Source organism: Opitutus sp. ER46, assembly GCF_003054705.1.
Lineage (GTDB): Bacteria > Verrucomicrobiota > Verrucomicrobiia > Opitutales > Opitutaceae > ER46.
Genome location: NZ_QAYX01000025.1, coordinates 749,730 through 807,400, shown reverse-complemented (window position 1 = coordinate 807,400; position 57,671 = coordinate 749,730). Strand labels below are relative to the sequence as shown.

Below are 57,671 nucleotides of genomic sequence, written 5' to 3'. Positions count from 1 at the left end.
CCGTGGATCGCGGCGACCGAAGGCACCGGGAGCCGCTCCAGCCGTGTGAACACCTGCTGACCGAGGCGGCCGGTGCGCTCCATCGACGCGGCGGAGGAGTCGTGCGTGAGCGACTGCAGGTCGGCGCCAGCGAGGAAGATCTTCGGCTTGGCGCTGAACAGGATAACGCCGCGCAACGCCCGCAACTGCTCGAGGTAAGCGAGGTGCGCGTCGAGTTCCTGCAGGGCGGGGACGTCGAACACGTTCGCGGACGAATCAGGGCGGTCGAAGGTCAGCAGGCAGACGCCGTCAGCGGCGAGGGTGCGCGTGATGTTGCTCATGGCGAGGGGTGAGACGCCGGCGAGGCGCGGGAACGTGGGGAATCGAGGGAGAACCGAAAGCGGAGGCGGTGGGGAATAACGAAGGCGGCAGACTCGGCGGCAATCGACCCGCGTGAGACGTGGCGGTATCGCGAGCGCGGCAGCGCGACGGCCGGCTCAGGCGGCCTCGAGCCAGAGCGCGCCGCCCTGGCCGCCGCCGATGCAGAGGGAGACGACGGCGTTCTTCGCCTTGCGGCGGCGGAGCTCGCGAACGGTGGAGAGCACGAGCCGCGCGCCGGACGCACCGACCGGGTGGCCCAGCGCGATGGCGCCGCCGTTGACGTTGAGTTTCTCGAGCGGGATCTCGCCAAGCTCGCGGTCACGGCCGAGATACTGGCGGCCGAAGTCGGTCGATTGCGCGGCGGCACGGCAGGCCAGGACCTGGGCGGCGAAGGCCTCGTTGATTTCGACGAGGTCGGCCTGGTCGAGCCGCAGGCCGGTGCGCTGCTCGAGTCGGCTCATGGCGTACACGGGGCCGAGCCCCATGCGCGCCGGATCACAGCCGGCGTACGCGTAGCCCACGATGCGGCCGAGCGGCTGGAGCCCGGAACGGGCGAGCGCGGTCTCGCTCATCAAGAGCAGTGCGCCGGCACCATCGGTGATTTGGGAGGAATTGCCGGGCGTGACGCTGCCGCCCTGTTTGACGAAGACCGGCCGCAGCTTCGCCAGAGCCTCGCGACTCTGGTTCTCGCGCACGCCGTTGTCGGCCTCGACGGCGATCGGTTTGCGGCTCGTGTGCGGAAAGACCGGCACGGTCTCGTCCTTGAAATATTGCTGGCGCGCCGCGGCATGGGCGCGCTGGTGGGAGAGCAGCGCGAACTCGTCCTGCTGGTCGCGCGAGATTGCCCATTCGCGGGCGAGCACCTCGGCGGTCTCACCCATGTTCATGCCGCACACCGGATCGTTGAGCCCGAGCAGGAGGCTGATGCGCGGGGAAAAATCCTTCGGCCGAAACGCCAGCATCGCCCTCACCCGGCTGCCGAGGGATTTCGCCCGGGCGAGCGTGCCGAACTTCCGCGCCGTCTCCGGGCGGTAGAGCAGCGGGTAGTTGCTCATGCTCTCGGCGCCACCCACGACAAACACCTCGCCCTCACCGGCGGCGTGCTTCTGCGCCGCCTGCGTGATCGCCTCGAGACCGGAGGCGCAGTTGCGCGAGACCGTAATCGCGGGGACCGACTGCGGGATGCCGGCGCGCAGGGCGATCACACGGCCGACGTTCGCGGCGTCGGCCGGGTTGCCGACGCAGCCGATGACGACGTCGTCGATGGTCGAGGGATCGATGCCGGTGCGGGCGAGCAGCGCGGCGACCGCGGTGCGGCCGAGCTCGGTGGCGTCGGCGTCGGCAAGGGTCGTGCCGGCCTTGGCAAAGGGCGTGCGGACGCCCTCGACGATGTAGAGGGGGGATTTCATGTGGGAACGCGACGCGGGGGGCGTCTGGTGGAACCGGCGAAAGCGAGCCGGCGCGTGTGGTGGGAAAAGCGAATCGCACCAAATGAGCGAATATTCGCTCGTCAAACCGAAATCCGACTTTTTTCGCCGAAAGTGAAGCCGTGCGACGGCGCGCACGGCTTCACTCTGTGGGGCTCGAAGAGGCGCGGGCAGACCGCCAGGCGCGCCAGCTCGGCTCAGCGTCCTCAGTCGCCTCCCAGTGATCAGTTTAGTCCGTCTACTTTCACTTTCACCCTCACTTTCACTCCCGCCTCCCTTTCACTTTCACGCCCCTTCACTCACTCCCTCATTCCTTCATTCCCTCACTCCCTCGGCGATCGACGCCGCTGGCGGCGCCGATCGCCGCGAGCGCCGCGATTGCCTCGATCTCGCGCTGGCGGCGCTCGGTCTTGGCGTGGAGGACGGGAGCTGCCGCGCGTTCGGCGCAATCCGTGAGGGGGCAGCGTTCGCACGTGGAGCCCACGACGCGGCTCGGCACGGCGGAATCGTTCCAGAACGCGAGCATGCGCTTCAGCGCTTCGTCGACGCGGAAACCAATACTCACACAGGACAGCACGTCGCTGCCCGGCCCCTGAGAATAGGTGACGGACAGGTTGAAGAACTCCTCGTCGGTCGCGTGGTCGCGCGTGCGTTGCGCGTGCACGATGGGGCCGTTGGCGAGCCCACCCGCCTCGAGGCTGAGCAGCGCCTGCACGGCGAGCACGCGGCGGCAGTAGTGCTCCTCGTCCTTGATGCTGTGGGTGCCGTGAATGCCGTGGTACTGCAGTTCCTTGCCGATCGAGACGTGCGGAGTGCCAAGACGGCGGTCGAAGCGGATGAAATACATCTGCTCCAGCGCGAACAGCCGGGGGAGAATCTGCGTGAGCCGGTGGAAGAGCATCTCCGGCGTCGACTGGTACTTCTCGAGGATAGCAACGAGCACCTCGCCCTCCCAGCGCGCGAGCGAGAAGAAGCGCCGCAGGTCGCCCTCGAGCAACGTGCGATTCAGCAGCAGCGCGCCGGCGAAGTACGAAGCGCGGAAGTTGTCGATGAGCTGGGGATACGACTCGACCTTGACCAGCGGAGAGGTCGTCGGCCCGGGGTTCAGCCCGAGGTAGCGGGCACCGATCTCACGCGCCACGAGGAAGGCCTGCTGCCATTCGCTGAGCCGGGAGTTCAGGTACAGCCGGCGGGAGTCGCCGTTGGTCGAAACCGCGCGCAACCGCTGGAGGTCCGGATGGGTCGCCAGCATCGTGTCATCGATCGAGTACTTGTACTCTTTGATGAGGCAGGTGCGGAGCTGCTTCATGTCGGGCGTCGCCCGGCGCGGCCAGCCATGCGCGGCACGAAACGCCTCCGAACTCACCTCCAGGTCCTCGAAGTAGTTGTGATTCTGCTCCACGTAGGAGCGCATCGCCGCGAGCAGCAGGTCGTCCATCTTCACGTCGAACCGCCGCGCAATCGTGAGGAGGGTGTCGAAGAGGGCGCTGATCCGCTCGGGGTCACTGGACGCAATGGCGACGAGGTCGGCGGGCGAGAGTCCGAACACGTGCAGCGGCAGCGCCTGGAGGAGTCCCGATTTCAGGAGGGCGGCGAGGCGGTCGAGCTGCGGTCCGAGCTGGAGCGAGACGAGTTCGTCGTAGCTCGTGCCGAGAGCGTTGGCCAGGGCGGCAATCTTTTCGGGCTTGGGGTACTTTTTGCCCTTCTCGATCTCATTGAGGTACGAGGTGGTCAGGCCGGTGCGCTCCGACAGGTCCTTGAACGAGAGTTCGCGCGCCTTGCGGAGGCGGCTCAGCTTCAGCCCAAGGATGAACCGGAGGTTCTCCTTGTGCGGCAGGACGGCGGCAGCGGCGGCGAAATCAACGGAGGTGGCGGAGGACATCAGGAAAATCAGGCGGCTTGGGGGACGGCGGGGACGCGGGAGCGAACGTGGACCGTGACGACGCAATGAGCGCAGACCTCGCCGCTCGCGTCCTGCAGATCGAGGCGAAAATCCCGCTCAGCGCGGCCGGTCTCCTCGAGCTCGGCCCGCAGCTCAGCCACCTCGGCCGGTTCAACCCGGGCCGTCGCATATAGCGTGGACCGCCCCTGGCGCCGAAAGCTGATGCGCGCGGCCCGCACCCAGACCTGGTGCCGGCGGCCGAGCTGCGCGGACACGAGCAAAGCGTGGAGCGGGTCGACCGCGGCGTAGATGGCGCCGCCATACAGCGTGCCGTTGAGGTTGCGCGTCGCCCGGCCCAGCGGCAGTGCGATGCGCATTTCCGTGTGATCGGGCGCGAGATAAACGACCCGGGCGCCGGTGCGGCGGTACGCGGGGAACCAGTTGATTCGCCAGCGCAAAAAGCGGGACTTCCAGGTTTCGGCCATGTGGGGTGGCTCAGGGGTGAGGGGCGCGAAAAGCTGCGGTACCGATGCATGCCGGTCAAGAATTCGCAACTTTTAGCGAATATTCGCTTGCAAAGCCTCCTTCGCTGACTTCGGTGCACGCCGTTCCCCCGCCGGCCCCCACCCGGCTTAGTTCCCCACCCTACACCCACACCCACGCGTCTGACCCGCTGCAGCCGTCCTTCGGGCACCGGCCTGCAGCCGCAGGGTCAGTTGTTCCCCCCCAATGAACCCCACCCGTTGTGTTGTGCTCCGGCATGCCCGGACGCTCATCGTTGCGACCAGCCTCCTGCTTGGGCTCGGTCTGGCCCCTACGATCCAGGCGCTGCCGTTCAAAGCCGGCCCGGTCTCCGGCAGCTTCGACAGCACCTTCTCGCTCGGAGCGATCTATCGGCTGAACGATCCCGATCCCTGGCTCTACGGCACGTCGAACGGCGGCTACGCCAACTCCGTCAACGGTGACGACGGCAATCTCAATTTTCCGAAAGGCTGGGCGTCCGAGGTCTTCAAGGGCACGCACGAGCTGAGCCTGAAATACGGCCCCCACCTCGAAGGCTTCGCCCGCGTCACGTATTTCTACGATTATGAGGTGATGGATAAGGACCGTCGGCACCTCCCGCTGACGGACGAGATCAAGGACCGCGCCGGTCGCCGCGCCGACCTGCTCGACCTGTACGGCGTGTACCGCTCGGAGATCGCGGGCCGTCCCTTTGATTTCCGGATCGGCCGCCAGGTCCTGAGCCTCGGCGAGAGCACGTTCATTCCGAACGGCATCAACGTCGTGAACGCGGTCGACGTCTCCAAGCTTCGCGTCCCCGGCGCCGAGCTGCGCGAGGCCTTCCTCCCAAACAACCTCGCCAAGGTGTCCTTCGGCCTCACCCCGAATATCAACCTCGAGGCGTTCTGGCTGCTCGAGTTCCGCCGCACCGAGACCGAGCCGGCCGGCACGTTCTTTTCGACGAACGACTTCGCCCCACGCGGCGGCCGCAAGGTCATGCTCGGGTTCGGCGCCCTGTCCGATCGCAGTGAGCTGGGCGCCATCCCGCGCGCCAACGACCGAGACGGCGGCAACTTCAACCAATACGGCGCCGCCATGCGCATCATGGCGCCTGGGCTCAAGGACACCGAGTTCGGCCTGTACTTCATGAACTACCACAGCCGGCTGCCGATCATCAGCGCCGTCACGCCGACCGCCGGGGTCAGCGCGCAGCTGGTGCAGACAACCGCCTCGAATCTCGCGACCCAGAATCTCGCCCCGGGCATGATCGCCGCCGGCTACCCGCCCGCCGGCGTGCCCGCCGCGTTGCAGACGCTCCTCGGCGCCGCGCTCACCGGGGTGCCCGCCAGCGCGCTGCCCGCCACGCTCCAGCCCTTCTACCCCGCCGCCACCACCATCGCCAACGGCGCGCGCCAAGTCGGACTGCTGACGGCCGCGCACGAGGGCCGCTACTTCATCGAGTACCCGGAGGACATCAAGATGGTCGGTGCCAGCTTCAACACCGACCTCTCCCGGCTCGGTATCGCCTGGCAGGGCGAGGTCGCCTACAAGCATGGCGTCCCGCTCCAGGTCGATGACGTCGAGCTGCTGTTCGCCGCCCTTTCCGCCCTCGCCCCGCAGTTCGGCGCAAACAACCAGATTGGCAACTACCTCGGCCGCTATGGCACGGAGATCCCCGGCTACCAGCGCGAGGATGTCTGGTCCGCCCAGACGACCTTCACGAAGGTCCTCGGTCCCACGTTCGGCTCCAGCCAGGTCGCCCTTGTCGCCGAAATCGGCGGCATGTGGGTTCCCAACCTGCCGGACAAAAACGTCCTGCGCTTTGAAGCGCCCGGCACCTTCACCAGCGGCAACCAGGCCGCGATGGTCGGCACCGGCAGCACCCTTCCGGCCACCCCGGGCAACGCGTTTGGCGACAAGTTCTCCTGGGGCTACCAGGCCATGGCGCGTTTCGACTACAACGACGTCTTCGCCGGAGTGAACATCTCACCGAGCCTCGCGTTCTCCCACGACGTCCAAGGCAACACGCCGTACCCGCTCGGCAACTTCGTCCGCGGACGCAAGTCCCTCGGCGTCGCCGTCGAGTTCACCTGGCAGAACTCGTGGTCGCTCGAGCTGCGCTACCAGAATTTCTTCGGTGCCAAGCGCTACAATCTCCTCGCCGACCGCGACTTCGTTTCCACCACCGTGAAGTACTCCTTCTGATCGTTCCCCACCTCGGTTCCCCCACACCCATGAAGACCCTGCTCACCGCCGCCTGCCTGCTCGCCGTCGCCCCCCTGGCGACGGCCGCGCTCGACGAGGCCGCCCTTGCCAAACTCGGCAAGGAACTTACCCCGCTCGGCGGCGAACGCGCCGCCAACGCTGATGGCTCCATCCCGGAATGGACCGGCGGCGTCAAAGCCCCCGCCGGCTACAAGGTGGGTGATCATCACCCCGATCCCTTCGCCGACGACAAGCCGCTCTACACCGTCACGCCTGAAAATCAGGGCAACTACGCCGGCAAACTCACCGCCGGCCATCTCGCGCTGCTCAAGGCCTACCCCGACTACAAGCTCGTCGTTTACCCGACCCACCGCAGCGCGTCCGTCCCGGCGCGCATCGAGGAAGCCACCCGCAAGATCGCCTCCACCGCCCACCTCGTCCACGACGGCGCCGGCGTCGAGGGCGCGCTCATCGGAACGCCTTTCCCGATTCCGCAAAACGGCCTCGAGGTGATCTGGAACCACCTGCTGCGCTATCGCGGTGACGCCGTGGCCCGCTACATCAGCCAGGCCGCCCCGCAGCGCAACGGCGGGTTCTCGCTCGTGACGTTCGAGGACGAGTCGTGGTTCAACTACCACCGCCCGGACGTCACGCCCGAGACGCTCGACAACGTCATCATCTACTTCAAGCAGACCGTCACCGGTCCCGCCCGCCTCGCCGGCTCGATCCTCCTCGCCCACGAGACGCTCGATCAGGTGAAGGAGCCGCGTCGCGCCTGGACCTACAACGCCGGCCAGCGCCGCGTCCGCCGCGCGCCCAACATCGCGTACGACACCCCCGGCACCGCCTCCGACGGCATGCGCACCACCGACCAGTTCGACATGTTCAATGGCGCACCCGACCGCTACGACTGGGAGCTCGTCGGCAAGAAGGAGATGATCGTGCCGTACAACTCGTACAAGTTGCACAGCCGCGACGTGAAATACGCCGACATCCTGAAGCCGCTGCACATCAACCAGGACCTCGCCCGCTACGAGTTGCACCGCGTCTGGGTCGTCGACGCCAAGCTGAAGCCCGGCAAGTCCCACCAGTACGCCCGCCGCACGTTCTACGTCGACGAGGACAGCTGGCAGGTGCTCGCCGTGGATCAGTACGACACCCGTGGCCAGCTCTGGCGCGTGTCCGAGGCCCACTGCATCAATTATTACGAAGTGCCCGCGTTCTGGAGCACGCTCGAGGTCCACATGGATCTCCAGGTCGGCCGCTACCTCGCCATCGGTCTCGATAACGAGGGGCGGATGTACGACTTCAGCATCAAGCGCACGGCCCGGGATTACAGCCCGGACTCCTTGCGCCGCGAGGGCGTCCGCTAGTTCGTTCGCGCCGACGGCGCCCGTGGCGGGTTCGGTCCCGTCGCATCGCCGCCCGGCCCTGCTGTTCCCGTAGTGCCGGTCTTCGGCCGGTCAACCTCCCCATCTCCGACTGGAGACCGGCGCTACCATTTTCATACCCACCGTTAACCGGCCTCCCTGGCCTGTTTCGCCGTGACTGTTTCCCGCGTATCGGACGCCGCCCGCGTGCTCGTCCTGGTTCTGTTCCTCCTTCTCGTCTGCGGCCGCGCCCTGCAACCCGGTCCGCGCTCCCGCGACGCGCTCGCCGGCCGCGGGTCCGCCCTGCCGCCCGCCGCTGCATCCCCGACCGTTCCGCCGGCCCTGCCTTCCTGAATCCGCCACGCCGCGGGTGAGTTCTCTTCGCCGCGGCTCCCCACCGCTCTGATTCTCATGCGTCTTGTTCATCGGCTTTTCCTGGCGCTATGCGCGTTCTCCGCCACCCGCACCTTCGCCGCGGCGCCGCAGACGCTCTTGCTCGCCGGCGCGTTCGCCGGCAACGCCATCGTCGCTGTCGGCGAACGTGGCACCCTCCTGCGCTCCACCAGCGAGGGTCGCGAGTGGCAGCCCATCTCCACCAACGTCTCCGCCACGCTCACCGCCGTCACCTTCGCGCCCGACCACCAGCACGGCTGGGCCGTCGGCCACGAGGGCGTCATCCTCGGCACCACCGACGGCGGATCCACCTGGAAGCGGCTCGCCGCTGACAACCCAGCCGAAGACTCCTTCCTCGACGTCCTCGCGCTGGACGCGACGCACGTCATCGCCGTCGGCGCCTATGGACTGTTCGCCGAGACCAGGGATGGCGGCGCCACTTGGGAGCACCGCCGCGTCTCCGAGTCCGACACGCACTTCAACCGGCTGGTCGCCGGCCCCGGCGGAAGCCTGCTGCTCGCAGGCGAGAGCGGCACGCTCCTGCGCTCCACGGACCGCGGCGCCACGTGGCAGCCACTCACCGCGCCGTCCGCCGGCTCGCTCTACGGGGTGCTCGCCCTCGACGAGCACACGCTCGTCGCCCACGGCCTCCGCGGCCGCGCCTTCCGTTCCGAAGACGCCGGCATCACATGGCACGAGCTGACCACCGGCTCCACGGCACTGCTCGCCGCGGGGATTTCGCTGCGCGACGGCGCGATCGTCCTCGCCGGCTCCAGCCGCACGGTCGCGCTCAGCCGCGACGGCGCCCGCTCCTTCCAGCCCATCGAAGTCTCGCTGCCCGGCGCCGTCGCCGCGGTCCTCGAGTTGCCCGACCGCTCGCTCCTCGTCCTCGGCGAGGCCGGAGCCACCACCCTCCGCTTGCCGCCCTCCCCATGATTTCCCGCCTGCTCGATCGGCTCACCGCCACCCTCTTTCGGCACCGTCCCCTCATCCTCGCCGCGTTCGCCGCCTGCACCGTCGTGCTCGGCGTGTTCGCGGTCCGGACGCGCATCGACGCCAGCTTCGAGAAGCAACTCCCCACGGACCACGAGTACATCCGCACGTTCAACAAGTACGAAGGCCAGTTCGGCGGCGCGAACCGCGTCGTCATCGCCCTCATGGCTCGCCGGGGCGACATCTTCACCCCTGAGTTTTTCCAGACCCTCAAGGCCGCGACCGACGAGGTCTTCTTCCTGCCCGGCGTCGACCGCGCCCAGGTGCAGTCGCTGTTCACGCCCAATGTCCGCTACATCGAGGTGATCGAGGACGGCTTCACCGGCGGCAACGTCATCCCCGCCGACTTCACGCCCACGCCGGAGGGGTTCGCCCGCGTGAAGGAAAACATCGTCAAGTCCGGCAAGCTCGGTCAGCTCGTCGCCAACGACTTCACCGGCGCGATCATCAGCGCCCGCATCGTCGACCTCGATCCGTCGACCGGCAAGCCGCTCAACTACGCCAAGTTCTCCGAGCAACTCGAGCGTTCGATCCGCGACAAGTTTCAGTCGGCCGACGTCAGCGTCCACATCATCGGCTTCGCCAAGGTCATCGGCGACGTGACCGACGGCGCCAAAGGCGTGCTCATGTTCTTCGGCGTGTCGCTCGTGATCACGGCGATCCTCTTCTACTTCTTCTCGCAGTCGCTGGTCCTGACGCTCCTGCCGCTCGTCACCTCGATCTGCGCCGTCATCTGGCAGCTCGGCGTGCTGCGCCTCCTCGGCTTCGGCATCGACCCGCTTTCGATCCTCGTGCCGTTCCTGGTGTTCGCGATCGCGATGAGCCATGCCACGCAGCTTCTGCGGTCGTTCAACGCCGAGTTCTGCGCCGGGCGCAATGAACTCGAGTCCGCCCGCACTTCCTTCCGCCAGCTCATCGTCCCGGGCGTGGTTGCCATCCTGACCGACACCGTCGGCTTCCTCACGATCTACCTCGTCAAGGTGCCAATCATCCAGGAGCTCGCCCTCACCGCCAGCATCGGCGTGGTCCTCATCGTCTTCACCGACCGGCTCCTGCTGCCGATCCTGCTTTCCTATGCCCGCATGCCGCGCGGTTTCCGCCAACGCGTGAAACACCGGCACGACACGCTGCAGCCCGTCTGGCGCAAGCTCGCCGCGACCATCACGCCGGGCCACGCCATCGCCGTGCTCCTGGTCGGCGCCGCGGTCTTCGCCTACGGCAACTACAAGTCCCACCAGGTCCGCATCGGCGACCTGCACGCCGGCGTGCCCGAACTTCGCCCCGATTCTCGCTACAATCAGGACAGCGCGCTCATCACGCGCGAGTTCTCCATCGGGGTCGACTTGCTCACCGTCTACGTCGAGTCCGTCCCCAACGGCTGCATCGACCACGAGGTGGTCAACCTCATGGACCAGTTTGGCGGCCGGATGCGCTCCCTCCCGGGCATCCAGTCCGTTGTCAGCCTCGCGTCCGTCGCCAAGGTCATCAACGCGGGCTACAACGAGGGCTCGCTCAAGTGGCGCATTCTCCCGCGCGACCCGCGCGTGCTGGTCCAGAATGTGAGCCCGATCGAGACCTCCACTGGCCTGCTCAACCAGGACGGCTCCGTCATGCCGGTGATGCTCTTTCTGAAGGATCACAAGGCGGAGACCATCCAGGCCGTGACCGACGCCGTGAAGGAATTTGACCGCAGCCACGGCACCGCCAAGGCGCGGTTCCGTCTCGCCGGCGGCAACGTGGGCGTCATGGCCGCCACCAACGAGGTCGTCTCCGCCGCCCAGTTTCCGATGGTCATGTGGGTTTACGGCGTGGTCGTCGTGCTCTGTCTCCTGACCTTCGCCTCCTGGCGCGCCACGCTGTGCGTGGTCCTGCCGCTCGTCCTAGTCTCCGACCTGGCTTTCGCGCTGATGGTGCACCTGGACATCGGGCTGAAGACCACGACGCTCCCGGTCATCGCGCTCGGCGTCGGCATCGGCGTCGACTACGGCATCTATCTCTTTTCGGCGCTCCTCGTGCGCCTCCACCGCGGGCACACGTTTGAAGACGCGCTCCATCACGCGCTGAGCACGATGGGCGTGTCGGTGATGTTCACCGGCTGCGCCCTCGCCATCGGCGTCGGCACGTGGGCGTTCTCCACCCTGAAGTTCCAAGCCGACATGGGCCTGCTCCTGGCGTTCATGTTCTTCTGCAACATGGTCGGCGCGCTCTGGCTGCTGCCGGCCATGGCGCGCTGGCTCTGGCCCGCCGCCCACCTCGCCAAGCGGGCCGCGCTTTTTGCCGCGCGCGCCGGCTCCCCCGTCGACGCCAAGCCGGTCTCACCGCCCTGAGCCCGCGGCTGCTCCCCACCCTCGTTCCCACCCACCATGTTCGTTCCCACTGCTGCGACCGCGTCCCCGACGGCCACCGAGTCTGCGCCCGGCAACCCGTCCCGCCCGTGGCTTGCCCACTACCCGCCCGAGATCCCGCCGACCACCCACGAGCTCGACCGCCACCGCTCGCTCTGGGACATGCTCGGCGCCTCGCTCGAACGAAACGCCAGCCGCATCGCCCTGCAGTGTCTCGGCCACGACACCACCTACGGGGAGCTGGAGCGCCAGTCCCGCGCGTTCGGGAGCTGGCTTCAGGCTCATCGGGTCCAGCCCGGCGCCCGCGTCGCCGTCATGCTGCCCAACCTGCCGCAGTACTACGTCGCCGTCCTCGGGGCGTTGCGCATCGGCGCCGTCGTCGTGAACGTCAACCCGCTCTACACCGCACGGGAACTCGAGCACCAGCTCGCCGACAGCGGGGCCGAGGTGATCGTCCTGCTCGAGAACTTCGCTCACACGCTCTGCCGCGCCGTCGAGCACACCGCCGTGAAGCACGTCATCGTGTCTTGCGTGGGTGATCTGCTCGGGCCCGTGCGGGGACCGGCGGCAACGTTCGTCACCCGCCACCTCAAGCACGGCGTCCCGGCCTGGAGTCTCCCGGGCCACCACTGGTTCAGCGACGTCGTCCGCCACGGGGCCAACCGTCCGCTGCAGCCGTACACCGCCACGCAAGACGACATTGCCTTCCTCCAGTACACCGGCGGCACCACCGGTGCCGCGAAGGGCGCGATGCTCTCCCACCGCAACCTCCTTGCCGGCGTGCTCAACACCGCCGCCTGGACCACGCCGGTCCTCAGCGGTCTGCCCGCCGGTGAACGGCTCACCGTTCTCATCCCCCTGCCGCTCTACCACATCTTCGCCCTGCTGATCGGACTCACCTGGGTCCACCTCGGCGCCTGCGCCATCCTGGTCCCCAACCCGCGCGACATTCGCGGCCTGATCCGGACGATGCGCCGCCACCGGTTCCAGCTGATGATCGGCGTCAACACGCTGTTCAGCGCGCTGGTCCGCCATCCGGGTTTCGACCAGGTCGACTTCTCCGCTTGCCGCGCCGCGATCGCCGGCGGCATGGCGACGCACCGGGTGACCGCCGAACGCTGGCAGGCGGTCACCGGCCATGCGTTGACCGAGGGCTACGGCCTTACCGAGACGGTCTCCGCCGTGAGCTGCAACCTGCTCGGCGACGGCAATTACACCGGCACCATCGGCATCCCGTTTCCTTCAATGGAATTCGTGATCCGCGACGAGCAGGGGCAGGACCTTCCTGCCGGACAGGCGGGTGAACTCTGCGTCCGCGGTCCCCAGGTCATGGTCGGTTACTGGCAGCGGCCCGACGAGACGGCGCACGTCACCTCGCCTGACGGCTTCTTCCACACCGGCGATATCGGCGTGATGGAGCCCAACGGCTACTTCCGGATCGTCGATCGGAAGAAGGACATGATCCTCGTTTCGGGCTTCAACGTTTACCCCAACGAGATCGAGGACGTCGTCACCTCCCACCCAGGCGTCCTCGACTGCGCCGCGGTCGGCATCCCGGACGAACACTGCGGCGAGATCGTGAAGCTCTTCGTCGTGAAACGGGACCAGGACCTCACCGCCGAGGAGCTCACGCAGCTCTGCCGGCGCAAGCTTACGGCCTACAAGTGCCCGCGCCAGGTCGAGTTCGTTCCCTCTCTCCCCAAGAGCGCGGTCGGCAAGGTCCTCCGCCGCGCCCTCCGTCCTTCCTCCCCCTCCTCCACTCCCACGTCATGACCCTCACGCTTCCTGTTGCCCCCGCTTCCACCTCCACTTCGCCGCTGCCGGTGGAGTCCACCGCCGGCGCGAAAGAGCGCACGCTCCCGGCCGCCGCTTTCTCGGCCCCACTGCGCATCCGCACCGCCGCCGTGATCGGCGCCGGCACGATGGGCGCACAGATCGCGGCCCATCTCGCCAACGTCGGCATCCCGGTCCTCCTGCTCGACGTCCCACCGACCGAACTCCTCCTCGAGGAGCAGGCGCGCGGTCTCGATCTCCGCTCTCCCGCCGTCCGCAATCGCGTCACCCGCACGCTCTTCGACCGCGCGTGCAAGCTGTCGCCGTCCCCGCTGTTCACCAAATCCGCCGCCGCCCTCGTCCGGCTCGGCAACGTCGAGGACAACCTGCCCGAGGTCCGCGAGGCCGACTGGGTGATCGAGGCCATTCTCGAGCGGCTCGACCTCAAGCAGACCTTGCACCGGCAGCTCGCCGCGCTCGTCCGGCCCGACGCCCTCGTTACCACCAACACCTCCGGGCTGCCGATCGCCCGGCTCGTCGAGGGCCTGCCGCCGACCTACACGCGCCGTTTCTTTGGCACGCATTTTTTCAACCCGCCGCGGTACATGAAGCTCCTCGAGCTCATCCCGGGGCCGAACACCGAGCCGGCGTTGCTCCAGTCATTCAGCACCTTCGCCGCCAGCGTCCTCGGCAAGGGCACCGTCGTAGGCAAGGACACCCCCGGCTTCGTCGCGAACCGCATCGGCTGCTACGATCTGCAGACCGCGCTCTGGCTCATGCTCGAGGAGGGGCTCGGGGTCGATGACGTCGACGCGATCACCGGCCCGGTCATCGGACGGCCCAAGAGCGCGACGTTCCGACTCTGCGATGTCGTGGGCATCGATCTCATGGCCCAGATCGGCGCCAACCTTCGCGAGATGCTCCCGCGCGAGAGCGAGCGACGCGTGTTTGCCCAGCCGAAGTTCGTCACCGAGATGATCGAGCGCGGCTGGTGGGGTGCCAAGAAGGGCCAGGGTTTCTACCGCCGGATCAAGGGCGCCAAGGGCGCCGAGGTCCAGGTGCTCGATCACCGCACGCTCGAGTACCGGCCCGTCGCCACGCCCGCGTTTCCTTCCCTCACCGCCGTCAACCGCATTCCCGCGCTGCCCGTCCGCCTGCGCGCGTTGTGTTCCATCGGCGACGCCGCCGGCCGCTTCGCCTGGAAGCACCTGAGCACGGTGCTCTGCTACGCTGCCAACCTCGTGCCGGAGATCTCCGACGACCTCGTCACCATCGATAACGCGATGAAGTGGGGCTACAACTGGGAGCTCGGGCCGTTCGAGCTCTGGGACGCCCTCGGCGTCGCCGAGGTGGTCGCCCGCCTGGAACGCGAGGACCGCCCGGTACCGGCGCTGGCAAAGGCCCTCCTCGCCTCCGGCCGCACCTCCTTCCACCAGATGCGCGCCAACCGCGTGTACACGTTCGCGCCCGGCTCCGACGCCGACGTCGAGCAGACCACCCCGCCCCAGGCGCTGCGGCTCGACCGCGTGCGCGCCGCCGGCGGCGTGATCGGCCACTACTCGGGCGGCAGCCTGCTGGATCTCGGCGACGGCGTCGCCTGCCTCGAGTTCCACAACAAAATGAACGTGATCGGCGAGGAGCAGCTCACGCTCCTGCGCGAGGCGCTCGAGCGCGTGCGTCGCGACTTCGCCGGGCTCGTCATCGGCAACCAGGGCCCACACTTCTCGGCCGGCGCCAACCTCAAGGAGTTCGCCACCTATATCAGCCAGGGCCACTGGGAGGACATCGACGCCATGCTCCGCCGCTTCCAGGAGGCCACGAGCACGCTCCACCAGTTCGAGAAGCCGGTCGTCGCCGCCGTTCACGGCTACACGCTCGGCGGTGGCTGCGAACTCGCGATGGGCTGCGACCACGTCGTCGCCTCGGCCGAGACCTACATGGGACTGCCCGAGGTCGGCGTCGGTCTCATCCCCGGCGCGCACGGCACGAAGGAGATGCTTGTTCGCTGCACCGAGGGCATTCCCGCGGGCGACGATCCCGACTATTTCGCGGGTGTCCGGCTCGCGTGGGAAACCATCGCGCTCGCCCGGATCGGTGGCGCCGCGGTCGAGGCCGCCAAGCTCCGCTACCTACGGAACGGCGAGTGGACCCTCGTGATGAACCAGGACTGGCTCATCGGCACCGCCAAGGCGAAGGTCCTTGCGATGGCGCCGGACTACCGGCCCACCCCGATGCGCACGAACATCCCCGCGCTCGGCCGCACCGGCAGCGCCAATCTGCGCTCCGCCCTGCACAACATGCATTGCGCCGCCCAGATCAGCGCACACGACCAGAAGATCGGCGCGCGTCTCGCCCACGTGCTCTGCGGCGGTGACCTCACCAGCCCCCAATTCGTATCCGAATCCTACATTCTCGAACTCGAGCGCGAGGCGTTCCTCGGCCTCTGCGGCGAGCCGCTCACCCTCGCCCGCATCCAGCACATGCTCATCACCGGCAAACCCCTCCGCAACTGATCCCATGAAAGAAGCTTTCATCGTCTCCGCCGTCCGCACCCCCGTCGGCAAAGCCCCTCAGGGCAAGCTCTGCACCGTCCGCGCCGACGACCTCGGCGCCCTCTGCGTCCGCGAGGCCCTCGCCCGCGCCCCTGGCCTCGAGCCCGCCATGATCGACGACGTCATCATGGGCTGCGCCATGCCCGAGGGCTCCCAGGGGTTCAACCTCGCCCGCGTCGTCGTCCAACTCGCCGGCCTGCCGGAGTCGGTCCCAGGCGTCACCGTCAACCGGTTTTGCAACTCCGGGCTCGAGGCCATCGCGATCGGCGCCCAGCGGATCATGTCCGGCATGGGCGACGTCGTGGTCGCCGGCGGCGCCGAGAGCATGAGCCTCGTGCCGATGTTCGGCTACCGCACCACGCTCAACCCGACGCTCGTCGACACGATGCCCGACGCCTACCTGTCCATGGGCCTCACCGCCGAGAACGTCGCCCGCGACTACGGCATCTCCCGCGAGGACCAGGACGCGTTTTCCTACCAGAGCCACCAGAAGGCCCTCGCGGCGATCGAGGGCGGCCGGTTCAAGGAGGAGTGCCTCACGGTCCCCGTCACCGAGGTCAACCTCGGGCCCGACCAGCGGCGGCGCGAGAACCGTTTCGCCTTCGACACTGACGAGGGTCCGCGCGCCGACACGTCGCTCGAGCGACTTGGCGCCTTGAAGCCTTCCTTCCACCCGAAGGGCACTGTCACCGCTGGCAACTCCTCCCAGCGCAGTGACGGCGCAGCCGCCGTCGTGCTGATGTCCGGCGATCGCGTGCGCGAACTTGGCCTCAAGCCCATCGGCCGCTTCGTCTCCTACGCCGTCGGCGGCGTTGCCCCCGGCGTCATGGGCATCGGCCCGATCGTCGCCATCCCGAAGGCCCTCCAGCGCGCCGGGCTCACCCTTGACCAGATTGACCTCATCGAACTCAACGAGGCCTTCGCCGCCCAGAGCCTCGCCGTCATGCGGCGCTGTGAACTCCCGTCCGATCGCGTCAACGTCAACGGCGGCGCCATCGCGCTCGGTCATCCGCTCGGCGCCACTGGAGCCAAGCTCACCGTCCAGGTGCTCCACGAGCTCCGCCGCCGCCAGGGCCGCTACGGACTCGTCACCATGTGCGTCGGCGGCGGCATGGGCGGCGCCGGCGTCATCGAGTTCCTCAACTGAGGCGCCCCATGAAGATTCTCGTCCCGCTCAAGCGCGTGCCGGATCCCGACACCCCGCTGCGGCTTCGCGCCGACCGCTCCGGCATCGACCTCGACGGCGCCAAGTTCGTGATCAACCCATTCGACGCGATCGCCCTCGAGGAGGCCCTGCGGGTCAAGGAACGCTCCGCCAACGTCGAGGTCGCGGTTGTCTCGATCGGCAGCGACGACGCCATCGAGCAGCTGCGCGCCGGCCTCGGCATGGGCGCCGACCGCGCCGTGCTCATCCGCGTCGCCACGCCGCCGGATTCCCTCGCCATCGCCAAGGTGCTCGCCGCGTTTTTTCAGCGCGAGAAGCCCGATGTCGTCCTCATGGGCAAACAGGCGATCGACGATGACTCCAACCAGGCCGGACAAATGCTCGCCGGCCTCCTGCGCCTCCCACAGGCCACTTTCATCTCTCGGCTGGAGTGGACACCCGGCGAGCCGCGCGCCGTCTGCCGCCGCGAAACCGACGCCGGGATCGAGACGGTCGCGGTCAGGCTGCCCGCGGTTCTCACCGCCGACCTGCGCCTCAACGAGCCACGCTACGTTTCCCTGCCGGGCATCATGAAGGCGAAACGCAAGCCCCTCGAGGAACTCGCCGTCGCCGACCTCGGCGTCGACCCCACGCCCCGCACCACCATTCAGAAGCTCGAGCTCCCGCCCAAGCGCGCCGCTGGCATTCGCGTCAAAACCGTCGAAGACCTCGTCACCCACCTCCTCGCCGCCCGCGGCTGACCGCCGCGGGCGAAGTGAAAGTGAAAGTGAAAGTGAGGGTGAAAGTGGCCCGCCCCCGAAGCCTCCAACCGCACATCGACACCCGCGCACCGGCCCCGCCCTCACCCTGCTTTGACTCAGACGGCCGACTACCACCCCGCCCCGCCGTCCGCCCACTCTCACTTTCACTCTCACTCTCACTTATGAATCTCCTCATCGTTGCCGAGATCTCGCGCGGACAGCTCAAGCTCGCCACCGGCGCCGCGATCGGGTTTGCCCGGCAGGTCTGCGCCGCGGGCGCCCATACCTTCGACGTTCTCCTGCTCGGCTCAGACGTCGGTGGACTCGTTCCCAGCGTCGCCTCATACGGCGCCAGTGCGGTGCTCATCGCTGCTGCCCCCGCCCTCGCCGAACCGCTGGCAGACCGCTACGCCGACGTGATCGCCCAGGTCGCCCGCGAACGGAACACGAGCGTCGTCGTGGCGGCCGCGTCCACGTTCAGCAAGGACGTCCTGCCCCGCGCCGCGGCGCTGCTCGACGCTGGGATGCTCAGCGACGTCATCGGCGTTGACGCCTCCGCCGAGGAACCCGTCTTCCGGCGGGTCATGCACGCCGGCAACGTCGTCGCGACCGTGCGCCTCGCCGGCGCCGTCAAGGTCCTCACCGTCCGCTCCTCCGCGTTCCCAACCCCGGAAAAGTCATCCGCCACGTCGCCAGCCGTCCCCGTGACCATCGACGTCGCGGCACTTCCCTCTGGCATCGAGTTCATCAGCCGCGAGGAAAAGGGCGCCGGACGGCCCGATCCCACCGAGGCGCGCATTGTCGTCTCCGGCGGCCGGGCCCTGAAGAACGCCGAGGACTTCGAGCGCCTGGTTGGCGGGCTCGCCGACACGCTCGGCGCCGCCGTCGGCTCCTCCCGCGCGCTCGTCGACGCCGGCATCACCTCCAACGCGCTCCAGATCGGCCAGACCGGCAAGGTGGTCGCGCCCGAGCTCTATCTCGCCGTCGGCATCTCCGGCGCCATCCAGCACGTCGCCGGGATGAAGGACGCCAAGGTCATCGCCGCCATCAACAAGGACCCCGATGCGCCGATCTTCGCCGTCGCCGACTACGGTCTCGTCGCCGACGTCTACGAAGCGGTGCCGCAGATCATTTCGCGGCTGAAACACTGAGGTCGGCAACGGAGCAGGAATGCAGCGAGGAGAGAAAGAGTAAGAGGAAGAGTAAGAGAAAGACGCTGATCCGACTGGCGGCAGATACCGAACCAACTGAGCGACGCGGTCCGAAAACGAGAACGATTCGAGCACGACCCTTCACTCCCTCATTCCCTCACTCCCTCATTCCCTTTCCCATGACTCCCACTCGCGAAACGTTCGGCAATATCCCGCAGAGCTCGCAGTGGGCATTCTACATTCTCGCCGTGGTGTCGACGGGGGTCTTCGCGTACGGCGTCTGGCGCCGCTACCAGCTCTGGCGTCAGGGCCAGCCCGTGGGCTGGCGCGAACTGGGCATCACGGCGCTGCGCAACATGCCGACGCTCCTCCGCCGGCGTCCGCGTCCGGCCGCCCCCGCGGCCGCGGAGATCGACGCGCCGCCGACTCTCACTCACCTGTCCAACCAGATGGAGCTGAAGGCAGCGATCGGTCCGGGCGTGAAACGCGTGCTGGTCGACGGACTCGGCCAGCAGCGGGTGAAAGGCCGCGGAGCCGCAGGTCGAGCTCACATCGCGCTCTTTGCCGGCTTCATGCTGCTGCTCCTCGGCACAACGCTCCTGGAGCTCGATCACATCGCGGGCTGGATCTCGAAGAACCTGCAGTTTCACCACGGCACCTACTACGTCGTGTACGAGTTCGTCCTGGATATCGCCGGACTCTTCTTCCTGCTCGGCTGCGGCTACTTCCTGTGGCGTCGCACGCGCCGGCCCGCGAGCGTCGGCCATCGCGGCAGCGACTGGTTCGTGCTCGGCACATTCATCGCGATCGGCGTCACGGGCTACGTCATCGAGGCGTTGCGCATCGTCTGGCAGCAGCCGCACGGCATTGCCGCGCAGTGCTCCCCGGTCGGCTTGTGGCTCTCCCAGGCGTTCGCCGGACTCGGCGAACCCGGCGCACGACAGTGGCACCTCGCCGCCTGGTGGGCGCACGCGCTCCTCATCTTCGGCTTTTTCGCGGCGATCCCGTTCACGCGGCTGTTCCACTTCATCGCCGGCCCCCTCAACCTGTTCCTCTCGCGGCCGGCGATGGGACAACTCCAGCCCGTCACGATGGAGGAGGTCGAGCGTACCGGGCGCGTAGGCGTGAACGACATCCGCCAGTTCACGTTCCAACAACTGCTCAGCCTCGACGCCTGCATGGAGTGCGGTCGCTGCGAGGACGCCTGCCCCGCGTTCGCCACGGGGAAGCCGCTCTCGCCCAAGCGCGTCGTCCAGGATCTCAAGCACCTGATGCAGGACACGCTCGGCGCCGGTCCGACAGCCGCCGCGCCTCGCGCGCTGCACGGCGAGACGATCGCCGCCGAGACGCTCTGGGCCTGCACCACCTGCAGCGCCTGCGTCGACATCTGCCCCGTGCGCATCGACCAGCTTCGGCTCATTCTCGATCTCCGCCGCCACCTCGCGAACGAGGGCGGGCTCAGCGGCACCGCCGCCACCACGCTCCGGCGAATGCAGTCCGCCGCCAACCCCTGGGGCCTGCCCGCCTCGGAGCGGGCCGCGTGGCGGCCCGTTGCCACTCCGCCTCCGGCTCCGGCTGCGGCCGCCGAACCGGCCAGCTCTCGCTGAGCCGGCACTTCCCCCCGCGCCAGCCGCTCTCCGCCAAACTTCGTCCGTCCCCTCGCTCCCCTCCCATGGATATCCCCGCCGCCCCGACCGTCCGCGAGAACCCGAACTTTGAACTGCTCTACTGGATCGGCTGCGCGGGCTCATACGACCGCCGCGCCCAGCGCGTCGCCCGCGCCATGGTCCGGTTGCTCAACGCCGCCGGTGTCAATTTCGCGATCCTCGGCTCCGAGGAGAAGTGCACAGGGGACTCCGCCCGCCGGCTGGGCGACGAGTTTCTCTTCCAGGAACTCGCCACCGCCAACATTGCGACGCTCGCCAAGTACGGCGTGCGCAAGATCGTCGCGCACTGCCCGCACTGCCTCAACGCCCTCCTGCGGGACTACCCCGCGTTCGGCGGTCACTACGAGGTTGTCCACCACACGCAGTTGCTCGCGGACCTCCTCGCGAGCGGCCGGCTCAAGCTCGCCTCCCCCGCGCCCGGCGCCGCCACCGCGTCCGTCACGTATCATGATCCATGCTACCTCGCGCGCGTGAACCGGATCCACGCGGCGCCGCGTGAGGTCCTGCAGGCCGCTCTCAACGGCACCGGCGCGGGACCGCTGCGCGAGATGGCCCGTCGCGAGGAGCGCACCTCCTGCTGCGGTGCCGGCGGCGGCCGCATGTGGATGGAGGAGCCGCCCGCCCAGCGCGTGTCCACCCAGCGCGCCCGCGAGGCCCTGGGTACCGGCGCCGGTACGGTCGCGGTCGGCTGCCCCTTCTGCCTGACCCAGATGACCGATGGCGTGGCCGCCAACGGCTCCGAGGCGCGCGTCCTGGACGTGGCCGAGATTCTCGCTGAGCGGTTGCCCGCAAATCCGGCCAGCGGCTCACCCGCCGTCGCCACCGCCAACGCCGCCGGGCCGGCCGTCGCCAGCGCCTGAACCGCTCTCGCCCCTCCGTCCGCCACGTTCCTTCCGCATCACATTCAACGTTATCCCCACCCCGAACATGCCCATCGACACTGCCCTCCCCACCCGCCTCACGGGCGCCGACTTCCTGCTCCACGACATCGACCCCTCCGAGATCTTCACCCGCGAGGATCTCGCGTCCGACGAACGCCAGATGGCCGACACCGCTGCGCGGTTCATGGACAAGGACGTCCTCCCGCAGCTCGACCGACTCGAGCACCAGGAGGAGGGCCTCGCACGCAAATTGTTCAACCAGGCGGCCGAGCTCGGTCTACTCGGCATTGAGGTGCCGGAGGAAAACGGCGGACTCGGGCTCGGCAAGCGAGCGCACATCGGCGTCATCGAGCAGCTGGCCGGGCTCGGCGGCTTCGGCATCACCTGTAGCGCGCACAGCGGCATTGGTTCCCAGCCCCTCATCTACTTCGGCAACGCCGAGCAGAAGGCGCGTTACCTGCCGAAACTCGCCAGCGGCGAGTGGATGGCCGCGTACTGCCTGAGCGAGGCCGGCTCCGGTTCCGACGCGCTCGGCATGAAGACCAAGGCCGTGCTCTCACCCGACGGAAAGCACTACATCCTAAACGGCGTGAAGATGTGGATCACCAACGCGGGTTGGGCCGACCTGTTCACGGTGTTCGCCAAGATCGATGGCCAGCACGTGACCGCGTTCCTGGTCGAGCGGACGTTCCCCGGCGTCTCCACCGGACGCGAGGAGCACAAGCTCGGCATCAAGTCGTCCTCGACGCGCCGGCTCATCCTCGAGGACGTCGCCGTGCCGGTGGAAAACGTGCTGGGTGAGGTCGGCAAGGGCGCCTACATCGCGTTCAACATCCTGAACTTCGGCCGGTACAGCCTGGGCGCCGCGATGGTCGGCCCGGCCCGCGCGCAACTCGGATTCGCCACCAAGTACGCCCAGGAGCGGCAGCAGTTTGGCCGGCCGCTGGCCTCGTTCGGGCTCATCCGCCAGAAGCTGGCCGACATGGCCGCGAAGATTTACGCGACCGAAAGCGCGACCTACCGCACCGCCGGTCTGATCGACGAACTCTTCGCCACCGGCGCCACGGTCGACTCGATGAACCCGCCGTTTGCCCGCGCGCTCGATGAGTTCGCGGTGGAGTGCTCGGTGCTGAAGGTACGCGGCTCCGAGATGTTCTTCGAGATCGCCGACGAGGCGCTCCAGATCCACGGCGGCTACGGATTCACCGAGGAGTTTCCCGCGGCGCGCGCGCTGCGCGATGCCCGCATCAACCGCATTTTCGAAGGCACGAATGAGATCAACCGGCTCTTCATTCCCACGACGCTGCTGCGCCGCGAACAGCGCGGCCGGTTCCCGCTTCTGCAGACCGCGTTGAAAGTGGCGGCGGAGATCACCGGCACGCCGCCAGCGCTCCCGAGCGCCGATCGGCTCCTCGACGCCCAGGCTCTGCTCGGACGCGCCAAGAAGCTGGTCTTCCTCCTCGCCGGCATCGCGGGTCGTACCTTCGGCCTGAAGATCGGCGACGAGCAGGAGGTGCTCGCGCCGCTGGCGGATGTCGTCTCCGAGATCTACCTCGGCGAGAGCGCCGTGCTGCGCGCGCTCAAGCTCCGCTCGCGCCTGGCGCCCGAGGCCGCGGTGGCCGCCGACCTGGCGACGCTGTCGGTCAACGACAGCCTCGGCCGCATCGAGGCCGCGGCCCGCCGGGTCCTCGAAGGCTGCCTCCGCGATGACGCCAGCTTCGGCCAGCAACTGAAGACCGTCCGCCTGCTGCTCGCCTGGCAGCCGCTCAACAGCATCGCCCTGCGCCGCCGCATCGCCGACCAGATCACCGCCCGCAACGGATATCCGCTCTGAGCGGTGGCCAGACGTCAGAAGTCAGATGTCGGATGTCAGCAATCAGAGGTCAGACGCCGGAGGCTGGAAGCGGCAGATGTCAGATGTCGGTCCCGTTTTTTTCGACCTCTGACATCTGATCTCTGACATCCGACATCTGATTCGGCCTCCGGCTTCCGGCCTCTGGCCTCCGGCATCTGGCGTCCGGCCTCCGGCTTCCGGCTTCAGCCCTTCAGCCCTTCAGCCTTTTCAACAGAGGGGCGCCATCACGCCGTCGCGCTCGTCGTGAAGCTTCGACACGTCGAGGCCGTCGAGGACGATCACGCCCTGGAGCGATGAAATCAGGGCGGGTTCGTTCCACTGCCAGACGATCTCGCCGGCGGGATTGAACTGCAGCAGCTGCACACCGGCCGCGCCGTGGCCCGGGCCGTGGTCCTGCCAGTTCACGACCACCACGTCGCCGTTCGGCAGGAGTTGAAACATCGCGTAGAAGAACGGATGCACCGCCTCCGGGACCTGGCCCTTGCCGCCAAACCGGCGGAGTTCACGGCCGTTCGGGTCGAGTTCGACCATGAACGCGCCATACCCCGCCGAGGAAATGATCGTGCCGTCCGGCCGCCGCAGCGCCTTCCAGGCATGCAGGAATCCTTCGACCGGCAGCTCGCGCAGCGTCTTCCCCGCGCGGTCCGTCTCCCGTATCCTGGTGTTGCACATCATGAGGAACGTCCCCGCGGCCGTCTCCCGCATCAGTCGCACATAGTCGCCCTCGAGCACCTGCTTCTCGATCACCCGATCCTGCGCGTCGAGTTCCGCCAGCACCACCCCGGTCGCATCCAGCAGGTTCACACCCGCCAGCCGCGTGTGGCCGTTGGGCAGCCGTCGCACCGACGTCACGCCTTTGAGGCTCGCGAGTTCCTTCACCCGTGCGCCTGTCGCCAGGTCAAACTCCGTGTAGCCGTGGTGGTGCCCGATGAGCACCCGTCCGCAACCCACGAGCTGCATGTCGCGCGGCTGCTCGTGCCCCAGCGGCAGGAGCCAGTTCCGGCGCTGGTCCCGTTCGTCAACGTGCAGGACCGTTCCCAGGCCTTCATCAAGGGCGACAAACTCGTGGTGAATGCTGCGGTTCATGGAGCTGTGCACCGTGGCAACCGCCGTCGGCACTGGCGAGTCCGCAGTACTCCCCGCAGCGGCGGACCGTCCGGCGCCGAACCATCCCTCCCTGCCCCTCCCCCGCCGAAAAACGTTCGCCGCCCGCGCACCTTGGGCGTGGACTGCCACGTCCTTCTCCCCGCGCATGTCCCTCCTCGCCTGCTACCGCCCCGTCCTCCGCCTGGCCGCCTTTGTCGCGCTCCTCGCCCCCACGCTCCGCGCGAATGCCGCCTCCACCTGGCCGCTCTCGTCCGCGTTCCCAGCACCCGGCGCCACCCACGTTTCACCCGACACGCCCCTGCGGCTGGCCTTCCCGGCGGACGTCCAACTCGGCCAGGGCCGCATCCATGTGCGCGACACCGCCACCGGCCGCGATGTCGACGTGATTGAGGTGGGCGCCCCGTACGCGACGCAGACGATCGGCGGCGAACCCAACTTCCGTTACCTGCCCGCCACGGTGACCGGCCGCGAGGTCACGCTCCACCCGCGCAACGGCGCCCTGCAGTACGGCGCCAGCTACACCGTCACCGCCGAGCCGGGAGCCTTCACCGTCGGCCATCAGGCCAGCGCCGCGCTCGAACAGGGCTGGACGTTCACCACGCGCGCCACCCCGCCCGCCGCCGGCACGCCGCGGATCGTGGTCGCCGCCGACGGCACCGGAGACTTCTGCACCGTGCAGGGCGCGATCGACTGGATTCCGGAAGGCAACACGCGCCCGGTCACGCTGTTCATCCGCAAGGGCACGTACCGCGAACTCATCGTCATCGCCAACCGCCACGCGGTCACGCTGCTCGGTGAGGATCGCCGCGAGTCCGTCATCACTTACGCGAACAACGACCGCTTCAACCCCACCAACGGCAACCCGTTCGGCTCGCCCCAGCCCCAGCCCAGCGCCGCCCCGCTCGGCGGCGCGGTCTACCATCGTTCAGTCCTGCTCGCCCATCGCGTCGACGATCTCGTCCTCGCCAACCTCACCGTGCGCAACGCCACGCCGCAGGGCGGATCCCAGGCCGAGGCCGTGCTCCTCAACGGGACCACCAGGGCCCGCGCCATTCTCAAGGACGTCGATCTCTACAGCTACCAAGACACGCTCCAGATCAACGGCCAGGCCTACCTCGAAAACTGCCTGATCGAGGGGGACATCGATTTCATGTGGGGCACCGGCCCGTGCTTCTTCTCGCGCTGCACCGCGCGCAGCCTCCGCTCCGGCGCGTATTTCACGCAGATCCGCAACCCCGGCACCAACCACGGCTACGTCTACGTCGGCTGCACCTTTGAAGGCGCGAAGGGCATTATGGGCAATTATCTCACCCGCGTGAGCACCGCCCGTTTCCCGCACAGCGAGGTCGTCCTCCTCGACTGCACGCTCACGCCCGCCGTCCACCCCGTCGCCTGGCTGCTGCAGGGCCCGCAGGACCCCGCGCAGATCCATTTCTGGGAACACAACAGCCGCCTGCCCGACGGCCAGCCCGTCGACGTGAGCGCCCGGCTGCCCGGCTCCCGCCAGCTCACCGAGCCCGCCGACGCCGCCACGATCGCCAACTACCGCAACCCGACCTGGGTCCTGGGCAACGCCTGGAATCCCCGCGCCGCGCCCATCTTCACCGCGCCGGCTGCTCCCGCCGCGGTGAATCCCGCCGCGCCAGCCATCGTCACCCCGCCCGCGTCGCAACTCGTCCTGCTCGGCACGTCGCCGGAGCTGCACGTCCTCGCGACGAGCCCCGTCGCCACGCCCCTGCGGTATCAGTGGAATCGTGACGGACGCCCCATTCCTGGCGCCACGCACGCCTCGCTGCGGTTGCCCGCCGCGACCTGGGACACCGCCGCCGCCTACTCGGTAACCGTCCGCAACGACCAGCACGCGACCACCAGCGCCGCCGCCATTCTCACGCCCGTCGCGCCCCAGCCCGCAGCCCGCGCCCCCGACCTGCCGCACCTCGCCCCGGCCGTCTTCGACGTCACCGCCTTCGGCGCCGTGGCCGATGGCATCAAGGACAATGCCTCCGCCATCCAGGAGGCGATCGACACCGCGGCCGCCGCCGGTGGCGGCACCGTTCTCCTTCCGCCCGCCGTGCGTCCCTACCGGTCAGCCCCCCTCACCTTGCGGTCCGGCATCAGGCTGGAGATCGCAGGCGGCGCCGTGCTCCAAGCGCTCCCATACTCGGCCTCGTCCGCCCCCGGGTCCTACCCGCTCACCGGGAAACGCTACGCCGACTTCATCAGCGCCTCCAAAGCCCACGACATCGCGATCTCCGGCGCCGGCGTCATCGACGGTGACGGTGAAGCGTGGTGGGCCGCCTTCCGCGCCGACAAGAAGATGCCGCACCGGCCTTACCTCGTCCGTCTCAACAATTGCGAACGCGTGCTCGTCTCCGGCCTCACGCTGACCCGCTCGCCGATGTTCCACGCCGCCATCAGCGCCGACCACCTGACCGTCTTCGGGGTGACCGTTGACAGCCCCGAGGGGCCCAACACCGACGGCCTCGATCCCGCCGGCACGCACCATCTGATCCAGAACTGCTACGTCTCCTGCGGTGACGACAACGTGGTGATGAAGCCCGGCGGCACCTTCTGCCAGGACATCACCATTACCGACTGCGTCTTCGGCCTCGGTCACGGCATGTCCGTCGGCGGCCAGAGCAATTGCGGCCTCGACGGCATGCTCGTGCGCAACTGCGCCTTCCAGGGCACCGTCTCCGGCCTGCGACTCAAGGCCGACGCCACCCAGGGCGGCGAGGTGAAGAACGTTGTTTACCGCAATCTCACGATGGATGCCGTGCGCTACCCGATCGTGTTCTACAGCTACTACAAGATGGTGGGAAACCCCGGTTCGCCGAGCGGCAGCAACGCCACCACGCCGGAGAAGGTCCGCGCCTGGAACACCGAGCCGCCGCTGCCGCTCGCGAGCAGCACCCTGCCATCCTGGAAGGCGATCACCATCGAGCACCTGACCGCCACCCGCGCCGGCGATTTCAGCATCATCTGGGGCCTCCCGCTCGCGAACTTCCTGATCGAGGACGTGCGGCTCCAGGACGTCCGCCTCTCCGGCGGCCGCGGGCTCAAGCTCTACAACGCCACCAACGTCCGCATCGACGCGGCGTCCGACGTCGGACCGGTCGATGCCCTCAATACGCTCGCCATCACCGCGGAGCCCAAGTCCGTGCAGGTCCGCGCTGGGGAAACGGCACGCTTCGTGGCGCACGCGGTCGGCGCCGCCACGTACCAGTGGATGTTCGCCGGCCAGCCGCTCGCGGACGGCCCGCGCAGCGACGGCGCGGTGATCAGCGGCGCGCGCGGCGCGCAACTCGAGGTGCGCGGCGTCACGCCCGCCAACGCCGGCAAGTACAGCGTCCTCGTCGCCGGTTCACTCGATGGCTTTGACGTGGCAGCGAATCGGCCCGCGCCCGGCACAATCCCAGTTTCGGCCGCGAGCGCGCCGGCGACGCTGACGGTCGCCCCCGCGCAGCCCTGACGTCCCGCCGCGCGCCGCGCTCGCACCGCATACCCTGAATTTGTACTTGCGACCGATCTGCAGCGACGAGGCGCAAGTCCGTAGCAGGTACCCCGCAGCCGCGGGCACGGATCGGGGCTTTTGCCTCGGGCGGAAGCCGTGCGCTCGCTGGCTCGCCCAGATCCGACGGCGGCGCAGATTATAGCCAGTCTGGTGCGAGTGACACCACGACCGGGATTCAGCTTGTCAGGCTTTTGACGCCCGGAATCCTCGGCGCGGCGCCTTCCAGCCGCCGCATGAACCCAGTGTCATCTGTGGAGTACCCTCGGCTGTCCGATGCACAGTTGGTGGAACGGATCGTTTCCGGCGATGCCGCCGCGATCGCGTGGCTGCTGTGCGACCAATGCGGGGCGCGTCTGAAATACCTGGCGGCCGTCCGGTATCGGGCGGCGGGCTGGGAGTTCGAGGAGCTGGTCAGCGAGGTCTTCCTCCAGCTCAGCCGGCGCGACTGGCACGCGCTGCGGCTGTTTCAAGGTGAGAACCGCGCCGGTCAGGCCTGCCGGCTGGCGTCGTACGTCACGTTGATCGCCTCCCGGCTGCTCGCCAAAAGAATCATCCGCCAGCCGTCAGAAATGCGCGCACCCCGTCCTCCAGACCAGGAGGAGGTGGATCGTCTCATCGACGCCCTCCCCGAACGGCACCGCCAAGCCAGCGAGATCCGGCAAGCCATCATGCAACTGGAGAACCTGCAACACCGCGACATCCTCTTCCTCTACAAGGTCGAGGAACGCAGCGTCGCGGAGGTGGCGGAGCTGCTGGGCATCTCGCCGGCCAACGCCTATACGCGCTGCAGTCGAGCCATCGCCGACCTGCGATCACTGCTGGAAAAGGAGGGGGTCCATGCCTGATTGTCCCAACGACCTGGCGCTGCTGCGGATCGTCGAGGGCCGCGCCACCGACGACGAGCTGCGCCGCTGGTCGGCGCACGCCAGCCACTGTCCGGCCTGCCAGGAGGCGTTCGCCACGCTCGCCGCCACGAACCTGCGGGAGGTGGAGGGCACGCTTCCGCCGGTTTCGGGTGAAGAAACGCGCCGCGCGCTCCGCCGCCTGCGCCAACTCGCGCGGGCAACCGACGCGAAGAACTCCACCGTCAGCTCCTTCCCGCTGCCGGGCCTCACCACCCTCGGCGGCCTCGGCGCGCTCGTGTCCCGGCTCGCCGGGCCCGCCGCGCCAATCGCCGGGCCCATGTTCGCGGGCGCCGACGGAGAAAAACACGACCCGTCGGTAAGAAATGACGCGAATGCGGCCTCGGGATCAGGTGAGCACACAACCGACGACGCCCTTGGCTTCGCCGGCGATTCCGCCACCGCATCCTTTCACGACGCCATGACCCAATCGGATCCCGCCAAGCAATTCGGCGAAGTTCCAGCCGGAGCGACCCCGCAAGACATCTATCAGGGCTACTCCGACACCTGCGCCATTCGCAGCCAGGAGATCGTCCTGCGCGACTTCGGCGTCCATATCTCCCAGGAACAGCTCATCGCCGAGGCCACCCAGCGCGGCTGGTACCAGCCGGGCCACGGCACCTCGCCCGAGGCCGTCGGCAACCTGCTGGAGGCGCACGGCGTCCAGGTCCAGCGCTTCGAAAACGCCAACATTTTTAATCTCTCCAACGAGCTCGCCCAGGGGCACAAGGTGATCATCGGCGTCGATGCCGGCGAGCTGTGGGACCGGGGCATCGGCGAGCGGGTGATGGATTTCATCGGCCTTGAGCAGCCGGATCACGCGTTGATCGTCTCGAGCATCGACACGACCGACCCCAAGAACGTCAAAGTCATCCTCACCGATCCAGGCACCGGCCAGGTCGCCGCCGAATACCCGATGGAGCAGTTCATCGACGCGTGGAAAGACTCCAACTGCTTCATGGTGTCGACGGTGGAACCCGCACCCGTCTTCGCCCCGGGGATGGAGAACTTCAACTATGCCACCGGCCACCTCGCGACCGTCGGCGAACTGCCCTACGCGACGTTTGCCGAGCTGCACGACTTCGCCCTCGCGCCCGACACCGACGTCATGGCCCTCGGCCGGCTCGAGCTGATCTTCAGCCAGGCGGCCCACCACTATCACGACCTGCAGCTCCAGTTCGGCCAGCCGATGGACTTCGACGCCTTCGCGAACCAGCCGCTGAACGATTTCGATGCCACGCTTTCCCGCCGCCTGATCTCCCTGGCCCAGTCCGATCCCGGCGTGGCGGATCCGCTGCACGACTTCTTCCACCTCGATCCGGTCGAGCCGCCTTCCACTCCCGACGCGTCCGATCTCGACGCCGGACAAGACCCAGGAGCCTTGAGCTGAGTTGCCCGCGTCCGCCGCAAAGGGTGACGTCGCCTGCCGATGAGTTTGCACCGGTTCTCGGATCTGATCGCGCGCTCGCAGCGCCTGCTTCAGGCGGCGCGCATCTGGTTTGCCCGCAAGATCGCGCCCAACGCTCCCGTGGTCCCCGCCCCACCCGCGGCGGCGCCCCGCCCCGCGTCCAGCAACGCGGCAACCCGGGCGGGGGCGCAGGCCTCGGCGTCCGCGTCGCGTGCCAGCGATGACAGCAAGGCCAGGCTCATCGGCCGGATCGTGGACACGATCGACCTGCTGGCGGGCATGAGCGCGCGCGCCACGCAGCCCGCCCAACGCGCCGAGCTCCTGCTGGTTCGCACCGCGCTGATCGAGACCATCGAGGCGCAGGGAGCCACGCTGATCGACAGTGATCAATTGGACGCCGAACGCCACAAGCCGATCGGCGTCGAGCCCGCCCGTGATCCGCGGCAGGCGGGTCCGCAGATCGTGCGCAAGGGCTCCACCGGTTTCACCCTCCTCGGCCGAGTCTGCCGGAAGCAGGAAGTCGTCATTTCGCAGCCGCCTCCAGCGCGGCCCGTCCCGGGCCGCCCGCAATCCCCTTAACCGCTCATGAACCCAGTCTTGCCCGCCACGCCCACGCCCGGTTCCCCGGCGCAGCCCACGGTGATCACGGATCGCCAGAGCGTAATCACCCTGCTGGAGCGGATGGCCCTCGTGGAAACCAAGCTCTTTGAGCGTCCCTCCGACGCGATGCTCACCGGCACCATCGATCGCGTGCGGCGGGGCATCTTCCGCCTCGTCGTGATGGGTGAGGTCAAAAAGGGAAAGTCCTCGTTCATCAATGCACTCTGCGGCCTGCCGGGCCTCGTGCCCGTCCACTCCGACGTCGCGACCTCTACCCTCTTCAAAATCAGCTACGGCCCGAAGGTGCGCTACACCGTCTGCTGGGAGATCGAAGGCATTCCGAGCCGGGAGATCTCGCCGGCCGAGCTCCCCGCGTACGGCACGGAAGCGGGCAACCCCGGCAACGCGAAGCAGGTCGGCCACATCGCGGTCGAGGCGCCCGCCCGGGTGTTGCAGGACGGACTGGTGATCGTCGACACCCCGGGCATCGGTGGCCTCTACGCCAAGCACCGCGAGATCACGTATCGCCACGCCCCCGACGCGGACGCCGTCTTCTTCGTCACCGACAGCGTCGAGTCGCCGCTCGGCAGTGAGGAGCTCTCGTTTCTCGCCGAGCTCCGCAAGATCACGGGCAACCTCGTCTTCATCCAGACCAAGGCCGAGGTCGGACGGCAGGCGGCGCAGCAGCGCATGGCCAACAACCTGGCGATTCTCGAACACGCCGGATTTCCCCGGGCGGGGCTGCGCTACTTCTGCCTCAGCTCGCGGCTCAAGACCGACGCGGACCAGGCCGCCGGCACGGATCCGGAAGGCGCGCGCGAGGACCTGGCGGACAGCGGCTTCCCGGCGCTGCTGCAGGAGTTCCAGGCGCGGCTCATCCGCCAAAAGGAGATCAATCTCTGCACCACCGCCCTTAGTCGCGCCCGTGAACGCCTCACCCTGCTCGAGACCGAGGCCGCCGATAAGCGGCGGGTGACCGAAGCCGACACCAAGGAGAAGCGCGATGCCATCCAACGGGAGCTCGAGGCGGCGCAGGCCGCCATCCGGACGTGGGAAACCGAGAGGCAACCAGGGTTGCTGCGCGAGTTTGCCGATTCACTGAACGGGCTGAAGATCGACCTCAACACCTCGCTGGCGCAGAAGTTCAAACCCGGCGGCGATATTGCCGAGGCCATCGAACACCAGCTCGCCAAGGCCACCGATGCCCAGGCCATGTACGCGATGGTCAATCCGCTCGCCGAGGAAGCGCGCGCGGAGGCATCGCAGGTGCTGGTCCTGGCCACCCGCCGGCTCCATGAAGGAGTCACGCGCCTGGTCGGCGCCCTGGCGGACAAGGCCGGCGCGCAGATTGCGCTGAAGCTCGATCCGCACGACGAACACGCCGCCGAGGCCAGCGACACCGGCCAAACCGCGCTGGCGGCTCTCGCGCAGAAGGCCGAGGACCGGCAGGTCTTCGAAAAGGCCAAGATGGGATTCTTTGGCGGGATGGCCGCCATGACGATGGCGAGCATGGCGGGCGGCCTGATCGGATCGGTGGTCCCCGTCGTCGGCACCATCCTGGGCAGCTCGCTCGGCGTGGCCATCGCGGGCCTGTGGGGCAGCGCGCTCACGCTCGAACACCGCCGGAAGCAGCAGGCGGAGTCGGCCAAGCGCGAGATCATGGGGGCGATCAACCAACTGCTGGGCAGCGCGCAACTGGCGGCCTCGGCGGAACTCTCCAAGGCGGCCGTGGCGGCGGAGTCCGCGGCAACCGCGACCCTCCGCAGCGCGGTGGCCGACATCAAGGAACGGCTCGACCGCCGCGTGAAGGAGCTGGCGGCCCGTCATCGCCAGACCGAGGCGCAACTCGGCGAGGAACGCGGGAGGAACAAGGCCATTGAGACAACGCTCGCGCGACTGAGGCAGGAACTGCAGCTCCGCACCGCGGCCCTGAACGCACCCCAGTCGTGATCACCCGCCAGGACTTCCACGAGTTCCTCCGGCAGAGCGCGTCCGATCTCGAGCAGATCGAATGCGTGCGTGCCCACAGTCGCGCCCTCACCCGGCTCGCCGAACGCGTGCACAGTCCCTTCACCGTGGCGATCGCGGGCCGGATGAAGGCGGGTAAGTCCACCCTCTTGAACGCGCTGGTTGGCCAGACTGTCGCCGTGTGCGGCACGGAGGAATCCACCGCCACGATCAACGTCATCCAGCACGGCGCGACGGACCAGCTCCAGCACTTCGTCGTCCACTGGAAGGACGGCCGGTCCGAGCCGATGCCCCGGTCGCGGATCAGCGAATGGGTGGGCAAGTCCCCCGACGTCGTCGAGCGCGTGCGGCAGGTTTCGCGCCTGGAATTCTTCGCGGCGGTGGAGGCCCTGCGGAAGTTCCGCATCGTGGATACGCCGGGCACCGGCAGCGCGGAGGACGCCCACGAGGAGACCGCCCGGCAGTTCCTCGATCCCGAGGCCATCCGGGCCTCGCTGGCGGAAAACGAAAAGGCTGACGCCTTCATCTACGTCGTGCCCACCATCGGGCGGGAATCGGATCGGGCCACGCTCCAGCAGCTCGGGCAGAGCCGCATCCCGGGAGCGGACGCCTACAACAGCGTCTGCGTCGTCCACAAATGGGACGGCCTGGACAGTGCGGATCCCTTCGACGAGGCCGAGCGCAAGGCCGCCCAGCTTCACGCGCAACTCGACGGCGCCGTGGCCGAAACCATGGCGGTCAGCGCACCGCTGGCGCTGGCGGCCGCCGAAGCTCCGGACGCGTTTTGGGAGCGACTGCTGGCCGTGCTGGCCGGCACCGAGGCCGTCGCGCTGGAACGTTGCCTCAAGACGCGGGACCGCTGGGAGCGCGAGCCGGCCCGCCGGGCAATTCTGGACCTCTACCCTGCGCTGCCCTGGGTGAGCTTCGTGCTGCTCGCGAAGCGACTCACCCGGGAGACGCCGGCCTCGGGAGCCGACGCCCGCCGGCTGGCGCGCCAGCTTTCGGGGATTGAGCGCCTGACCGCGCTGATCGAACGCCGCTTCTTCCGGCGGGCGGAGCTGCTGAAGCTCTTCCAGTTACTGGTGCTCGCGAGCAAGGAACTCCTGCCCGCGGCGCTCGCCCTGAACCGCCACGTGGCCACGTTGCGCCAGCAGCTTGCCGCGGCCACGCAGGCCCAAGGCTGCCTCGGCGCCTTCGCCCCGGCGCCCGTGCGCCAATGGATCGACGGCGTCGTGCGGGACCTCACCGCGGAAATCGAGCGCTGCAACCGTCTCGCGCTCGGGTTTGACCGCCGTCGCCTCGCGTGGTCCGCGCAGGTCGAAGGCCTGCACCTCGACTTGCGCACGCTCGACTGGCTGCAGGGCCCATCCCACGGCCTCAAGCCGGACGAACACTGCATCGCCTGCGCCGCGTGCATGATGGCGGAGCCCGACTCGCACGGCATCTGGGACACGACCCCGCTGCCGGAGCTGGGACGGTGGATCGACGCGTTCCGGGGCAAGAGCCACACCTGCGCCCGCGCGCTTCAACCCGGCCTGGAGCACATCACCGCACGTCTCGAGGAAATTTATCATCGGCTACTCGCAAGATCATGAGTTACGCACCGCAGATCGGCGTCGATTTCGGCACCACCAAGACCCTGGTTTCCCGCTGGATGGGACGCTTCCCCGTCGGGCACCCCGAACCCATCCGGCTCGGCACCGGCCGCGACGACATCCCCACGGTGCTGTACAGCGAAGGCAACGGCGCCTTCGCGATCGGCGAAGAGGCGGAGGACAAGGCGGTGTCCGCACCCTCCCGCTACGTCGATAACTTCAAACGCCTGCTCGGCACCGACACCAACCGGGTGATCGACGGCGAGAGCTTCACGCCCGTCGACCTCACGGCGGCGTTCCTGCGGGACCTCGTTGCCCAGTGCCAGGCGAAAGCCACGTATGCGACGATCGAGCGGGCCGTCATCACCGTGCCGGTTTCATTCGGCCCGGCCGCGTGTGAGTCGCTCGAACAGGCGGCCCGCCGCGTGGGCTTCAAGGAGATCACGCTGCTGCCTGAGCCCGCCGCGGCGGCGTATGCCTACCTGCACGAGCAGAAGCGTGCCGGCCGCCCCCTGGCCGAGGATCATCGGGTGCTCGTTTTCGACTTCGGTGGCGGCACGCTCGATCTCGCACTCGTGACCCTCAAGGGCGACGCCGCGTTCGCCCACCCGAGCCTCTACTCCGGCGACGCCCGGCTCGGCGGCGTGGACATCGATGAGCGCCTGGCTGCCTGGGTCGACGAACAACTGGCGCAGCAGGGCGAAGGCCCACTGTCGGCCCTGCCGATCGAATATCACAGCCGCAACCGCCGTGCGCTGGTTGAGTGCAAAGAGCGGCTCTCCCGCGCGGAGAAGGCCGCGGTGCTGATCGAAAATGGCCAGACGCCCCGTCGCTTTGAATGCACCCGCGAGCTGTTCAACGCATGCATCGAGGACCTCTGCGCCAAGGCCGTGCGGCTGACCGTGGAGCTGCTCGAACGCTGCGCACGGGAGGGCCTGACGCCCGCGGAGGTCCTGCTGATTGGCGGCTCCTCGCAGATCGCTCTCGTCCGGCAGATGCTGAAGGCGAAGACCGCCCTGCCGCTCGTCGACTATGCGAATGCGCTGGCGGCGGTTTCCCTGGGCGCGGCGCATTACTGCGCCTCGCAGGGCACGGACAAATCCACTCTGACGGGCCGCGACCTGCTTGAGTTCGAAACGATCCGCGAACTAGCGCGTTCCCCGGGCAGCACGAGCGACGATTTTACCAGTGCGGCCAGCCGGGCCGACGTATTGCTATCCTCCTGCCCGGATCATCTTGAGCTGTGGCGGCTGCGCGCGGAGCTCGCGGTAAAACTCAACGACCGCGTCGCCGGCGTGAAAGCCGCCGTCCAGTTCATCGAGGCTGGTCTCATCAATTCCTCCGCCGAGGACCTGCGCCCGCTGCTCCTCGCGCTCAACCGCAAGAACTGGATTGCCGACGCGGAGGCGCTGCTGGCGCTCCGGCAGAGCATCGAGGCGGCCCTTCAAGCCCACGACGTCGATGCGGCCCAGCGCCAGCTCGATGAGTACCGCAAGCTGAACTCCGACGACCCGCTCTGCGCCTCCCTGGCCGCAGCCATCGAGCGCGAGCAGGTCCGCCAGGCCCAGGAGCTCAAGCTCCAGTCACTCGAGAGCATCTTTACGACCGCCAGCGAAGAACACGCGCACGGCCGGCCCCAACAAGCCGCCGAAACGATGGCGGCGGTGACCGCCTCCCTGGCGGAGCAGGCCGGCAGCTGGCTGCCGGAGTTTTCCGCCCCCGCCGACGATCTGCAGCGCCGGCACCAGGCCCTGAAGGCGGCCATCGATGAGGCGTTGAGCGCGGTGGCGGCGCAGGTTCATTGCCAACTCGAGCGCATGCAGTCGGCGTGGGACATGGGCGACCTTGCGGCCGTGGAGTCCGCCTTGTGCGACGCAGAGTCCGTCAACTACGCGTCGGAGGACGTGGCGGCATGGCGGGTCAAACTGAACACCCTCAACACCGTCATCGCCGATGGGCAAAAGGCCCGGACCGCCCGGCGCTGGCGCACGCTCAAGCATTCGGCCCTGCGGGCGCTCAAGGCGTGTCCCAACGCCGCGGCGCCACGGGAACTCCTCGCCACCGCCAGCCGCATGATCCGGCGACGCCTGATCCTCTTCGGAGCGACGCTGGTGGGATGCACGGCACTTGTCATCGCGGGGTTGCTGTATCGCGACTACTTACACGCCCTCGGCTACATCGAGGACGCCCGAAAACACGCCCAGGCGGGCGAATGGGATGCCGCGAGCCAGGATCTCCGCTGGTCGAGGTACGCATGGGAGATTTCCCAGACGCGGGTGGTCGAGCGCAGCATCGAGTCCCGAGTGAACTGGGACAACAAAGTCGCCGGACTCCTGACCGAGGCGGAGGAGAAGATCGCCCAGGGTGACTCGGCCGGAGCGCACGATGCCATCGCGGCCATCAAGGATCTTCCCTTGCCGGCGCTGCCCAAGGTACTGTCCGAGTTCATCGGCACCGCGGAGCTCCCCGGCGCCCTGTCGCCCAAAAACGCGGCGCGCTTGGTCAAGCTGCAGGAGGCACGCGTTCGCCATGAGCTAAAGACGGCCGGGAAAGCGGCCGACCAGGGCGACTTCGAACAGGCCAAAAGGCGCCTCGAACAGGCGTCCCGGCTTGGGCCATTGACGGAGGAAGTTGCGGAGGCACGGACGCAGCTCGCAGGGCGGATGAGCCTCGCGTTTGCCGAATTGCTCGGCTCGGCCTTGCGCGAGCGGCATGCCGGCAAGGCGCAGGACGTCATTGATCGCTTTGCCGCCCTGACCGGCCAGGCCTACAAAGTCACCGGCCGAATGCTGATCGGAGAAACCTCGCTGGAGCGGTTCCTGGAGCATCTCTCGGCGCTGGGCATCGACGTGCAGACGACGGACGCCCGCGGGATGCGGCGCGCGATTCCCTTTGTGGAAGCGGCGCGGACCCAGTTCCGAAACCCGGCCGACGCAACCGCATTTCTGAGCCGCGCCTATGCCGACTGGAGTCGCGAGCTTGCCCGCCGCCAGCTGCCGGGAGCAGCGCTCTATCTCGCCGATCTCGCGGCCGCCAGCGGCGCGACCCTCGACACCGGTTTCCGCGATGAGCTCGTGCGGGATGCCACCCGCCAACTCGATGCCAGCGTCGACTGGGCGATACCCAAGGTGGTCGACGAAGCCATGCTCCCCGGAGCGACCCAGTGTCGCGAACAACTGATCCGCACCCTGGCGGGTCCCCATGCAGGCTGGTTGTCCTGCGCGTCGGGTGGCCGCGCTCCCCTGCTGACCACGGTGATCGCCCTCGATGCGGTGGAAACGGAGGATGAGAAGAAGACCTCCGAGGACAGTGTCCGGTACAAGACCGGCACCCACACCGAGACAAATCCCGACTACGAGAGAGCGAAACGAATGTACGACGCGGCGTACGAGCACGCCACGTTCATGGCGATGAGTTCCGCGCGGATGGCGTACGGCGATCCCTACGGGGCCATGGCAGCCGTGCAAAACATCCAGCGGGCGCAGCGGGACATGGAGGAGGCGGCGGACACGCTGCGCCGAACCCCGGCCTGGGTCGAGGTGCCGACCTACGCCAAGGAAACCTACACGATCATCGACCATGCCCTGACTCACCGGCTCCCAGTGCGCATCGAGTTCTCGCGCGGCGGCAAGACGCTCGCGTCCCCGTTAAGTGGACGCGCCGCGACATCCGAACGTGGCCGCGAGATCAAGGGCAACCGGGCCAGGGGCGTGCCGGTCCAGGACCCCGCGTACATGGACAAAGCCACGGTGCGGAGGAAGCTGACGGACAGCCTCCTGGCGATGGACCTCACGGTCGTGGCCGAAACGTTTCAAAAGGCCGTGGGCGAGGCCGTCATCGCCCGCGCGCAGGAGCAGAAAGACGATGCGCTGCACCAGGCGGACAAGCTGTGGTGCCTGCGAGTCCTGTGGAGATCCTCGGGGCAGCCGTTTGCCGAGGAGAAGACTGCCCAGACGTCGCTGCGCCAAGCCCTCGGACTGCCCGCGGAAGGAAGTTGATGTGCGGGATGCGCAGGCGGTCTTTTGGTTCTACGGCCGTGTAAGAAGGTCGGGGCAGCGGCCCTCAAGGAGAGTAGGCGCCAAGGTGCGCGTGTTCGCCGGGCAGCCAGGCTGCGGCAACCGAGCGCCGCGCCCATCTGCCATGCCAGACCTCGTTTCTTCCTGCCACCGCGTGCCGGCTTCCACCCGGCGCCCTTCTTCCGCCGCGCGTCCCGGCGGCACCGGTTTCATCGTGGCGCTTTGGGCCCTGAGCGGCCTGGGCGCGTTTTGGGGCGGCCGCCTTTCGGGATCGAGCAGTGGGCACACGAGCGAGGTCCGCGCGCCGCGAGCCGTCGCGCGGCAGGCCATCGCGATGGCGTCCGTGAGAGGTTCGGTGGGAAATCCAGCGCCCATGGCAGAGTCCGCGGCACCGCGACTCAGCCCGCAGGACGTGGTGGCGGCCTTTGCCCGTCGGGATTCAGAGAAGCGCATCGACACGGTGTTCACGACCGTGCTGTGGATGGCGCAAGCCTCCGAGGCGGAGCTGGCGGACGTGGTCGACGCCGCCGGAACGAGCGATCATCGCGAGCCCTTGCTGAGCATCGCGCTGGCGCGGTGGACCCAAATCGACGGGCTGGCAGCCTTCCAGGCTTATGCGCAGCTTCCACCCGCAGCCCGCAGCACCACGGCCGCAGAGAACCTGTTCAAGGGATGGATTCTGCACGGCGCTCCCCAGGAGGCGCTCGATTGTGCGTTGGCCTATCAGAAGAGCGTCGAGGACGCCGCTCCGGGGCTCATTTCGGGCATGCTCGACGTGTTGTTCGACAAGGATCGCGACCGGGCGGTCCAATTGACGATGGAGCTTTGTTTGACTCCGGACCTGCGCGACTCCGAGTCACTCATCGACCGCCTCAACCGGATGGTCGACACGGTTCGCCGCGACACCGGGTTGGACGCCGCGCTCACACTCATCAACCAATGCCCACGGCGCGACTGGCAGGAAGGGCTGCGCCGGGATCTCGCCGCCGAGCTGCTCCGCAGCCGTTCGGACGACGATCACCAGGCCGGTTACCATCTCATCGCGACGCTCCAGAACCCGTATGCGAGCACGGCGCTGATCGAAGCCGTGGCGAAGCGCAAGCTGGCGGACGACACCCCGTCCGCGTTGGCTTGGGCAACGACTCTGCCGCTCGGCGAAACCCGGAGCACGGCGGCCGCTGAGATCGTCCAGGGCTTGACGCGCTCCGACCGGCTCCAGGAGGCCATCGACTGGTTGAAAAGTCAGGGCAGCCACGAGGATTTCGACAACGCCCACGAGGCGCTCGCCCAATCCGTGATGGAGCTACGCCCCGACGCGCGTGACGCGTTTCAGCTCGCCGCCCAGATCACCGACGTGGTCCGCGCGGCCAATCTGCAGCGCATGCTGGCCGCCAAATGGCTCGAGAAGGATTTTGAGGGAGCGGCAAAAGCCCTCGGCCCCGCCCTGGTGGACTTCAACGCACGGCAAGCGGCCCAGGAGAAGTAGCCCCACCGCCGCCGGCCCCGCGCGGTCACCGGCGCGTTTGGATCACTGACCGGCCGCCTGTCCCGGCTTGGTGCCGTTCTTGCGCTGCTCCATCAGGCGAGCCTCGTAGTCGTTTACGGGAGGATGCCCTTGGGCGTACCACCATTGCGCGATCAAACTAAGGTAGCCGCCTTGGGTTTCCTCAATTACCCGGGCGCGCTCGTTGATCAGATCGTGGAGCGTGTCCGGCACGCGGGCGTTGATTTGTCTCTTCTGACCCATGGTTTGGCGAAAGCAAAGTGGCCTCGGAGGCCGTTGGCACCTGCATTTTTGCTAAGGATGTGTAGCCAATAAAAAGATACGGTTTTGGTAAGCCACTGACAAAGGCCTACTTGGCCGACACGACGCAAAGACATCGCCCGCGGCACAGGGTTCTCGAAACGGGGCGAAGACCCACCTTCCCTCGCTTCGGACGCGGCGGTGTCAGTTTCGTCGACCCGCGTCACCACCTGGGAAACCGCCTCCAAAGCCGCCCGATCATGTACCGGGATTTCCCCTACGTGCGCCCGCGGCGCTTCCCCAAAGACATTTTCCCATAAGGAAATGGGAGCCTTAAGCCCTCGACTCTCCGCATCGCGGCGGCGACAAACCCGCCCGCCAAATCCGGCGGTACTCGCGCCCCGCCCAATCTCCGCCCACATGTCCACTTCCCAGCGCCGGCCTCTCGTCGTGCTCGTCGAGGATTCGGAAGACGATGCGTTCTTCTTCCGGTGGGCCGTCGGCAAATGCACGCGCGACTGCGAGGTCGTCCACCTCGCCGACGGCGGGCTCGCCATGACCTACCTGCGCGCCATGCAGGCGGGGGAACAGCCGCGTCCCGATCTGCTGTTTCTCGACCTGAAGCTGCCGGTGTTCAGCGGCTTTGAGATTCTCGGCTGGATCCAGGCCCAGCATTTCGAGCCCCCACTCGAAGTGATCGTGCTCAGCGGTTCCGAGCACGGCAGCGACTTGCTGCGTGCGCGCGCCTGCGGCGCCGCGGACTATTGCGTGAAGCCGATCTCCCCGGCCCAGCTCCACCAGCGGCTCGAGCTCCTCGCGCAGCCCCCCGCCCGCCTACCGATGCCGGCTGTCCCCCTGGCGCCCCATCCCGCGGCCGCGTCATGACGTCGGATGCCAACGAGTCCCTGCGCGCCGAACTGCTCGACGACTTCTATGCGGAGTGTGACGAGCAGCTCAGCAACGTGCGGCTGCAGCTCACCGGCCTCGAACACGCCGCGGCGGCGGGCCGGGCCGACGCCACCGCGCTCGAGAGCTGCTTTCGCAGCATGCACTCGCTCAAGGGCAATGCCGCGCTCGCCGGGCTCCGCCCCGCCGAGCAGCTCGCCCATGCCATCGAGGAACGGCTGCGGCAACACGTCCGCCACCCCGCGCCCCTCCCGGCCACCGCGACCGAGCCACTCGCGTTTGCCGCGCAGCGGCTTGAGCAACTCGTGGCGGCCCATCGCCTCCAGCAGTCGCTGCCGCCGATCGACGACGCTCTGACCCGGCTGAACAATACCGCCGCGACGCCCGTGCCGGACGTCGCGGCCCACGTGCCCGCGGTTCCGGCGCCTGAGGTTTCCCATTCATCCCCGCCACCCGCATCGCCCGCCCATTGGCGGTTCAGCTTCGCCCCCTCCCCCGAGCTCGACCGCCGCGGCGTGAACGTCAGCCAGGTGCGCGCACGCCTCACCGCGCTCGGCGAGATCACGAACGCCGTCCCCGTCATCCAGCCCGGCGGCGCCATGCGCTTCGATTTTACCGTCGCGGCCCACACGAATCCGGGAGCCCCTGACATCTGGCTGGCCGACGGTGTCACCGTCTCGCCGGCGCCGACTGAAGCGGTCGCCAGCGCGCCGGCGCCGCCGCCCGCGCCGACTTCAGCCAGCCTCTTCGTCGCTCCGTCGCACCTCGTGCGCGTCGACCTCAGCCGCCTCGATGAACTGATGCGGATCACCGGGGAGATGGTGATCCATCGTTCCCGGCTCGAAGAGCGGATTGGCCGCCTGCCCGGCAATCGCCCGCCGCTGCAGGAGGTGAATCTTGCCCTGGCCCGTTCGCTGCGCGAATTGCGGGACGCGCTCACGCGCGTGCGGCTCGTGCCGATCGCCGAGATCTTCACGCGCCTCCCGTTCGTCGTGCGCGACCTGGCCCGCGACTCCGGGAAGACCGCCCAGCTCGCGATCGAAGGCCAGCACACCGAGATCGACAAATTCCTGGTCGAGCGCCTCAAGGAGCCGCTTCTCCATCTTGTCCGCAATGCGGTGACGCACGGCCTCGAATCTCCCGCCGAACGCCGCGCCGTCGGCAAGCCCGAGACGGGCACCATCACGCTCAGTGCGGAGGCGGCCAGCCACTCGGTTCTCATCCGCGTGCGGGATGACGGCCGCGGGATCGACACCGCGCGCGTGGCCGCGCGCGCCGCGGCGGCGGGGCTGGTCGTTCCCGAGCCGCTTGATGCCCACACGCTGCTGGGCCTGCTTTGCCAGCCCGGCTTTTCCACCCGCGATGAAGCCGATCGCGCCGCCGGCCGCGGCGTCGGCATGGCGGTCGTGCAGAGCACGGTCCGCGAGCTCGGGGGCAACCTCGCGCTCACCACGTCGCCCGCCGGCGGCACGCAGTTCTCGCTGCGGCTGCCCCTCACGCTGTCGATCGCCGAGACGTTTGTCGTCACGGCCGGCGATCACACCTGCGCCGTCCCGCAGGACGCCGTGCATGAGGTGATCGCCCTCGCCTCCGAGCAGATCCGTTTCGTCAACCGGTTCGAGGTCGTGCCCCATGCTGACGATGTGCTGCCGCTGCTGCGGTTGCGGCAGGTCTTTGGCCTGCCGCGCGGCGAGCACGCCAGCGCGCCAACCCTCGTGCTGCACACCGACCACGGCCGCATCGGCCTCGTGGTGGACCGCGTGCTAGGGCGCCGCGAGGTGGTCGTGCGCGCAATGCAGGATCCCCTGATCCAGGTGCCCGGAATCTCGGGCGCCACCGAGTTGGGCGACGGCCGACCCGTCCTCATCCTCGATCCCCACGAACTGGCCGCCACGGCCCGCTGCGCCCGTCCGTCCGCCGCGCCCTCCTTCGCGTCATGAGTTCCGCCGAGAGCTTCATCCTCTTCGAACTGGCCGACACTACCTACGGTGTCCGCAGCGCCGATGTCCTCCACATCGAGATGCTCGAGCACATCACCGCGGTGCCCAACAGCACCGGCGCGCTCGAGGGCGTGGTGTTCTCACGGGGCCAGGTCATTCCCGCCCTCAACCTCCGCGCCTGCTTCGGGCTTCCTCGTGCCGATCGTACCCCCCGGAACCGCCTCCTCTTTCTCCGCCACGAGAACCGTACCGTGGCGCTGATCGTCGACGCCGCCCGCGAGTTTCACGTCCTCCCTCCCGAAGTGATCCGTCCCGTCGGAGATACGTTGCTCGCGGGCAACGGTAACTACGTGCACGCCGTCGCCAACCTCCCGCATCGGCTCGTGCTGCTGCTCGATATCGCCGCCGTCCTCGCGCCCGCCGGCGCCGGGGCCGCTCCCGCCCTCGCCACCCGCTAACCCTTTCTCATCGGAGCCCTCATGTCCAAGAACCCGTCCAACGGCCACTCCCACCGCGTGCTCGAACTTGCCCCCCACCCGGCGCCGAAACCCGCCGCTCCCCCCCCCGGCACCCTCAACGACCGGGCCGGCCGCATAGCCGGTTCGCTCCGCGACACCGCGTCCCAGGCCGAGTCCCTCACCACTTCGAGCGAGGAACTGGTGTCGTCCATCAACGAGATCGCCGCCTCGATCGAGCAGGTGACCATCAACTCGGCCCAGGTTGCCAGCGGCGCTACGCAGACCAGTGCCGCCGCGCAGGACATCGCCCGCGCCACCCAGGCCGTCACGGCCACCTGCCAGGAGATGGCGACCTCCGCGCAGGAGCTCAGCACCTCCAGCAACGAGGTCGCCGCCTCGATCAAGCGCGTCGGCCGCGACACCGAGACGCTTTCCGTCTCCGTCAACCAGACCGGCGCCGCCATCGAGCAGATGAGCCGCTCGATCCAGGGCGTCTCGCGCAACGCCGACGACCTCACCGCCGCCGCCGAGGAGACTCTGTCTTCGATGAACGAGATGGCGGCGTCGATCGAGGAGGTCGGCGCCATGTCCGACAGCTTGCTGACGTCCGTCGAGGAAACGTCCACCTCGATCGAGCAGATGGGCCGCTCCGTCCAGGGCGTCGCCCAGAACGCCGACAAGATCACCGAGGCCGCCGCCGCCGCCACCACCAGCGCCACCCAGATGGAGCGTTCGATCCGCTCCGTCTCCGACATGGTGCGCCGGGCCCACGAGATCACCCGCCGCGTGTCTGACCAGGCCGGCGAAGGCGGCCGCGCCATCGAGAAATCCATCGAGGGCATCGGCCGCGTCTCCCGCGCGATGGGCAACTCCACCACCGTGATGCGCGAGCTCAACCAGCGGACGGCGGAGATCTCCTCCATCGTCGATACGATCAACGTCATCGCCGAGCGCACGAACCTGCTTTCCCTGAACGCCTCGATCGAGGCCGCCCGCGCCGGCGATGCCGGCCGCGGCTTCGCCGTCGTCGCCGAGGAGATTCGCAACCTCGCCGACCGTTGCGCGAAGGCCACCGCCGACATCAGCCAGATTGTGCGCGGCCTCGAAAATGTAACGCGGGACGCCACCGAGGCCGCCAACGAGGGCGCGCGGGTCGCCGACGACTGCAACCGCCAGTCGGAATCCGGCCTCGCCGGCCTGCGGCAGATCCTCACGGGCGTGTCCGAGACGGCGACGATCGTCGGTGACGTCTCCCGCGCCACCGAGGAGCAGATCACCGCAGGCAAACACGTCGTCGAATCGATCTCGCACGCCACGGCCCAGGCGCGGCAGGTCGCCCTCGCCACCGCCGAACAGGCCCGCGGTGTCACCGCCATCGTGCAGTCCTCCGCTCAGATGCGCAAAGTTGCCAAGGAGGTGGCCCAGGCCATGGGCGAACACGGTCGCGCGTCCCGCGAGGTCATCAAGGCCGCCCAGAGCACCAACACGATTGCCGTCCAACTCCGCAAGGCGACGACAGAGCAGGCCACGGGGGCCACCCAGATCGTGCAGGCGGTCGATGCCATGCGCCAGGGCGCCAACTCCACCGCGCGCGCCGTCGCCGAGCAGGTCACCGCCACCGACCAGATCTCCAAGGAATCCGAACGCCTCGCCCGGCTCATCGCCGGCGTGACGCGCAGCCTGAGCGACCAGACGTCGAGCACCGCCCAGGTCGCGACCGCAGCCGACAGCCTCAAGCTGCAGTCCGAACAGGCCGCGCGCGCCCTCGGCGAGCAAACCGGGGCCGTGCGCGACCTCACCTCTTCGTCGGAGAACATCGCCCGCCAGATCCGGCTCATCACCGACGCCAACCGCCAGCATTCCGAGTTCGCCGCGAACCTGATCGACAACCTCGGCCTGCGGCCGGGCGCGGGCACCAACGGACACTCCGCCGCCAAACGCGGCGCCCGCGCCACCCGCGCCGCCCGCCAACGTTGACCGTGCCCTCTGTGTCCGAAGCCTCCATCAGCCCCTCCGTGCCCGAGGGCGTGCCGCAACTCCTGCGCGACCTCGTGCACGAGCGCCTGGGCGTGTTCTTCGAGGCCGACCGGCTGGAGACGCTGCTGGAGAAGCTGCGCGACCGCGCCCTCGCGCATGGCTGCCGCTCGTACCTGGATTACTACTACATCCTGAAATATGAGGCCGAGGGCCCCGCCGAATGGCTGCGGGTGATGGACGCCTTCTCCGTCCAGGAAACCTACTTCTGGCGCGAACTGAGCCAGATCCAGGCGCTAACGTCCTTCGTCGTGCCCGCCTGGTTCGCCGCCCGCGACCGTCCGCTCCGAATTTGGAGTGCGGCCTGCGCCTCCGGCGAAGAGCCCTACAGCCTGGCCATCGCGCTCCAGGAGGCCGGCCTGGCGCACCTGCCAATCGAGATCACCGCCAGCGACGCGAGCGAGGCCGCCCTCGCGCGCGCCCGCCTCGCCATCTACCGCGAACGTTCGTTCCGGGCGCTGCCTGAGCCGCTCCGGCAAAAGTACTTCACGCGCGTGCCCGAGGGTTGGCGGCTCGATCCCGCCATCGTCCAGCGCGTCACCTTAACGCGCGCCAACCTCGTCTCCCCGCTGGAGGTGCGCGGACTGGCCGACGCCCACGTCATCTTCTGTCGCAACGTCTTCATCTATTTCTCGCCGGAGGCGATCCGCCGCACCCTCGCGACCTTCGCCGCCCGCATGCCGCCCGGCGGGCACCTGTTCGTCGGCGCCTCCGAGTCCCTGCTCCGCCTGACGAGCGATTTCGAGCTCACCAACGTGGACGACGCGTTCGTTTACGTGCGCCGTCCCCTCGCCGCATGACGACCATCCGCACCGTCGTCGTCGACGACTCCGCCTTTGTCCGCAAGACCGTGCGCACCATGCTGGCCCGCCACCCCGGCATCGAGGTCGTCGGCGTGGCGCGCGACGGCGAGGAAGCGCTGGAGCTCGTCGACCGCCTGCAGCCCGATGTCGTCACGTGCGACCTGGTCATGCCGAAACTCGACGGACTTGGTTTTGTCCGCCGCCAGATGGCACGCAAACCGGTGCCCATCCTGCTCCTCACCGCGTCGGCGCTGGATGGCGCCTCGGCGATGGAGGCGCTTGATGCCGGGGCCGTCGACCTCGTCCAGAAACCGACGGCACTCGCGACCGACGACCTATTGCTGATCAGCGATGAACTCGTCGCCAAGCTTGAAGCCGTCGCCCGCGCCCCGGCCGGCCGGCTGGGTCTGCCAAGCTCCCCTCGTCTTCTCGCCTCCACCTCCGCGCTTCCGGCAGGCGGCAGCTCCGCCGGGCCCCGCCCGCGCGCCGACGTCGTCGTGATCGGCGTCTCCACTGGCGGTCCCCAGGCGCTGCGCCGCATGCTGCCGGAACTGCCGGCCGATTTCCCAGTGCCGATCGCCATGGTCCTGCACATGCCCGTGGGGTACACCGCGCTGTTCGCCGAGAAGCTCGACGAGATCTGCGCGCTGGACGTCGCGGAAGCCCGCGACGGGGACGAACTTCGCCCCGGCCTCGCGCTGCTCGCCCCGGCCGGCCGGCATCTCACCCTCCGGCGGCATCCCGATGGACGTGTCCGCGCCCAGCTATCCCTGCATCCGCTGGAGAAGAATCACCGCCCCTCGGTCGACGTCCTGTTTCATTCCGCGGCGGAAACGTATGCCAGCCGCGTGCTGGGCGTCGTCATGACGGGGATGGGCGACGATGGCCGCGAAGGGTCCGCCTGGATCAAGGCCAAGGGCGGCGCGGTGCTCACCGAGGCGGAAAGCAGCTGCATTATCTACGGCATGCCGCGCTCCGTCGTCGAATCTGGCCTCAGCGACCGGGCGATCCCGCTCCCCGGCATGGCCGCCGCCCTCCTTTCCCACTTATGAACGCCAAGGTCCTGATTGTGGATGATTCCGGTCTCGCCCGCCGCACGACGCGGCACCTGCTCGAACAAATGGGGCACGTCGTCGAGGAGGCGTCCGATGGCGCGCAGGCGCTCGAACGCTACTACATCAACCGGCACGACGTCGTGATCCTCGATATGGTGATGCACGGCATGTACGGCCTCGAGGTCCTGACGAAGATGCGTGAACTCGATCCCGGCGTGCGGGTCATCGTCGCCACCGCCGACATTCAGAACTCCACCCGCGACCAGGTCCGCGACGCCGGCGCGGTGGCGTTCGTGAACAAGCCGCTCAACCGCACTCAACTCACTGCCACCGTAAACACCGTGCTCGAGGGAGGAAAAACGTGGAGCTGACCCTCAATCAGAAGGATGCGTTGTCGGAGTTGATCAACATCGGCTACGGCCGCGCCGCCGGCGCCCTGTCGGAACTCACCGGATACCGCATCACCCTCGAGGCACCGCAGGTGGCGATGTACGACATCGGCGAGGTGGGCACCATCCTCTCGACGCTGATCTCCGGCGACGTCGCCAGCGTGAATCAGGTATTCTCCGGGCCGGTCGCCGGGAACGCCCTGCTGCTGCTCGACGAGCGGTCGGCACTGGTCCTCAGCGAGCTCCTCACCGACGAGCGCACCGCCTCGCACCGGTTCGACGCCAACGCGCGCGAAGTCATCACCGAAGTGGGCAACATTCTCCTGAACGCGTGCCTCGGCGTGTTCGGCAACCTCCTGCAGATCCAGGTCTCGTTCGCCGTCCCGCGCATGCAGGTTGAGGCCGTCGATGGCGTGCTGCGGTCGATCACGATCGCCTCCGAGGAGCTGCAGTACGCACTGATGATCCACACCCGGTTCCACCTGCGCGCCAGCAACGTCACCGGCTACTTCGTGATCATTCTCGGCCTCACGTCGCTCGACCGCCTGCTCACCGAGGTCAATCGGTGGGAGGAAAGGCAGCAGCAATGAGCGCGTGGGGCGAAACCGTCAGCGTCGGCGCCGACCGCGCCACCGCCATGCTCGGCTGGATGCAGGAGATCGCGCCGTATGGCATCCTCACCACCGACCGCGAGCTACGGATCCAGTCCTGGAACGAGTGGCTCGTCCAGCACAGCGGCCGGGAGGCGGGCGAGGTCCTGGACCGTCCACTCTTCGAAGTCTTTCCGGACCTGCCCCAACGCCGGCTCGACGAGCATTACCGCCGCGCGTTGCAGGGCGAAGTCAGCGTGCTGGCGTCCGCGCTGCACCGCTACCTCCTGCCCCTGGCCGCCCCGGTCCGCGGCACCGGCTTCAGTCACATGCAACAGACGGCGCGCATCGCTCCGCTCCTCTCGGGCGGCATCCTCCTCGGCACGATCACGGTCATCGAGGACGTCACCCAGCGCGAAGTGCACGCGGCGCTGCTCCGCCGCCAGCACGACCACGAGCGGCTGCTTTCGTCCACCCTCGCCCACCTGCTGCAATCCCGCGATCCGCTCCGGGAGGTCGCGGAGATCTACCCCAAGGTCGCGGCCGCCCTCGATCTTGAGCTGTGCTGCAGCTACATGCTCGACCCCGACCAAGGCACGCTCCGCCTCCACACCAACGGCGGCGGGCCGCTCGAGAACCGCTGGCTGCCGCATTCCCTTTCGCTCGCGGACGGCCTTTGCGGCCGGTGCGCCACCCAGCGCCAGCCGGTGCTGCTGGCGCAGCTGCAGGAGAGCGATGATCCCGGGGCCGCCCGGCTCCGCGAGTACGGGCTGCGGGCCGTCGCCGTCTTTCCCCTCCTCGTGGGCGAGCGCCTGCTCGGGACGGTCGCCTTCGGCACCCGCGCCCGGGACCGCATCTCACCGACCGACGTCGAGTTCCTGTCCACGCTGGCTCAATACGTCGCGGTGGCCCTCGAACGCGGCCTGCGCGACCAGGCGTTGTGCACCGCCCAGGAGGCGCTGAGCCGGCACGCGGAGACCCTCGAAGGCAAGGTCGTGGAACGGACCGCGGCCCTGCACGAGACCATCGCCCAACTCGAAAGCTTTTCCTACACCGTCGCCCACGACCTGCGCGCGCCGATCCGGGCCCTCATTGGCTACAGCGACATCCTCCTGACCGACTTCGGCGCGCAGTTGCCCGACACCGGTCGCGGGATGCTTCAACGCGTGCACGCCTCCAGCCTCCGGTTGGACCAGCTCACGCGCGACCTCCTGCGCTTCAGCCGCGTGTCGCGGGACAAGCTCGAAATCACGCCCCAAAACCTCGACGACCTGGTGCCCGAGGTCATCGCGAGCACGGCCGGGCTGCAGCCCGGCATGCTGACGCTGGAGACGCCGCTCGGCGCGGTGTGGGCCCAGCGCACGCTCCTACAGCAGTGCCTCGCGAATCTGATCGACAACGCCCTCAAGTTCGGCGCGCCCGGCCGACCGCTGCACCTCGTGATCCGCTCCGAGATTCTCACCGGCGACGACGACACCACGACCCGCCAGGCCGCCTTTGCGGACGCGTCCTTCGGCGCCATCAACGCCGAGCCGCGCCCCTGGCTGCGGGTGTACGTCATCGACAACGGCATCGGCATCCCGCGCGACGCTCACCACCGGATCTTCGGCATCTTCGAGCGCCTGCCCACCGGCCGGGCGACCGAGGGCACCGGCATCGGCCTCGCGATCGTCGAGCGCGCGGTGCAGCGCATGGGCGGGCGATGCGGCGTCGACTCCGAGGTGGGCGTGGGCAGTCGTTTCTGGATCGAACTCGCGGCGGCCCCCGTGTCGCCGACAGCCTCGCGGTGATCGGTTATTAACGGCTCGCGGCGCACCGCGACGCCCGCATTAGCGGACTTTTTCGATCCCCGGGCGGGGCAGACTCCATCATCCTCGGGCCGGCGAATTTTGGAACTCCGCGAGGTGCCAACAGCCGGCGTTTTTGGGGCGCGCTGGCGCGCGCCGCAACCTGTGCTAAGGTGCAGTCCGCGCTTGATTTCCCGGCCCTCCGCCGGACACTGGCGCGCCTCCCACAACGAGTTCATTTCGTGAGCAAGAAAACGAGCGCCAACACCGAGAAAACGCCGGAACCCGCCCACGGTTCACCGCATCGCAACGCGGCCATCAACGCCAGGTTGACCGCCGACGAAAAGATCGCGCTGCATCGGAAGATGGTCCGCATCCGCCGCTTCGAGGAGCGCAGCCTGCGCGCCTACCAGGGCAAGAAGATCGGCGGGTTCCTGCACCTTTATATCGGACAGGAGGCGGTGGCCGTCGGCTGCTGTTCCCTGATGTCCGCCAACGATCACGTGATCACCGCGTATCGCGACCACGGTCACGCGCTCGCGGTGGGCATGGATCCGAAGCCGCTAATGGCCGAGCTTTACGGCAAGGCGACCGGCTGTTCGAAGGGCAAGGGCGGCTCGATGCATTACTTTGACCCGAGCCGGAACTTCTGGGGCGGCCACGGCATCGTCGGCGGCCAGATTCCCCTCGGCGTCGGTCTCGCGTACGGCATCAAGTACAAGGGCCTGAAGGGCGCCGCGATGGCGTTCATGGGCGACGGCGCCGTCAACCAGGGCGCGGTGCACGAGGCGTACAACCTCGCCTCGCTCTGGAATCTGCCGGTCGTGTTCGTGATCGAGAACAACGGCTACTCCATGGGCACGAGCCAGGCGCGCTCCTCCGCAGGCGAACTCGCCCAACGCGCCGCCGGCTACGATATGGAATGGGGTCAGTGCCAGGGCCACGACATCTACGAGGTGCGCGCGATGATGGACAAGTTCCTCACGCTCGCCCGCGAGAAGTCCCGCCCCAGCACCGTCGAGATCGACACCTACCGCTACCGCGGCCACTCGGTGGCCGATCCGGACAACACCTACCGCAGCAAGGCCGAGATCGAGGAGTACCGGCGGACGAAAGACCCGATCCAGCTCTTCCAGAACCAGCTGCTCAGCGAGGGCGTCCTCACCGAGGCGCTGATCGAGCAGATCGACACCGAGGCCCGCGCCGAGGCGGAAAACGCCGCCGAGTTCGCCGAGGCCAGCCCGTTCCCCACCGTCGACGACATTCAGCAGGACGTTTACTGGGAGGCCGACAATCCGTCGGAGCGCAAATCCCAGGGCCGTCTGTTCTTCGACTGAGTCTCCCGTCCCCCGCGTCCGCATCCCACGTCATGACTTCCCTGCCCGGCCCATCGGCGCGTCTCGGCGCCTGATTGGAGGGCCCCTTTCTGTTCTCTCTCATGCCTGTCATCACCTACCGCGAAGCCATCCGCCACGCGCTCGCCGAAGAGCTTGAGCGCGACGCGAACGTCGTCGTGCTCGGCGAAGAGGTCGGCCAGTTCCACGGCGCCTACAAGGTCACCGAGGGCCTGCTCGCCAAGTTTGGTCCGCAACGCATCGTCGACACGCCCATCAGCGAGGCCGGCTTCATCGGCATGGGCATCGGCGCATCGATGCTCGGCGTCCGCCCGGTCATGGAGCTGATGTTCTGGTCGTTCTACTCCGTCGCCTTCGACCAGATTCTCAACAACGCCGCCAACGTCCGCTACATGAGCGGGGGCCAGATTTCCTGCCCGATCGTCATCCGCGGTCCCGCCAACGGCGGCACCAACGTCGGCGCCACGCACTCGCACACGCCGGAAAACATCCTCGCCAACCACCCCGGCGTGAAGGTGGTCGTGCCCGCCACGGCCTACGACGCCAAGGGCCTGCTCAAGGCGTCGATCCGCGACAACGACCCCGTCTTCTTCCTCGAGAACACGATGCTCTACGGCGAGAAGGGTGAAGTCCCGACCGAGGAGTACGTGCTGCCGCTCGGCAAGGCCGACGTGAAGCGCGAGGGCACCGACCTGACGATCGTCACCTACGGCCGCTCGGTCCTGCACTCGCTCGCCGCCGCCGCCGTCCTCGAGAAGGAACACGAGATCTCCACCGAGATCGTCGATCTCCGCTCGATCCGTCCGCTCGACCTCGACACGGTCCTCGCCTCCGTCGCGAAGACGCACCGGGTCCTGGTCGTCGAGGAACAGAAACCCTTCTGTTCCGTCGGCTCGCAGTTGGCGTACATGATCCAGCGCGAGGCGTTCGATGAGCTCGACGCGCCGATCCACAAGCTCGCCACGATCGACGCCCCGGCCATCTACAGCCCGCCGGTCGAGGTCGAGCAACTCCCCAACCCGCAGCGCGTGATCAAGGCCGCGTTGCAGGCCATGGCCTGAGCCCCCGCCCGCGTTTTCGCGTTCGCCCTTCGCCTCCTACCCGCCTGAATCTTCCGGCCCACCGCGGCCCCGCACCTCTCCCTGTCCAAACCTTTCCGACGACCATGCCGAACATCATCGAAATGCCGAAACTCAGCGACACCATGACCGTGGGCACGCTGGTCAAGTGGCTGAAGAAGGAAGGCGATGTCGTGAAGAGCGGCGACATGCTGGCCGAAGTCGAGACCGACAAGGCCACCATGGAGCTCGAGAGCTTCTTCGACGGCACGCTCCTGAAGATCTTCTCCGGCCCCGGTTCCCAGGTCGCCATCGGCGCCCCGCTTTGCGCCATCGGCAAACCCGGCGAAAAGGTCGACGTCCCCGAGTCCAAGGCGCCCGCGCCCGCCGCCCAGCCGGCCGGCGCTCCGACGCCCGTCATGCAGCAGTCGGACCAGACGAAGGTCACTGCCCCCGGCGCGTCCACCACGTCCAAGACCGAAGTCGAGGCGCGACCGCTCGTGCAACCCCAGACCGCCACCAGCGCCTCGGTCGGGCAGCCCGCCCCGGCGCCCGCGCGCGGCGAGGATGAGCGTATCCGGATCTCCCCTCTCGCCCGCAAGCTGGCCCTCGAAAAGGGCATCGATCCCGCCCTGGTCACCGGCTCCGGTCCCGGCGGTCGCATCGTTCGCGCCGACATCCTCGCCGCCGAAAAACAGGGCGTCACGAAGCCCGCGGCTCCCGCTGCGCCCGCGGCGGGCGGCGCCACCCGGCAGGCCCTCGCGCCGGCTCCGGTCCTGCGCGGTGCGCCGATCCAGGACGAACGCGTCGCCGCCGTATCCAACATGCGCGGCGCCATCGCGCGCCGGCTGCTCGAGTCCAAGACCCAGATCCCGCACTTCTACGTTGAGGTTGAAATCGACGCCGCGCCGCTGCTTGCGCTCCGCGAGCAGCTCAACACCGCGCTCGAGGAGGAGGGAGTGAAGCTCTCCGTCAACGATTTCATCCTCAAGGGCTGTGCCGAGGCGCTCCGTCGCGTCCCGCAGGTCAACGCTTCCTGGGAGCCCGGCAACGGCCAGGCTCAGATTCACTACTACAGCGCCGCCCACGTCTCGTTCGCGGTCGCCATGGAGGATGGTCTCATCACCCCCGTGGTCCGCGACGCCCACCTGAAGAGCGTGGTCCAGATCAGCGCCGAGGCGAAGTCGCTCGGCAAGCTGGCCAAGGACAAGAAGCTCAAGCCCGACCAATTCTCCGGCGGCACGTTCTGCGTTTCGAATCTCGGCATGATGGGCATCCCGCGTTTTTCGGCCATCATCAACCCGCCGAACGTCGCGATCCTCGCCGTCGGCACGACCGTCAAGAAGCCGGTGGTGAAGGGCGACCAGATCGTCGTCGGCCAGACCATGGTCCTCACCCTCTCCTGCGACCATCGCGTGGTGGACGGCGCCGTCGGCGCCCAGTTTCTCAACGCGCTCAAGCGTCTGCTCGAAGCCCCCGCTCTGCTTCTTGTCTAGGCAGTTTTCGGTCCGCGAAAACCGACGAGGCTGAAATCGGAAGGACTCAGTCCTCCCGATTTCAATATTGGTAAACTTCGACGAGCCCGGTGCCGGCGCCGCCGTCGACCGAACTCACGACGACCGTGTAAGCGCCCGGCTCCAGCGTCAGCACGGTCGCCGCATCGCGCCCGCCGGGCGTGAGCGCGAACGCACCGGTCGCCTTGCTCGCCGCCGCGACATCCGCCGCCGCCGTCCCGCTCTGCCAGTCGTTGTTCTCTGCCACCACCACGCCGCCGGCGCGATAGACGGCGAGCTTGGGGTCGGCCAACACGCCGGAAACGCCCAACTGGCTGAGTCCCGGGCCCACGCCGCGAACCAGCACGCGTTTCGCGGCATTGCCACCGATGACGAAGCCCGCCGTGAGCGCGCCCTCCCCCGCGCCGACGTACGCGCGGGTCGAGATGTTCACGAGCGGCGCCTCCGTCGCTCCGGTGCCAAGGTCATAGACTTCCGCCAACGCCACGCCCGCGCCGCTGCCGGGCACGACTTCCATGGTATAGAGTCCCGGCGCCAGCGTGAGCACCCGCGCGGCGTCCGTGCTCCCAGCCTTCAGGCTGAACGCGCCGACGCTCGCCGCCTTGGCCGCCACTTCGGCCGTGTTCCAGTCGTCGTTCTCCGCGATCACCGTGCCGGCGGCGTCGTATACCCGCAAACGAGGGTTCGCGACCGGTGACGTCACCCCGAGTGCCGTCAGCGCCGGCCCGACCGCCCGCAGCAGCATCGACCGCGGCGTCGCGCCCGACACCACGAAGCCGGCCAGGAACGCCCGGTTCGCGTCGCCTTCCGCGACGAGCGCACGCGCGGAGAGATTCACCAAGCGGCCCTGCGGCGCCGGCATCGTCGGTGTGTCCGGTGTCGTCGGCGTGCTCGCTGGCGGCGCCGTCACCACGGGTGTGGTGGTCGGCGGCGGTGTGGTCGCGACCGGCGGAGTCGTCGGGGTCGGCTCCGGCATGGGTTCAGGGTCAGGAGTGGACGCCGGCGGAGTCGTCACCACCGGGTCGACGCTCGGCGTCGGCGTTGTCACTCCGCCACTGCCCTGCCCGCCCGAGTCGTTGCCAGTCGGCGTGGGCGTGGTCGGCGTCACCACCACGATCCGCGCCACCGGAGTGTACGCGCCGGCGATCGGCAGCGCCTTGCCCACCTGCAGGCCGTCCTGGTCCTGCAGTCCGATCACCTCCGCACCGGCGGACGGTTGCAGTGTCGTGTAGAGCAGGATGTCGCCGGGGGTGTCATCCGCCGTCACCGTATAGGTGAAAGTGAGTGCGGAGGTACCGTTGCCCGACGCGTAAGCGAGCCGGCGCGTCGCGCCACTTGGGTACGTCGTGAATTCGAGGTACGGCGCATCACCGCCAAACGACACCGGCCGGTTGAACTGCAGTGCCACCCGGAACACATCGCCCGCCTGCAGGCTGCCCGTCGTCTGCTCGAACTGGGTGCACGCCGGATGCACCCGCACCGTGATGGCCGCGGAGCCGATGCCGTTGGCGTTGGTGGCACTCACCGGAATCACGCTGAGCCCGGGCTGCTGCGTCCGCCCCACGAGCACGCCGCCGGCGCTGAACGACCATCCCGCCGGCAGCACCTCGCTGGTTTCGTAGCTGGTCGGGGAACCCGTGGCCTTGAGCGTGCAGGTGAACGCCTCGCCGCCCGGCTGCACCGAATGGTACGCGTCAAACATGAGCGGGGCGTAGATCAGCGGACCCGCCGCAGAGGAGACCACCGAGATGTCGAGGCGTACCGAACTCGTGCCGTCGGCATTGGTCGCGCTCACCGTCACCGGATACCGGCCGACGTCGCGCGCCACGCCGCGAATCACGCCGGTGCTCGCATCGATGGTCGTACCCGGCGGGAGCCCAACGGCCGTGTACGCGGTGGCGCCAGTGGCAACGACGTGATATTCGACGGCGTCGCCCTCGACGAAACCAAGGGCATCGGCGCGCTGCAGCACCGGCGGCGCGGCGAACAGCGGGACCAGCAGGAGCAGGAAGACGCAGACGGACGAACCCAGCCAACGAGAGGTATGCATGACGAGGGGAGCCGGACCAGACGGGTTTTGCGCCAGCCGCCCCGGAGGGGTGCCGACCGGCCTACGCCCGCCCTTCGTAAGCCGGGATCATCCTAGAAAAACGCCGCCACTTTGCGTAGCGGGCCGCGCCACCAAACTAGCCGCATCCGATTTCCCATGACGCCGAACGGAGCCGGCTCCGGGCCCGCCATAGGCAATTTTCGGCGGCTTCGAGCCGCCCTTTCCAGGGCAAGGACTTGGGTGCGAGCGGACGTCTTTACCAGCTACTCAACTCGGCGGCACCGGCGGCAGTTCGATCCAGAACGTCGTCCCTCGCCCCACTTCCGAACTCACGCCGACGCGGCCTTTCATGCGCTGGACGGCACGGCGCACGATGGCGAGTCCCACGCCGGTCCCCTCGTAGTCGCCCGTCGTGTGCAGCCGCTCGAAGATCTCAAATGCCTTGTTGAGCCGCTCGGGCGGAATGCCGATCCCGTTGTCCGACACCCGCAGCCGCACCACGCCCTCGCGGCTCTCCGTTGCCACGCGCACCTCGGGCCGCGTGCCCGGCGCCACGAACTTCACCGCGTTGCCCAGCAGGTTCGTGAGGCACTGGGTCAGGTAGGCCTCATTGCCCACCACGGGGAGCAGGGTGCCCTCGATTTCCACGTTGGCGCGCGGCGGCTGGAACTCCGGATGTTCGCGCCGGATGTCCGAGACCAGCGCATGCAGGTCGACGGGCCGCAGCTCGACCTTCGTCTTGGACACGCGCGTGTAGGCCAGGAGGTCGGAGATCAGCCGGTCGAGCCGCGCGGACGCCCGGTGCACGCGGCCGAGATAACCGCGTTCCTCCTCGTGCAGCCGCGGGCCGGCCTCCTCGAGCGCGAGCTCGGTGAATCCGCGGATGGTCCGCAGCGGCGCCCGGAGATCATGCGAAACCGAATACGAGAAGGCCTCGAGCTCCTGCACCGCCTCGTGCAGCTCGGCCGTGCGGGCCTGCACCCGCCGTTCGAGTTCCTCCTCCATCCGCTTGCGGTCGGTGAGATCGCGCAGGATCCAGGCGTAGCCGCGCACGCGATCGCTTTCGTGCAGCACCGCGAAGTGGCTGCTGCCCCAGAACCGGGAGCCGTCCCGGCGCACGAACCAGCGTTCGTTCGACGCTGCCTCGTGCTGGCGCGCCTGGGCGAGGTCGCGTTCCGGCTGCCCGGCGGCTTGATCCTCGGCGGTATAGAATCGGGCCGCCGGGGTGCCCATCACCTCCCCGGCGGGAAAGCCCAGCGTCTGCTCCGCCCCTTCGTTCCACGAATCGATCCGGGCCTCACGATCCAGCGCCATGATCGCGTAGTCCCGCACGCCCTCCACCAGCAGCCGGAATCGCTCCTCGGTTTCGCGCGCGGTCCGCTCCGCGCGCCGGCGCTCCTCGATCTCCTGCTGCGCTTCGCGGTAGAGCAGCGCGTTTTCCACCGCCAGTCGCAGCCGGGTGGACACGTCCTCGGCCAGCTGCCGCTGCTCGTCGGAAAACTGCCGCCCGCTGTGCGCCGTCGTGCCGAGGCTGAACACCGCCCAGAGCCGGCCCCGTACGACCACCGGCACATGCACAGCCGAGCGCAGGTCGAGCAACTGCAGCAGCCGGCGCTGC

Annotated in this window: 41 protein-coding genes (2 of these 41 cut by a window edge); 33 read left to right on the top strand and 8 right to left on the bottom strand. The window is 68.3% G+C overall.

Annotated features, from left to right (window positions below):
* The 4 genes from DB354_RS21540 to DB354_RS21525 all read right to left on the bottom strand — a co-directional run.
* Window positions 1-320, bottom strand: partial view of a 3-hydroxyacyl-CoA dehydrogenase NAD-binding domain-containing protein gene (locus DB354_RS21540; RefSeq protein WP_107837694.1) — the 5' portion only. 1,855 nt of this gene lie to the left of the window's left edge; 320 of the gene's 2,175 nt are visible here — the first part of the coding sequence; it begins with the start codon at window positions 318-320; its stop codon lies off the left edge, out of view.
* A 156-nt stretch (window positions 321-476) separates the two neighbouring features.
* Window positions 477-1,769 (bottom strand): thiolase family protein, encoded by a 1,293-nt coding sequence (locus DB354_RS21535; RefSeq protein ID WP_107837693.1) that lies wholly within the window; start codon window positions 1,767-1,769, stop codon window positions 477-479.
* A 325-nt stretch (window positions 1,770-2,094) separates the two neighbouring features.
* A complete protein-coding gene (locus DB354_RS21530) occupies window positions 2,095-3,669 on the bottom strand; it encodes an XRE family transcriptional regulator (protein ID WP_107837692.1) in 1,575 nt (524 codons plus the stop codon).
* 8 nt (window positions 3,670-3,677) lie between these two features.
* Complete coding sequence (locus DB354_RS21525; protein WP_107837691.1) at window positions 3,678-4,154, bottom strand: DUF4442 domain-containing protein; 477 nt, start codon at window positions 4,152-4,154, stop codon at window positions 3,678-3,680.
* A 244-nt stretch (window positions 4,155-4,398) separates the two neighbouring features.
* On the opposite strand from DB354_RS21525, the gene DB354_RS21520 reads away from it, so the two are divergent.
* The 13 genes from DB354_RS21520 (at window position 4,399) to DB354_RS21465 (ending at window position 23,239) form a co-directional block, all read left to right on the top strand.
* On the top strand, window positions 4,399-6,375 hold the full coding sequence (locus DB354_RS21520) for a DUF1302 domain-containing protein (protein ID WP_107837690.1): 1,977 nt from the start codon (window positions 4,399-4,401) through the stop codon (window positions 6,373-6,375).
* A gap of 29 nt (window positions 6,376-6,404) precedes the next feature.
* Window positions 6,405-7,748 carry a DUF1329 domain-containing protein gene (locus DB354_RS21515; protein WP_107837689.1) on the top strand — a complete coding sequence of 448 codons (1,344 nt, stop codon included), beginning with the start codon at window positions 6,405-6,407 and terminating at the stop codon, window positions 7,746-7,748.
* 171 nt (window positions 7,749-7,919) lie between these two features.
* A complete protein-coding gene (locus DB354_RS22130; RefSeq protein ID WP_146180364.1) occupies window positions 7,920-8,099 on the top strand; it encodes a hypothetical protein in 180 nt (59 codons plus the stop codon).
* A gap of 57 nt (window positions 8,100-8,156) precedes the next feature.
* On the top strand, window positions 8,157-9,074 hold the full coding sequence (locus DB354_RS21510) for a YCF48-related protein (RefSeq protein ID WP_107837688.1): 918 nt from the start codon (window positions 8,157-8,159) through the stop codon (window positions 9,072-9,074).
* Window positions 9,071-11,458 (top strand): MMPL family transporter, encoded by a 2,388-nt coding sequence (locus DB354_RS21505; protein ID WP_107837687.1) that lies wholly within the window; start codon window positions 9,071-9,073, stop codon window positions 11,456-11,458. The genes DB354_RS21510 and DB354_RS21505 overlap by 4 nt, the downstream gene beginning before the upstream one ends.
* A gap of 36 nt (window positions 11,459-11,494) precedes the next feature.
* Window positions 11,495-13,249 (top strand): AMP-binding protein, encoded by a 1,755-nt coding sequence (locus tag DB354_RS21500; protein WP_107837686.1) that lies wholly within the window; start codon window positions 11,495-11,497, stop codon window positions 13,247-13,249.
* On the top strand, window positions 13,246-15,762 hold the full coding sequence (locus DB354_RS21495) for a 3-hydroxyacyl-CoA dehydrogenase/enoyl-CoA hydratase family protein (RefSeq protein WP_107837685.1): 2,517 nt from the start codon (window positions 13,246-13,248) through the stop codon (window positions 15,760-15,762). Before DB354_RS21500 ends, DB354_RS21495 begins: the two co-directional genes overlap by 4 nt.
* 4 nt (window positions 15,763-15,766) lie before the next feature.
* Complete coding sequence (locus DB354_RS21490; RefSeq protein WP_107837684.1) at window positions 15,767-16,948, top strand: thiolase family protein; 1,182 nt, start codon at window positions 15,767-15,769, stop codon at window positions 16,946-16,948.
* 8 nt (window positions 16,949-16,956) lie between these two features.
* Window positions 16,957-17,706, top strand: coding sequence for an electron transfer flavoprotein subunit beta/FixA family protein (locus tag DB354_RS21485; protein ID WP_107837683.1), 750 nt, complete (start codon window positions 16,957-16,959; stop codon window positions 17,704-17,706).
* A gap of 182 nt (window positions 17,707-17,888) precedes the next feature.
* Window positions 17,889-18,857: an electron transfer flavoprotein subunit alpha/FixB family protein gene (locus DB354_RS21480; RefSeq protein WP_107837682.1), complete on the top strand. Its 969-nt coding sequence runs from the start codon at window positions 17,889-17,891 to the stop codon at window positions 18,855-18,857.
* A 179-nt stretch (window positions 18,858-19,036) separates the two neighbouring features.
* Window positions 19,037-20,464 carry a 4Fe-4S dicluster domain-containing protein gene (locus DB354_RS21475; RefSeq protein ID WP_107837681.1) on the top strand — a complete coding sequence of 476 codons (1,428 nt, stop codon included), beginning with the start codon at window positions 19,037-19,039 and terminating at the stop codon, window positions 20,462-20,464.
* 65 nt (window positions 20,465-20,529) lie between these two features.
* Window positions 20,530-21,384: a (Fe-S)-binding protein gene (locus DB354_RS21470; RefSeq protein WP_107837680.1), complete on the top strand. Its 855-nt coding sequence runs from the start codon at window positions 20,530-20,532 to the stop codon at window positions 21,382-21,384.
* A gap of 67 nt (window positions 21,385-21,451) precedes the next feature.
* Complete coding sequence (locus tag DB354_RS21465) at window positions 21,452-23,239, top strand: acyl-CoA dehydrogenase family protein (RefSeq protein WP_107837679.1); 1,788 nt, start codon at window positions 21,452-21,454, stop codon at window positions 23,237-23,239.
* Between the two features lie 228 nt (window positions 23,240-23,467).
* On the opposite strand, the gene DB354_RS21460 is transcribed toward DB354_RS21465, so the two are convergent.
* Window positions 23,468-24,346: a hypothetical protein gene (locus tag DB354_RS21460; protein ID WP_146180363.1), complete on the bottom strand. Its 879-nt coding sequence runs from the start codon at window positions 24,344-24,346 to the stop codon at window positions 23,468-23,470.
* A gap of 166 nt (window positions 24,347-24,512) precedes the next feature.
* Between DB354_RS21460 and DB354_RS21455 the strand changes: the two genes are divergently transcribed.
* The 8 genes from DB354_RS21455 to DB354_RS21420 all read left to right on the top strand — a co-directional run bounded on the left by DB354_RS21455 (window position 24,513) and on the right by DB354_RS21420 (window position 39,856).
* Window positions 24,513-27,839 (top strand): pectinesterase family protein, encoded by a 3,327-nt coding sequence (locus tag DB354_RS21455; protein WP_158277658.1) that lies wholly within the window; start codon window positions 24,513-24,515, stop codon window positions 27,837-27,839.
* Between the two features lie 275 nt (window positions 27,840-28,114).
* Window positions 28,115-28,726: a sigma-70 family RNA polymerase sigma factor gene (locus DB354_RS21450; RefSeq protein ID WP_107837676.1), complete on the top strand. Its 612-nt coding sequence runs from the start codon at window positions 28,115-28,117 to the stop codon at window positions 28,724-28,726.
* On the top strand, window positions 28,719-30,173 hold the full coding sequence (locus DB354_RS21445) for a hypothetical protein (protein WP_107837675.1): 1,455 nt from the start codon (window positions 28,719-28,721) through the stop codon (window positions 30,171-30,173). Before DB354_RS21450 ends, DB354_RS21445 begins: the two co-directional genes overlap by 8 nt.
* Window positions 30,174-30,212: 39 nt before the next feature.
* On the top strand, window positions 30,213-30,770 hold the full coding sequence (locus tag DB354_RS21440; RefSeq protein WP_107837674.1) for a hypothetical protein: 558 nt from the start codon (window positions 30,213-30,215) through the stop codon (window positions 30,768-30,770).
* Between the two features lie 6 nt (window positions 30,771-30,776).
* Complete coding sequence (locus DB354_RS21435; RefSeq protein WP_107837673.1) at window positions 30,777-32,741, top strand: dynamin family protein; 1,965 nt, start codon at window positions 30,777-30,779, stop codon at window positions 32,739-32,741.
* Complete coding sequence (locus DB354_RS21430) at window positions 32,738-34,354, top strand: dynamin family protein (protein WP_107837672.1); 1,617 nt, start codon at window positions 32,738-32,740, stop codon at window positions 34,352-34,354. Before DB354_RS21435 ends, DB354_RS21430 begins: the two co-directional genes overlap by 4 nt.
* Window positions 34,351-38,352 (top strand): Hsp70 family protein, encoded by a 4,002-nt coding sequence (locus DB354_RS21425; protein ID WP_107837671.1) that lies wholly within the window; start codon window positions 34,351-34,353, stop codon window positions 38,350-38,352. The genes DB354_RS21430 and DB354_RS21425 overlap by 4 nt, the downstream gene beginning before the upstream one ends.
* Before the next feature lie 391 nt (window positions 38,353-38,743).
* The gene (locus tag DB354_RS21420; RefSeq protein ID WP_146180362.1) at window positions 38,744-39,856 is read left to right on the top strand and encodes a hypothetical protein; all 1,113 of its coding nucleotides are present in this window, start codon (window positions 38,744-38,746) and stop codon (window positions 39,854-39,856) included.
* A gap of 42 nt (window positions 39,857-39,898) precedes the next feature.
* Here the strand turns inward: DB354_RS21420 and DB354_RS21415 are convergent, their stop codons facing one another.
* The gene (locus DB354_RS21415) at window positions 39,899-40,117 is read right to left on the bottom strand and encodes a hypothetical protein (protein WP_107837669.1); all 219 of its coding nucleotides are present in this window, start codon (window positions 40,115-40,117) and stop codon (window positions 39,899-39,901) included.
* Window positions 40,118-40,534: 417 nt separating this feature from the next.
* On the opposite strand from DB354_RS21415, the gene DB354_RS21410 reads away from it, so the two are divergent.
* From DB354_RS21410 to DB354_RS21355, 12 genes are all read left to right on the top strand, one after another.
* On the top strand, window positions 40,535-40,999 hold the full coding sequence (locus DB354_RS21410; protein ID WP_158277657.1) for a response regulator: 465 nt from the start codon (window positions 40,535-40,537) through the stop codon (window positions 40,997-40,999).
* Entirely contained in the window at window positions 40,996-42,960 is a 1,965-nt protein-coding gene (locus tag DB354_RS21405) for a chemotaxis protein CheA (RefSeq protein ID WP_107837667.1), read from the top strand. Before DB354_RS21410 ends, DB354_RS21405 begins: the two co-directional genes overlap by 4 nt.
* Window positions 42,957-43,418 (top strand): chemotaxis protein CheW, encoded by a 462-nt coding sequence (locus DB354_RS21400; protein ID WP_107837666.1) that lies wholly within the window; start codon window positions 42,957-42,959, stop codon window positions 43,416-43,418. The genes DB354_RS21405 and DB354_RS21400 overlap by 4 nt, the downstream gene beginning before the upstream one ends.
* Window positions 43,419-43,439: 21 nt before the next feature.
* On the top strand, window positions 43,440-45,395 hold the full coding sequence (locus DB354_RS21395) for a methyl-accepting chemotaxis protein (protein ID WP_107837665.1): 1,956 nt from the start codon (window positions 43,440-43,442) through the stop codon (window positions 45,393-45,395).
* 11 nt (window positions 45,396-45,406) lie between these two features.
* Window positions 45,407-46,252 (top strand): protein-glutamate O-methyltransferase CheR, encoded by an 846-nt coding sequence (locus DB354_RS21390; RefSeq protein ID WP_107837664.1) that lies wholly within the window; start codon window positions 45,407-45,409, stop codon window positions 46,250-46,252.
* Entirely contained in the window at window positions 46,249-47,307 is a 1,059-nt protein-coding gene (locus DB354_RS21385; protein ID WP_107837663.1) for a chemotaxis response regulator protein-glutamate methylesterase, read from the top strand. Before DB354_RS21390 ends, DB354_RS21385 begins: the two co-directional genes overlap by 4 nt.
* The gene (locus DB354_RS21380) at window positions 47,304-47,681 is read left to right on the top strand and encodes a response regulator (protein WP_107837662.1); all 378 of its coding nucleotides are present in this window, start codon (window positions 47,304-47,306) and stop codon (window positions 47,679-47,681) included. Before DB354_RS21385 ends, DB354_RS21380 begins: the two co-directional genes overlap by 4 nt.
* The gene (locus DB354_RS21375) at window positions 47,672-48,289 is read left to right on the top strand and encodes a chemotaxis protein CheC (protein ID WP_107837661.1); all 618 of its coding nucleotides are present in this window, start codon (window positions 47,672-47,674) and stop codon (window positions 48,287-48,289) included. The genes DB354_RS21380 and DB354_RS21375 overlap by 10 nt, the downstream gene beginning before the upstream one ends.
* Window positions 48,286-50,079: an ATP-binding protein gene (locus DB354_RS21370; RefSeq protein ID WP_107837660.1), complete on the top strand. Its 1,794-nt coding sequence runs from the start codon at window positions 48,286-48,288 to the stop codon at window positions 50,077-50,079. The genes DB354_RS21375 and DB354_RS21370 overlap by 4 nt, the downstream gene beginning before the upstream one ends.
* A gap of 239 nt (window positions 50,080-50,318) precedes the next feature.
* Window positions 50,319-51,413, top strand: coding sequence for a pyruvate dehydrogenase (acetyl-transferring) E1 component subunit alpha (pdhA, locus tag DB354_RS21365; protein ID WP_107837659.1), 1,095 nt, complete (start codon window positions 50,319-50,321; stop codon window positions 51,411-51,413).
* Window positions 51,414-51,514: 101 nt separating this feature from the next.
* A complete protein-coding gene (locus tag DB354_RS21360; protein ID WP_107837790.1) occupies window positions 51,515-52,492 on the top strand; it encodes an alpha-ketoacid dehydrogenase subunit beta in 978 nt (325 codons plus the stop codon).
* A 104-nt stretch (window positions 52,493-52,596) separates the two neighbouring features.
* Window positions 52,597-53,985: a pyruvate dehydrogenase complex dihydrolipoamide acetyltransferase gene (locus DB354_RS21355; protein WP_107837658.1), complete on the top strand. Its 1,389-nt coding sequence runs from the start codon at window positions 52,597-52,599 to the stop codon at window positions 53,983-53,985.
* Window positions 53,986-54,046: 61 nt separating this feature from the next.
* On the opposite strand, the gene DB354_RS21350 is transcribed toward DB354_RS21355, so the two are convergent.
* Window positions 54,047-56,053: a putative Ig domain-containing protein gene (locus tag DB354_RS21350; RefSeq protein ID WP_107837657.1), complete on the bottom strand. Its 2,007-nt coding sequence runs from the start codon at window positions 56,051-56,053 to the stop codon at window positions 54,047-54,049.
* A 267-nt stretch (window positions 56,054-56,320) separates the two neighbouring features.
* On the bottom strand, window positions 56,321-57,671 hold the 3' portion of the coding sequence (locus DB354_RS21345; protein WP_107837656.1) for a CHASE domain-containing protein. It continues 1,703 nt past the right edge of the window; 1,351 of the gene's 3,054 nt are visible here — the last part of the coding sequence; the start codon falls outside the window, past its right edge; its stop codon occupies window positions 56,321-56,323.

Coding starts and splice junctions, on each gene's coding strand:
- DB354_RS21535 (WP_107837693.1), bottom strand. CDS start 1,769: ATGAAATCCCCCCTCTACATCGTCGAGGGCGTCCGCACGCCCTTTGCC.
- DB354_RS21530 (WP_107837692.1), bottom strand. CDS start 3,669: ATGTCCTCCGCCACCTCCGTTGATTTCGCCGCCGCTGCCGCCGTCCTG.
- DB354_RS21525 (WP_107837691.1), bottom strand. CDS start 4,154: ATGGCCGAAACCTGGAAGTCCCGCTTTTTGCGCTGGCGAATCAACTGG.
- DB354_RS21520 (WP_107837690.1), top strand. CDS start 4,399: ATGAACCCCACCCGTTGTGTTGTGCTCCGGCATGCCCGGACGCTCATC.
- DB354_RS21515 (WP_107837689.1), top strand. CDS start 6,405: ATGAAGACCCTGCTCACCGCCGCCTGCCTGCTCGCCGTCGCCCCCCTG.
- DB354_RS21510 (WP_107837688.1), top strand. CDS start 8,157: ATGCGTCTTGTTCATCGGCTTTTCCTGGCGCTATGCGCGTTCTCCGCC.
- DB354_RS21505 (WP_107837687.1), top strand. CDS start 9,071: ATGATTTCCCGCCTGCTCGATCGGCTCACCGCCACCCTCTTTCGGCAC.
- DB354_RS21500 (WP_107837686.1), top strand. CDS start 11,495: ATGTTCGTTCCCACTGCTGCGACCGCGTCCCCGACGGCCACCGAGTCT.
- DB354_RS21495 (WP_107837685.1), top strand. CDS start 13,246: ATGACCCTCACGCTTCCTGTTGCCCCCGCTTCCACCTCCACTTCGCCG.
- DB354_RS21490 (WP_107837684.1), top strand. CDS start 15,767: ATGAAAGAAGCTTTCATCGTCTCCGCCGTCCGCACCCCCGTCGGCAAA.
- DB354_RS21485 (WP_107837683.1), top strand. CDS start 16,957: ATGAAGATTCTCGTCCCGCTCAAGCGCGTGCCGGATCCCGACACCCCG.
- DB354_RS21480 (WP_107837682.1), top strand. CDS start 17,889: ATGAATCTCCTCATCGTTGCCGAGATCTCGCGCGGACAGCTCAAGCTC.
- DB354_RS21475 (WP_107837681.1), top strand. CDS start 19,037: ATGACTCCCACTCGCGAAACGTTCGGCAATATCCCGCAGAGCTCGCAG.
- DB354_RS21470 (WP_107837680.1), top strand. CDS start 20,530: ATGGATATCCCCGCCGCCCCGACCGTCCGCGAGAACCCGAACTTTGAA.
- DB354_RS21465 (WP_107837679.1), top strand. CDS start 21,452: ATGCCCATCGACACTGCCCTCCCCACCCGCCTCACGGGCGCCGACTTC.
- DB354_RS21460 (WP_146180363.1), bottom strand. CDS start 24,346: ATGAACCGCAGCATTCACCACGAGTTTGTCGCCCTTGATGAAGGCCTG.
- DB354_RS21455 (WP_158277658.1), top strand. CDS start 24,513: ATGTCCCTCCTCGCCTGCTACCGCCCCGTCCTCCGCCTGGCCGCCTTT.
- DB354_RS21450 (WP_107837676.1), top strand. CDS start 28,115: ATGAACCCAGTGTCATCTGTGGAGTACCCTCGGCTGTCCGATGCACAG.
- DB354_RS21445 (WP_107837675.1), top strand. CDS start 28,719: ATGCCTGATTGTCCCAACGACCTGGCGCTGCTGCGGATCGTCGAGGGC.
- DB354_RS21440 (WP_107837674.1), top strand. CDS start 30,213: ATGAGTTTGCACCGGTTCTCGGATCTGATCGCGCGCTCGCAGCGCCTG.
- DB354_RS21435 (WP_107837673.1), top strand. CDS start 30,777: ATGAACCCAGTCTTGCCCGCCACGCCCACGCCCGGTTCCCCGGCGCAG.
- DB354_RS21425 (WP_107837671.1), top strand. CDS start 34,351: ATGAGTTACGCACCGCAGATCGGCGTCGATTTCGGCACCACCAAGACC.
- DB354_RS21420 (WP_146180362.1), top strand. CDS start 38,744: ATGGCAGAGTCCGCGGCACCGCGACTCAGCCCGCAGGACGTGGTGGCG.
- DB354_RS21415 (WP_107837669.1), bottom strand. CDS start 40,117: ATGGGTCAGAAGAGACAAATCAACGCCCGCGTGCCGGACACGCTCCAC.
- DB354_RS21410 (WP_158277657.1), top strand. CDS start 40,535: ATGTCCACTTCCCAGCGCCGGCCTCTCGTCGTGCTCGTCGAGGATTCG.
- DB354_RS21405 (WP_107837667.1), top strand. CDS start 40,996: ATGACGTCGGATGCCAACGAGTCCCTGCGCGCCGAACTGCTCGACGAC.
- DB354_RS21400 (WP_107837666.1), top strand. CDS start 42,957: ATGAGTTCCGCCGAGAGCTTCATCCTCTTCGAACTGGCCGACACTACC.
- DB354_RS21395 (WP_107837665.1), top strand. CDS start 43,440: ATGTCCAAGAACCCGTCCAACGGCCACTCCCACCGCGTGCTCGAACTT.
- DB354_RS21385 (WP_107837663.1), top strand. CDS start 46,249: ATGACGACCATCCGCACCGTCGTCGTCGACGACTCCGCCTTTGTCCGC.
- DB354_RS21380 (WP_107837662.1), top strand. CDS start 47,304: ATGAACGCCAAGGTCCTGATTGTGGATGATTCCGGTCTCGCCCGCCGC.
- DB354_RS21370 (WP_107837660.1), top strand. CDS start 48,286: ATGAGCGCGTGGGGCGAAACCGTCAGCGTCGGCGCCGACCGCGCCACC.
- DB354_RS21360 (WP_107837790.1), top strand. CDS start 51,515: ATGCCTGTCATCACCTACCGCGAAGCCATCCGCCACGCGCTCGCCGAA.
- DB354_RS21355 (WP_107837658.1), top strand. CDS start 52,597: ATGCCGAACATCATCGAAATGCCGAAACTCAGCGACACCATGACCGTG.
- DB354_RS21350 (WP_107837657.1), bottom strand. CDS start 56,053: ATGCATACCTCTCGTTGGCTGGGTTCGTCCGTCTGCGTCTTCCTGCTC.